Here is a 57,671-nt window from a genome sequence, read left to right on the forward strand (position 1 = left end):
GTGTACGATTTATTTTCTTTAGCCAGTTTACTATTTTTTATAAAATAATATTTGTAATGATGTTAGTGATTTGTGAAGCACTAAATGGCTCAACTTATTACTCATCATAGTAATAAAGTTAAAATTTAAAGAAAAGGATTTAATCAATGAACGCGAAAAATAAATTGCTGGTAATGGCACTTTCTTCCTTAATAACCGCAGGTGCTCATGCGGCAACCGATCAGGGACACGGCAAAATTACATTCCTTGGATCTGTTATTGATGCACCGTGCTCAATCGATGCAAAAAGCCTCGATCAGACAATTCAGTTGGGTGCAATTTCAAAAAACCAGCTCGCTGATGGTGGTAAATCTACGCCAGTAAGCTTTGATATTCAACTCCATGACTGTGATTCCGCAACGGCGAATAAAGCGTCCATTACTTTTAACGGCATAGCGGGTGCTAAGACTGATGGTCTGGATAGTGCCTTTGCTGTAACCGGTCAGGCAAGTGGCGTGGGCGTAGGTATTACCGATATGGGTGGCAAAGTGATTAAGCCGGGTACCAAGTCGTCTCTCTCAGCCATGAGTGATGGCGATAACGAACTGCAGTTTCTGGCTTATGTGCAGGGGTCAACTGCTTCAGGCGCAGTCATCCCGGGTAATTTTACCTCTATCGCTAACTTCATGATGACTTACGAGTAAGTAAAAATTGTCTACCCGAAAGGGTAGACATCCGTTCATGAAATTGTGAGGGCTTATGTTGACAGCTGTAGTGCTTCGCCAGTGCTTTGCTGTTGGTGTGTGTTTATTGTTTTCTTCCGTATGTCACGCTTCAGATCGCGGGCGCGTTAGCATGACAGGCAGCATTTATGAGAGCTCTTGCTCAATTGAGATGGCTTCAAAGAATCAGGTGATAGTGATGAAAACCGTTTCTGTAAGCCAATTAACGCAGAATGGTGAAGCCGGGAGCACATTGCTCAGAATTCATCTGGTGGGATGTTCTACTCAATTAGATGCTCGTCGTTTTTACATAACATTTTACGGTTCCAAAGAGGATCATGAAACATTCCATGTACTGGGAAATACGCAGGGCGTAGGTATACGTATTACAGATGCGAATGGAGTACCTATAAAACCGGGTGAGCCATCTTATATTAATCAATCGATGGCTAAAATGAATACCCTGGACTACAACCTCACATTGACTGGTAATGGGGGAATACTACACCCTGGTTTCTATGCAGCTGTTGTGCGTATGAGGCTGGATTATTTTTGACTGATTAAAGGTGATGTTAGTGTATAAAATACAAATATCTCGTCGGTCAATTATTGCCAGTGTATTAATTGCAGTATTAACCAGATATGCATATGCTGAAGAAAAGATCATTCAGTTCAATACTGACGTTCTGGACGTGCAGGATCGTGGTCATATTGATTTAAGCCAGTTTTCACGGGCGGGTTACGTTATGCCCGGCACATACGCATTATCAATTCAAATTAATAAAAGCTCATTACCCGAACAACAAATCACGTTTATGGTGCCCGATAATGATAAAAATGGAAGTGAAGCGTGCCTGACTAATGACATTGTTACTCAGTTTGGGCTAACCACGGCAGCAAGTAAAAACTTATCCTGGTGGCATAACGGTGAATGTCTTGACCCGACTTCACTTCAGGGGATGGTTATGCGGACTGACATGTCCAGCAATACGCTTTTTATTAACCTTCCTCAGGCCTACCTGGAATACGTGGCTGAGAACTGGGACCCACCTTCACGCTGGGATGAAGGGGTCGCAGGAATTCTGTTTGACTATAATTTGAACGGTCAGGCTATACGTCAGCACGATAGTGGTATGACTGAAGAAAGTAAAACTCTCAGCGGTAATGGAACTACCGGGATCAACGTTGGCGCATGGCGTTTTCGCGCAGACTGGCAAGGTCAAATGGAAAAACGTTCAGGGAGCATGGCACGCAATACACAAAATTTTGATTGGAACCGCTATTACTTATACCGGGCAGTGCCCTCTATGCGGGCCAAAATGACATTGGGTGAAGATTACCTCACCTCGGATATGTTTGACAGCTTTCGCTTTACCGGCGTGAGCCTGGTGTCCAGTGACAATATGTTGCCGCCGAACCTGCGTGGCTACGCGCCGGAGGTCACGGGCCTGGCGAAAACAAACGCCAAAGTGACGATCAGCCAACAAGGGCGTGTGCTCAATGAAACAACGGTGGCAGCCGGTCCTTTTCGTATCCAGGATTTAAATAATGCGGTGTCTGGCACGCTTGACGTGAAAATTACTGAACAGGATGGCTCTGTACAGACCTATCAGATGAATACGTCGACCATTCCTTATCTGACTCGTCCAGGGCTGGTTCGATATAAATTAGCAGCAGGGAAACCTTCAGATTTTGATCATCACAGCGATGGCCCTGTCTTCGGTACAGGCGAATTCTCCTGGGGGGTGAACAACGGATGGTCACTGTATGGCGGCGCGCTGGTTGCCGGTGACTACAACGCAATGTCTATAGGGATCGGGCGAGATTTATTGGTTCTCGGGGCAATATCTCTGGATGCAACTGAATCACGAGCTCGCCTGCCGCAGCAGGATTCACGGCAGGGTGGTTCGTACAAATTAAGCTACTCGAAACGGTTTGACAGCACTGATAGCCAGGTGACTTTTGCCGGGTATCGCTTCTCTGAGCGTGGTTTTATGAGTATGACTGACTACCTGGATGCGCGTTACCACGATAACGACAACGGTGGCAGTGGCAAAGAAATGTATACGGTGACGTTTAACCAACAAATAAAGCCGTTGAACATGAGTATTTATTTAGACTACAGCCGTCAAACCTATTGGGATCGTCCTGCTAACACAACTTATAACGTGTCGCTTTCGCACTATTTTGATTTCAGAAGTTTTAAAAATCTTAGCCTGAGTATATCTGCGTTCCGCACTACAAATAACGAGACTGACGATCGTGGTGCCTACATGAGTTTATCCGTTCCCTGGGGAGAATCAGGTTATTTCAATTATGGCAATCAAATCAGCGAGGATGGAGCCAGTCATTCCATCTCATACAGCGATCGAATCAATAAGGATAACTCATACCAGATTAGCCTCAACTCCGATCAAAACGGCGTTATAGGGGGGAGCGGGTATCTTACGCATGATGGTGATAATACTGAAGTAACGGCCACCGCAACCCAGCAGGGTAATAAATACAGTTCGATGGGATTGTCAGTACGCGGTGGCATGACGGCAACAACGCAGGGTGCGGCGCTCCATCGTATGTCGGTGGCAGGTGGCACTCGCATGATGGTGGACACTGATGGTGTAAGTGGCGTACCCGTTAAAACAGGCGGAAACAATACTCATACTAATGTTTTTGGTAAAGCCGTGGTCGGAGATGTGAGTAGCTATTACCGAAACAGCATGAATATCGATATGGATGAACTTGGTGATGATGTGGACGCCAGTCGTTCAGTGGTGCAAGGCACCTTGACGGAAGGTGCGATCGGCTATCGTAAGTTCGGCATTCTTGCCGGTAAAAAAGCGATGGCGATATTGCGCCTGACGAATAATAGCGTGCCGCCATTTGGCGCTACGGTGACTAACAAGGATAAGGAACAGACCGGGCTGGTCAGCGAAGACGGCTTCGTTTGGCTAACGGGAATTAAGCCTGGTGAGGTGATGAGTGTGAGTTGGGACGGTTCAGAAAAATGTCACATTAATCTCCCCGCAGTGTTGCCCCCCGACCTGGAGAGTCAGAAATTGCTGTTGCCATGCACCACGGTAGACAGCATCAATTAATTCCTATTTGTTTTGAGAGAAAAGAGTCATGATTCGCAATACATTAATACGTAATCGTTGTTTGCTCGCATTGGCATTCACCACACTGATCGCGCAACAGGCGAATGCTGCACTTGCGCTGGATCGTACCCGCGCGATCGTTAATGCTGGCGATAAATCGATGAGCCTGGTGGTGAATAATCAAAACCGCGAGCTGCCTTATCTGGCACAAGCGTGGGTGGAGGATGCTCAGGGTAACAAGATAAGCGATCCGCTGGTCGCCCTCCCGCCGGTACAGCGTATTGAACCTGGCAGCAAAAGCCAGATCAAAATTCAGATTACGCCTGCAATGAAGCTGTTAGCGCAGGATAAAGAAACGCTTTTCTTCTTTAACCTGCGTGAAATCCCGCCAAAGACGGACAAACCGAATACCTTGCAGATAGCGCTGCAAACCCGCATCAAGCTGTTCTATCGTCCGGCATCGCTGGTGGTGGAGCAGAACAGCAAACCATGGCAGGAGCAAATGACGCTGACGCGCCAGGGAGAAGGTTACACGGTGAATAATCCAACTCCTTATTACATCTCTGTTGTTGAAGTTGCTCCATCGCTGAAAGGTGAGCCGCTGAAAAGCGTGAAGCCGTTACTGGTCGCCCCAAAAAGTAGCGCCCGGTTAGAAGGTGATACTCACAATCTGGGAAACAACCCGGTTATTACCTATATCAATGATTTCGGGGGACGCCCGAAGCTGGTCTTCAGCTGCAGTGGTAGTAGTTGCAATCTTACATCTGCGCATGCGGGCTAAACAGATGAAAAAAGTATGCATGTTGCTATCTCTGCTGTCGGTCATTAGCTCCACAACGCTGGCTGATGAAAAGAGCGTGAGCGGCGATGTTCCTTTTATTGTTGTAGGAATGATGGTTGAAGGGGCATGCATACTTGAAATGCAATCAGCATCACAGGAAATTTCACTCAGTACTCTGTCTGCATCGCTGCTGAAAAAAATCGGTAATCGTGGCGCACCTGTACCTCTTGTCCTGCACCTCAAAAATTGCATAAGAATGCAGGGCTCAAGTACGGACAGACGCACCGGGAGTCGTTCGTGGAATGCCATCCAACCCATCGCCACCTTAACGTTTTTGGCTCCTGCTAATAGATATAGCCCGGAACTGGTGCAGGTAACCGGAGCACAAGGTATTGGTCTACGTATCACAGATGTCAGACAGAATGACATACGTTTAGGGGAACGCAGTAAGCCACAGTTTCTCACGCCTGGTAGTGACGAGCTCATTTTTTACATCGCACCTGAGAGAACACCTGAACAGTTGATTTTGGGCCCGTATAAGGCAGTGGTGAACTTTTCGCTGGAGTATGATTGATGACGCGACTTTTATGGCTGTTGGGTTTTATTTTTTTTATACCCTATGCTTGTGCAGGGAATAATAATGTAAAAATCAGTGGTGCTCTGGTTTCAGAGCCTTGCACGCTATCTGAAGAATCATCAGATATTCAACTTGATTTCGGTAACCTTGTAAGCACCTTCTTCTATCACAGCAACCGCACGCCGGGACAACCGTTCATTATTACGCTGGTTAACTGTGATACGACATTGGGCAGCAGTGCCACTATCACCTTTAAGGGGAGCGAGAGCCAGGCCTTGCCGGGTTTATTAACGCCTGATGCGGGTAATACGCAGGGTATCGCCATTGGTATCGAAACCAATAGCGCAGATCCACAACAGCTAGCGCTGAATAAGCCAAGTCCCGTATTCAGTTTGACGAACGGTAATAATATCATCGCTCTGAAGGGATATGTCCAGGCTGAGCCAGCCGCTATTGCCGCTCACAGCATTACGGCCGGGACATTTACGGCTACAGCCACATTTGAGATTGCGTATCCATGAGGTTAATACGATGAAATTATGGTGCCCGATTGTTATTGCTGCAGGGTTATTAGCGAGTGTGTTACACGTCAGTGCGGGTGAACCGGCCAAATTAAACCTCAATATTACTGGAACTGTAATAGCCAACGGTTCCTGTACCTTTAATAAAGGCAAAACCTTAACCGTGGATTTTGGTGATATCAATTTTTCAACTGTTAACGGAACTTCCACACTTGACGGAACCTATCGGAAACCTTTGTCATCAACGATGACCTGTACGGGTGACAGCGGTGGTAAAACTCAGCTCACTTTTAAATCTGTAGCAGGGGGGACGATTGATTTCAAAGGACAGAAATTGTTACCCGTAAGCATAAATGCTTCGAATCCTGGGAAGCAGTTGGGAATTAAATTACTGGTTAATGGTGTTGCGCAGGATGTTGATTCAGCATTTGCTGTCGATATGCTCGCTCAGCCTGGATTGCAGGTAGAACTTGTGCTGGTAGGTGATGGTACCGGTTTAATTAATGGGGCACCTATTAGCGCCAGCGCAACGCTGGTAATGGAGTTTGTGTGATGCGTATAAAAACAATTTTTTTAACATGTTTTACGGTCTTACTTTGCGCGCAGACGAATACAGTTTTTGCTGCCCAGACGGGTGACACGATGTCAATAACGTTCACCGGTCGGCTAAATAATCATAAACCTTGTGTGGTAAATAATAACCAGGATATCAACGTCGCTTTCGGTAACGTAAATATCAACAAGGTTTCTACCGATCATATCACTCAGTCTATGGATTATAGCTTAGACTGTTCAGGGAGTCAGGCGGGTAATACAGTAGAGATGACTATTAAGGCAACACCTGTTCCCGGTGACACAGCTGCAATTGCGTCCAATATACCGGGGTTATGGCTCAAGTTTATCAAAGATGGGCAACCGCAGGATTTGAATGAGGCGTTTACTGTTGCGGACTGGCAATCCCCGCCCACGCTTGAAATTGAACTGGAAAAAGATCCTGCGGTAGAATTAGAGGCTGCTGCCTTTTCAGCAACAGCGACATTAATGAGTGAGTATTTTTGAGATGTGCAATATCCGATTTGGTATTGATAAAATAAGTGTAATAGCAATATTTTTGCTAGGTTTTATTTTTCTTCCTGTCTTGTGTCAAGCTTCCTGGACAAATACCCCTGGGATGTATTCGCACATAGCGAAAAAACTGGTTTGTCCCGAAACACCTGATACGAATCTGAATCTGGATGAATCAGATTATATCATGCAGGGATGCGAATTTACAGTTGGGGATGGTAATACTGTTCCAAGCTCAGATAGGTATACAATCGTTCTTGCCGTTGTTGACTCTACCGGTGAATACAAACTAAATTTGATAAGTGCAAATAAGTATATTGATGCTGGCGTGGAATTGAATACTTTGAACCTGGACTGGACTGTTTTAAACCGATTAATGATCACATATCCTGCTAATCATATTTGCTATATGTTAAGTAATTATTACAGTGGCCTTAACTACACTTTCAACAATACTCCTCAAAGTTGCCCTGAAGGTTCTGGAGGATCAACGCCGTTACCTCCACCATTCCATTGTGCATTTGGCGATGGAAGCACGCTGAATATTTCATTAGGCAATGTGGACAGAGCTGAAATCGGAACGGTTCCCGGTACGCTGTCCGGGACTGAGAAAAATATCAGCATTACCTGTACGGGCGATGGCTCGGCGACCTACACAATTGGTTTTGAATACACGCCCATAAATATCGCGGGGACGGAAATGATTTCCTCAACGACAAATGGACTCGCGGTAGCTATGTCGTTGAATGGTAAGCTTGTCAACCCAGCCGATACGTATAGCCGAACCTATAGTACGGGGACTCAGACAGAGAAATTAACATTCGAACCTATCCGTGACCCTTCGGTGAAAATCGGTGATATCCAAACGGGGGCCTTTTCGGCGAATGCAGTCATGATATTAACTGTTCAATAGCACAAAGTTAAGACAGAAGGTGCAGATTATTGCTTCAGGAAACGGTGCCAAAGTGATGTAATTATAATTTATCCAGAGGCTAGTGAGTGGCAGAAAATATGCATGAGTCGAACAATCAGTACGCGGCATGGTGCAAAGTGAAGTCATGAATTTAAACCTTGCACTATTTTCAGGAACAGCACATTAATGTGAGCGGCTTTTGAAATGCACAATATTAAATCTATTATTGAAATGCTGGTTTTTATTTTTTTAACGATGCTACCTTTTCTGCCTACCTCATGTTTTGCATCATGGAGTGTAATGGGGGTGTATCAGAAAAGTTCAGGCCACACCATCTGTCCTGTTACACCTGATACACTTGTGGATTTGAACGCTGAAGATTATGCCATTTCGGGATGCAAGTTAACTATTGGGGCGGGAAATAAGGTCCCTCGCAGTGATTTTTATAGAGTTGTCCTTGCTGTTGTTGACGCTGGCGGGAATTACAATAAAGCAATCAGAACTGACGATTCATATATTGATGCGGGATCTGATTTAAGTACATCTGTTATCGGTTGGGCATTTAATACGCAAATAAAACTCGGCGGTCATTATATTCATACTTGCTATATGCTTGGAGATCGTTTTGGCGATTACTTTACTTTTAATAATACCACACAAAGTTGCCCTGAAGGTTCTGGGGGATCAACTCCGTTACCTTTAACATTCTATTGCGCATTTGGTGATGGCGGCACGCTGAATATTTCGTTAGGCGATGTGGACAGAACTAAAATCGGAGCGGTTCCCGGTACGCTGCCCGGAACCGAGAAAAATATCAGCATCACCTGTCACGGTGATGGCGCGGCGACCTTCACAATTAGCTTTAAATACACAGCCGTAAATATAGCAGGGACGGAAATGATTTCCTCAACGGCAAACGGACTCGCAGTGGCTATGTCGTTGAATGATGAGCTGGTCAGCCCAACGGATACCTATAGCCGAACCTATAGTACGGGGACTCAGACAGAGAAATTAACATTCGAACCTGTACGCAATCCTTCAGTGAAAATCGGTGATATCCCAACGGGTCCCTTCTCTGCGAGTGCAGTCATGATATTAACTGTTCAATAGTTTGCAGAGAAGAAGCGCGATCCCTCAAAGGTATTCACGTTTTCCTTATGTTGTCGACAAAACGCGCGATGACTATAAAGAATACCGGCACGAAGAAGATCGCGAGAAGCGTACCGCTAATCATGCCACCAAAGACTCCGGTACCGATGGCATGCTGCGTACTGTCGCTCGCACCACTGGCCAGCATCAACGGAACAACCCCTAATGTGAAGGCTAACGATGTCATCACAATGGGGCGCAGGCGCTGGCTAGCGGCATGAACGGTAGCCGCCAGCAGGGGTTGCCCCTGACGGTGGAGCTGCCTGGCAAATTCAACAATCAGAATGGCGTTCTTGGCCGACAGGCCGATGAGCGTAATCAGGCCCACCTTGAAGAAAACGTCATTCGTCAAGCCGGCAACTGATACAGCTATCACCGCGCCGATAAGTCCCAGTGGAACGACCAGCATGACCGCGAAAGGAATAGACCAGCTCTCATACAGCGCGGCGAGCACCATAAAGACGACCTGTATCGACAGGGCGATAAGGCCCGGAAGCTGAGATTCCGATTTTCTTTCCTGCAACGAACTCCCGGCCCACTCGCCAGCCATACCCTGAGGCAGGCTCCTGGATAAACCCTCCATGACCTTCATTGCGGTGCCGCTGGACTCTCCCGACGCCGCATTTCCGGTAATGCGAATAGCAGAATATCCCTGGTAACGCGTCAACTGCTGCGGCGCAACGTTCCAGGAAAGCGAGGCAAATGTAGATACCGGCACCATCTGACCCATCCGGTTTTTCACTGATAATTTCAGTATCTGCTCAGGCTGCATTCGGTAGGGCGCGTCGGCCTGAATAATCACCTGTTGAACGCGGCCGTTGTTCGTATAGTCATTGACGTAATTTGAGCCCAGGGTGACGGAGAGCGTCTGGTTGATTTCATCAAATGAAACGCCCATCGCTTCTGCCTTTTCTCTGTCCACCTGTAGCGCAAGGCTTGTTCCTTCCGGAAGACCGTCTATATACACGTCACTCAGTTCAGGACGCTGATTGGCCTGCAGGACCAGCGCATCGGCAGCTCGCTTTAAAGCCTCGTAGCCGAGTCCAGCTCTGTCCTGCACGTACCAGGTAAAGCCCGACGAGGTGCCCATATCCGAAATGGCCGGCGGGAGCAGGCTGATCGTGACGGCGTCAGAGACGTTCGCCATGCTGGCCTGTATATGGTCGGCTTCATCCTGGGCCGTCGAACCCTGCCGATATTTCCAGTCCTTCAGCGTGGTGAAGGCCATAGCCGAATTCGGTCCTGAACCTGAAAATCCAAACCCCAGGATCATAATGTTGCTTTCAATATCCGGCCGGGCCGCAATTTCCCCTTCAAATTTTTTAACCACGTTCAGGGTACGCTGCATGGTGGCATCAGAAGGCAGCTGGATTGAAGACATAAAATAGCCCTGATCTTCGTCCGGCAGAAAGGACGACGGTAAGGAAGACATCCCCAAAAACAGCGCAGCACATAGCGCAACGTACAGGAGCAGCATACGTCCGGTTCGCTTCAGAACGGCACCCAGCCCGGCTTCGTAACAGGCGGTAAGCGAGCGGAAGCGCGCGTTAAACCTGACCGCGAACCATCCGCCTCCGCTCTTTCCTGCCTTATGCGGCTTGAGTAACGTTGCGCACAGGGCAGGCGTCAGCGTCAGGGCAAGAAACGCGGACAGCAGTATAGAGACAGCCATGGAAATACAAAATTGTCGGTAGATAATCCCGACGGATCCTTCAGCAAACCCCATGGGGATAAACACGGCAGTGAGCACCAGCGTGATCCCGATAATCGCCGGTGTGATTTCCTGCATGGCTTGCCGCGTAGCGTCACGCGGGGAAAGGCTTTTTTCCTCCATCAGTCGTTCAACGTTTTCTACAACCACAATGGCATCATCGACAATAATCCCTATCGCCAGCACCATGCCGAACATCGTCAGAATATTGATGGAGTACCCGCTCAATAGCATCACCGTGAAGGTGCCAAGAAGTGCAACGGGGGCAACAATCGCCGGGATAAGCGTGCAGCGTATCTTATGCAGAAACAGCAGCATAACCAGGAAGACGAGAACCATCGCTTCCACAAATGTCTGAACAACCTTCATGATAGAAAGTTTCACAAACGGGGCGGTATCGAAGGGAACCGTAAATGCCATTCCTTCGGGTAACACCTGGGAAAGTTCGTCGATGCGCGCGCGTACGCCTGAAGCCGTGCTCATTGCGTTGGCGCCAGGCGAGAGCTGGATAGCCGCTGCCGTTGCAGGAACCCCATTTTCGCGGATACCGAAAGCGTAGCTTTGCAGGCCAGATTCAATGCGTGCAATGTCGGACAATTTCAGACGGGCGCCGGATGCGTCAGACTTCAGAGTAATATTCCTGAACGCCTCTACCGAGGAGAGTTGTCCCTTCACCGTGATGGGATACGTTACCCCTTGTCCTTCAGATGCTGGCTCATCTCCCGTTTTACCGGGCGAAACGAGGGCATTCTGCTGGCCAACAGCGGTAAGCACATCGCTCACCGAAAGGCCGTAGGTGTGGAGCTTCATCGGATCCAACCAGATTCGTAGCGCTTTTTCGCCGCCAAACAGCTGAACTTTTCCTACGCCGGGCACGCGACGAAGCTCGTCACTGACGTTTCGGGCAAAATAGTCGCTTAAGTCGGCTTCCTCAAATTGACCTGTCGTGGACTTAAGCCCCACCATCATCAGAAACCCGGAATTAGCGGCCTCGACGTTAATACCGTTTTGTCTTACCGCCTGAGGGAGACGAGGCTCGACAATCTTAATCTGATTCTGCAGGTCCATCTGCGCCAGCTTGATGTCCGTACCCGGTTTAAACGTGACGGTAATTGATGCCGAACCGGTTGTGTCGCTGGATGATTCGAAATAGAGCAAATTATCGACCCCAGAGATTTCGCGCTCGATTAACGATACCACCGACGTATTCATGATATCGGGGCTCGCCCCCGGGTAACTGACGGAAATAATGATCCCCGGCGGTGCCACCGCCGGATACTGCGCAACCGGCAAACGGGGAATAGACAGGAGTCCTGCCAGCACGATAAAAAGCGCCACTACCCAGGCGAAAACGGGGCGTTCAATAAAAAAATGAGGCATTAAATTAACGTCCAGTTACGTGAATTTCTTCATCAGTGGATACGCGTTTACCGATATCCATGAGCTGCGAAAACTTCTCAAGAAGCTGCGGTGCGTCATCAAGGCTCGTCGCGAACATCCACATGTAGGTCATCACGGAATAAATATGTCCGGCGGTGATGCCGGTTGAGCGCGTCATCCAGATGATGGTCAGCGTAAAAAGCGCGGCAACAAGTACGCCAACCCACAAATAGCCCCACGCCTCGCGGTCAGATAATGCGATACGTAAACGGGCAAGCGTGGAGTAATGTCGGTGAAGAGTGGCCGTTCCCGCCTTATGAACATAATCCACTTCTTTTTCCAGACGATTATTCAGGCGCATGAATAGCCATTCATTTTTACGGGCATATCCGGAGACAAATCCGAGCAGGACAAATACAATCGCAAAGCACATGACGCCGGCCCAAAATTCAATAAACAGCAACATGATTGCGGCGCCAAACAGTGAACTCAGCGATGTAATCAGCAGGGGAAGGTGCATTTCAAAGAAATCCACGTACTCACGCGAGAGCGTTACCCTGGCGGCGATTGCCGAATGGTTTAGCTGATACTTGCGCTGTGCCAGAACGACGGATACCGCGAGGCCGGCATAAATGCGTGCAAACGTGCGGGTATCGACGCTTCGTCTGGCCGCGCCGATGAACCACATACAAAGCACCATCAGGCCATATAGCGCGGCGTTAAGCGTCTTCCCTGCGAGGATGGCATTGATCGCGATGCCTGCCAGAACGGGGTAAAGTAGAAACGTTACGTTTTCGGCCACCACCAGGAAGAAAGTGACAACCAGTTTTTTTCGGTGCCGGATCGCCAGTTTTTTAAGCGAGTGCATCACTCCGGCAGTTTCAGAAGGACTAAGATTATTATTACGGTTCATCATTATGGGCAAATCGCGTCAGACTTTTTTTAGTGAATTATTGTTGTGCAAAATAGTGTGATGGAGAGCCTACCGCGTGCCTGTTTAGCGGAAATGTGCGGTTTGTGGAGGATTTGTGGAGCGGTGGCTCAAATCATTCTCATAATGAGGTACAGCGGGGCTCCACCAAAAAAAATGATTAAATAACACTCGTAGTAAAAGACCAGATCCTCGATGTCGGGCATTGTGTTTAACAACACGGTGAACGTAATAATGAGATAAACAAAAATCACTATTAGCCAGAAGGAGATGACAAGCAGCTCAGTCAACGCACCGGCTTTATTTTGGATTATCAGAGAGACAACCGACAATGCGATGCAGCCATAGATGATGGGTGACGAGGGTAGCGTCGAGGCGACTTTCTCATCCATTCTGTGTACCAGCACCAGCCAGGTATAAAGTAATCCCCACGACAGCAGCATAAACAGGGAATATATGCCCAGTTTTTTAGGGGAGAAATATTTTGAAAGTTCCATGTTCATTATTTCAGCCAACTTCATAAAGTCTTTAAGAAACAGTGGTAATTTGCAACGCTCAAAGCACAAAGGCTTATGCCTCAATAGCGATTTTGAACGGACATTGTCGAGTCTTTATTGACTGAATGTGTAGGTTGTGTGGAGAAATAACCGGGCATTTAAATCAACCGGTAAATTCTCGTGACCATGGCACTTTTTCGCGGAGGCTGTGTCTTATTGTGCTAAAGATATCTGATAGCGTGCTTAAAGGGATTTCACCCGCGGAGATAACATGCACAAAAATACGCTGATCCTTGTTGTTGAAGATGAAGACGAAATTGCCGAGATACTGATGAGTTACTTAGAGCGTTCGGGAATGAAAACGCTCAGAGCCAGGCAGGGTGAGCAGGCGATAACCCTCAATCGCCTGCATAAACCGGATCTCATCTTGCTGGACATTCATCTGCCCGTATGTGACGGCTGGAGCGTACTTACCACGCTTCGTCAGGAAAGTTCTGTGCCCGTCATTATGGTTTCCGCTCTCGATCAGGATGTCGATAAGCTCATGGGACTGAGACTGGGCGCGGATGATTACGTGATCAAACCCTTCAACCCCTCTGAAGTTGTCGCACGGGTTGAGGCGGTGCTGCGCAGGACAAAACCCGCGCTTCAGCAGGCGGGTTCCCTGCCGCTCAGAACGCCCTTTATTACGGTCTATCCGGATGACTTCTACGTGGAAGTCACCGTGGGCGAAGAGGTTATCTCCCCGGTATTAACGACGACCGAATTTAAATTGCTCACCTGGCTGGTACGATATCCGCGAAAGGTCTGTTCCCGCGAAGAGTTACTCAATGCGTGCCTGCCAGAAGGTGATACGCTCGACAGAACGGTCGACAGCCATATGAGCAAGTTGCGTAAAAAACTGGAACTTGCTGGCCTTTATGGCGTTCCCGAGAGCATAAGAGGCTTGGGTTACCGGCTTGGGGAAAAGAAATGAACAAAGAGTCTGTCCTGAGTCGTCAGATCTTAACGTATATGCTGTTGCTGACGTTTACGATAATTGCCATCGCCATACTGGGTTCATGGTTTTTTTACTCTTTTATACTGGATCACCTCCCGGGCGGTCCTGCTGCGGGCGATGACGAGCAGATGACGATGTGGGACTGGGTGTGGATTGGGACCGCGACGACGATCAGCCTGATTATCGCACTCTTTTTCACGGTCAAACTTTCATCGCGAATACTCACCCCGCTAAACGCGGTAGCATCCAGCCTGAAAAAGATTTCACAGGGCGATCTTGACGCACGGGCATTCTGCGCCAGCTCCCGGCTGGGTGAGATCAATCACCTGGTGACGGATTTCAATGAAATGGCGGAAAAATTACAGACGCTGGATATACAGAGGAAATCCTGGAATGCTGCGATTGCGCACGAGCTGAGAACCCCGGTCACGATCTTACGTGGACGGCTTCAGGGGCTGGTTGACGGTGTTTTTACCCCGGACCCGGTTCTGTTTAATAATCTTCTCAAACAGACGGAAGGGTTAACCCGTCTGATTGAAGATCTCCGGGTTATCAGTTCGGATGGCGGGGCGGGATACTCGTTATGCCTGTCCAGAACGGATCTTAAAGGGGCAATACAGAATGCGCTCGATACCTTCATGCCCGAGTTCAACCGTAAGGCATTTACCATCAAAACAGAACTGAGGGATCAGCAATGCGTATTCGACCCATTACGCATCAATCAGTGTCTGACCGTTTTATTTGATAATGCCTTACACTATTCAACCTCGCGCACACTCATCGTGAAAAATGGCGTTTCTGATAAAGGCAATTATATCCTTATTCAGGACGGGGGACCTGGCATCCCAAGGGAGTTTCATGATTTCTTATTTCAGCCCTTTCAGCGCGATAATGGTGCCAGAGATTTGAACCCGGAAGGCTGTGGTTTGGGCTTGTCGGTGGTAAAAGCCATCATGCTGGCGCATGGTGGCGATGTTACCTATACCTTATCGAAGCAAAACCACTCTTTATTTAAACTCACCTGGCCCGACTCGTGAGTGTGAGCGGCAGGTCAAATGTGCCTGCCGGCGATAAATGCCATATTTTTCCTAGCTTAGCATCCCATTCCTGCGGGGTAATCGACAGTTTACCGCGTCTCGGGCTTAAGGTTATTTCACTGAAATAGATTTCATCTTTTTTTAGCATAAGGTCAACGCGGCAGTAGTCAATGCCATCCGCCAGTTCCTGAGATGCCAGCAACGCCTCTCGGAACAAGACCGGTTCGCCCGGCGCTAACGGTGTATTCGGATATTCCATCTGGAAGGGTTGTAAGTTCCAGTGCCTGTCGTAAACGTTGATAAAACCCTGGCCGTTATCATCCGTAAAATCCGCTTCAACATAGTGCGCAACGCCATGAAAGCAATGGATCCTCAGCATTTCCGGCGTTGTGTTTCTGTCAGCATTATCGAAGAGATCGACAAACGGCTCGCAGAGTATACTGGGCGTAATATTTTTGTACTGCCATTCGCGCGTGGTGTAGTAAAGATTTTTCTTTAACGCGAGACTCAGTTTTTTACACGCTTCCCTGACGTTAAATTGCGCTTTGTTTGTACATATTATAGTGCTGCCGCTGTCATGGTTGCACTTAAGGACGAATTTGTCAGGGAGTACTGAAAAATCAATCTGCGACGCCCGGGTATAAACGCCAATTAATGGCACCGTTTTCACGCGCGTTGTTCTGGAGGAAACGTATGCCCGAACGGCGAGTTTATCGGCAAGCATGGTGTAGAAGTTATTATGGTCATAGACCAGACGATGGCATATTTTTTCACTCAGCGTAGTGGGGGATTTAATGTCGGGGCTTTGCCCGGATATTTTCTTTAACCTGATAGTATGAAAGTGCAGGTCCGTCATTAAAAAAGAACGGCATCTTCTGATGAGATACTCGGTATATTTTAGAACATAGGTAGTGGTGTTCATTTCTTCTCCTCCGTAATGTCCCGGTATTCTGGAGAAGAACTGTTGATTGATATTGCATAAAATATGGAGCAGGGATGGAGACGAAAGGGTTAAGGATTAAATAGCGAATGAAGTCTATTTAATCCCTAATTTAGTGGGGCGATTTTTGTTTGCCGTCGCGCTTAGCGGTCCTTTCTCCATGCATCGGCAGTCAATGCTTCACCAAAGTGACCCGCAATCAGTCGTTTTGTCAGCTCATGAAGCGGGGAGGCCATCACATCCGCGGTGCTGCCGCGCTCGACCACTTCACCCTGGTGCATGACCATCACCTGATCGCTGATATGTTTCATCATTCCCAGATGCTGGGTGACGTAGATATACGAGATCCCCTGTTTTTCCTGCAATTCCAGCATCAGGTTAATCAGCTGCGAGCGCATCGACATATCCAGCGAGGCAAGCGCTTCATCCGCAATGATCACTTTTGGCCGCAAAATCAACGCACGCGCCAGACCCAGGCGCTGTTTCTGACCGGGTGCCAGCATGTGCGGGTAGTAGCTTTCGTGGTCCGGTAACAGCCCAACCATACGCAGGGTTTCGAATACGCGCTTACGGCGTGCCTCCGGCTCCAGGTCAGTGTTCAGACGCAGCGGAAAATCGAGGATCTGCGAAATGCGCTGGCGTGGGTTAAGCGAGGTAGACGGATCCTGAAAGATCATGCGGATGCGCTGGCTGCGGAAAGAGTAATCGCCGAAGGTCAGAGGATGATCGTCAATCAACACTTCGCCTGCAGTCGGTTCAACCATGCCGGCGAGCATTTTCGCCAGGGTGGATTTCCCGGAACCGTTCTCGCCGATGATCGCCAGGGTCTGTTTTTCACGCAGCGTAAAGCTCAGCGGCTTCACCGCGTCGACGGTTTGACGATGAAACAGCCCCGTGCGGTAGCGAAAGGTCTTACTCAGGTTGCGCACTTCCAGCAAGGTTTCGACCATTTCACTCTCTCTCCATGTTCAGCGGGAAATGACAGGCGTAAAGATGATTTTTTGCCCCGGTCAGGCGTGGCGTCTCGATACATTTACGCTGAGCGTAGGGGCAACGCGGCCCCAGACGACAGCCTATCGGCAAAGATTCCAGCAGTGGAATCGCCCCGGGCAGGGTATTCAGGCGGCTTTTATGCGGCATGGCGCTGCCAAAATCCGGAATGGCGCGGATAAGCGCCTGCGTATACGGGTGGTGCGGCGCGGTGATCAGATCTTCACTCGGCGCGGTTTCGACCGTTTGCCCGCAGTACATCACGTCAATTTTATCCGCCCATTTGCTGAGCATTTGCAGGTCATGGCTGATCAGCAAAATGGTGGTGTTGTTGTTCTGGTTGAGACGCGACAGCAGGCGGAAAATTTGCGCCTGCGTGGTGGGTTCCATCGCGTTCGTTGGTTCATCCGCAATCAGCAGGCGCGGCTGATTGGCCAGCGCGATGGCAATCATCACTTTCTGACATTCGCCGTCGGTCAGCTCGTAAGGGAAGCTGCGCATCGCATCTTTGTGGTCTTTGATCCCGACGCGGTGTAAAAGCTCGATGGCGCGACGCTTGCGCCAGCCAACGCGTTGCCACCAGCGGCCTTTGTAGGTCCAGCCGGGAATGTTCTGCATCAACTGTTTACCCACGCGTTCGGACGGGTCGAGACAGGACTGCGGCTCCTGGAAAATCATCGAGACGTTGTGGCCGACCAGCTTACGCCGCTCACGAGGGGAGAGGCGCAGCAGATCGATATCATCAAACCGCATACGGTCTGCGGTCACGCGCCAGTTGTCTTTCGCCACGCCGCAGATAGCTTTGGCAATCAGGCTTTTTCCTGAGCCGGATTCTCCCACCAGCCCGCGAATTTCCCCCTCCGCGAGGGTGATACTGATGCGATCGACGGCTTTAACCCAGCCTTCACCGGTTTTGAATTCGATGGTGAGGTTGCGGATATCAAGAAGCGGCATTATTGCACCCCCGCGTTAATTGCACGGCGAATACCGTCGCCCAGCAGGTTGATCAGCAGCACGCTTACCATAATGGCCGCACCCGGCAGCATGACCGTCCACGGTGCTACGTAAATTAACTCCAGCGCGTCGCCAAGCATCGCCCCCCATTCGGGCGACGGCAGTTGCGCGCCGAGGTCAAGGAAGCCGAGCGCCGCGATGTCCAGGATCGCCATCGACAGGGCGCGGGTGATCTCGGTGACCAGCCCTGAGGCGATGTTAGGCAGCACGGCAAACCACAGAATGTTGAAGGTCGTCGCGCCGTCCAGACGCGCGGCGACGACATACTCTTTTTCCAGCTCATCATGCACCATGCTGTAAACCGAGCGCACGATGCGCGGCAGGATAGCCAGCCAGACGGCGAACATGGCATGCGACAGATGCGGACCGGCAAAGGCAACAACAATGATCGCCAGCAGCAGGGACGGAATTGACAGCAGCGTATCCAGAATGTGATTAAGCACCGCCGAACGGAGACCATGCGTGGAGCCCGCAAAAATACCGAGCGCCAGCCCGCAGATCGTTGCCGCGAGCGTCACCACAAATGCGCCGCCGACCGTCGGGGCCGCACCGCTCAGCAGGCGGCTCAACACGTCACGTCCGAGATCGTCCGTTCCCAGGAAGAAGGAGACTTCGCCGTAGCGCGACCAGGACGGCGGCAGCAGCTGATAGCCGAGGAACTGCTGATCGATGCCATACGGCGCAAACCACGAGCCAAAGACGCACAGCAATACCAGACCGGCGCAGCCATAAAGGCCGATCATTGCCGTGGTGTCACCATAGAATTTACGCCACACGGTACGCAGCACGCCGGGCGTGCGCTTTTCACTGTATACGTTATCGTAAGGCATACCATTCCTTATGCTTCAATGGGTTAGCCATGGCACCCAGAATATCGGACAATACGTTAACAATAATGACCAGCGAACCAATCACCATCACGCCCGCAGAAATAGCGGCATAATCCTGCTGGCGAATGGCGTTAATCAGCCATCGCCCCAGGCCTGGCCAGCTAAAGACCATCTCGGTGATCATGGCCAGCGTCAGCATGGTGGAAAACTGTAATCCCAGGCGCGGAATAACCGGCGGCAGCGCGTTGTGCAGGACGTTGCGGCGCAGTATGGTCAGGCGCGACAGTCCGCGCGTGGCGGCGGCTTTGACATAGTTCTGGTCAAACACCTCGATGGTGCTCAGGCGCATCAGGCGGATCACTTCGGTTGTTGGCGCAACCGCCAGCGTCAGCACCGGCAATACCATATGGCGCAGGGCGCTGACGATCATCTCGTGGCGCCATACGGAATCGGACAGCCACGCGTCAATGATGGCAAATCCCGTCACCGTTTTAACCGTATAGAGCAGATCAAAACGGCCAGAAACCGGAAGCCAGCCCATCGTCAGCGAGAAGAAAAGCGTCAGCAGCAGCGCCAGCCAAAAGACCGGGATGGAGAAGCCGAGCAGGGCGAGGGCGCTGATAAACTTATCCTGCCATTTGTTGCGATAAATCCCGGCCAGCATGCCCACGGGGATCCCGACCATCAGGGCAAAACCGAAGGCCAGAATGCACAGTTCCATCGTGGCCGGGAAAACCTCTTTCAGCTGATCGGAAATAAGCTGCCCGTTAATGCTGGATACGCCGAAATCCCAGTGCAGCAGCCCGTTAAACCAGAACAGCCAGGCATCCCACAGCGACGACCCCTGGAGCGGGGCGTGGGGCGTGAAATAGCTCAGGCTGAAGCCGACAAAGTTTAGGAAAAAGAGCGTCACCAGCAGTAAAAGGAGCCGACGCAAGGTAAAAATAATCATGGTTTTTTCACCTCTTGTTCTTTTTCACGCGATACGCCGGCGAACGAGGCGTTGCCGAACGGGCTCAGCACCAGGCCCTTAATATCATAACGATAGGCCTGAAGACGCAGGGAAGAGGCCAGCGGCAGCACCGGCAGTTCCTGGGCCAGGATCTTCTGCGCTTCATCATAGGCGTCGATGCGCGAGGCCAGCTGTTGGGAAGACAGCGCTTTTTGCAGCACGGCGTCAAACTCCCGGTTACACCAGTGGGCGTAGTTGGTCTGCGAGTTTATCGCCGCACAGCTCAGCAGCGGCCGGAAGAAGCTGTCCGGGTCGTTACTGTCGGTAGCCCAGCCGGTCAGGGTTAAATCATGATTCATGTCCATCAGGCGCGCCTCCTGGAAACGGCCCTCAACCGGTACGATGATCACTTTGACGCCCACCTGCGCCATATCCGCCTGCAGCAGTTCGGCGGTCTTGAGCGGGCTCGGGTTCCACGCCTGGGAACTGGTTGGCACCCAAAGCTGCAGCGTCAGGTTTTCCGCCCCCAGCGCTTTCAGCTGTTCACGCGCTTTTGCCGGATTGTATTCCGTAATTTTAGCCTCACCGTCGTAGGCCCACGAGGCGCGCGGTAAAATTGAGGCGGCGGTTTCCGCCGTGCCGTAGTAGATCGACTGCATCAGGCGCTGGTTGTTAATCGCCAGCGCCAGAGCGTGTCGAACGGCAGGGTTATTCAACGGCGGCTTATCCGTGTTAAAGGCCAGATACGCGATGTTCATCCCCGGGCGTAACGTCAGGCGCAGGCGCGGATCGTCGCGCAAAATCGTGAGCTGGCTGGCCGCGGGCCAGGCAAGCACGTCGCATTCCCCGGTGAGCAGTTTCGACAGACGCCCCGTCCCGCCAGAACCCAAATCGACCACCACCTGCGGCATCAGCGGCGTACCGCGCCAGAAGTGTTCATGGCGTTGCAGACGAATATACTGTCCGGCGCGATATTCGGCCAGCTGGAACGGACCGGTGCCGACCGGCTGGCGATCGAGCAGTTCCTGACGATCTTTTTTCGTCAGCTGAGCCGCGTATTCAGCGGACATAACCGACGCATAGTGGGTTGCCAGATGCCAGAGGAAGGAGGCATCCGGGCGCGTCAGCGTGAATTCAACCGTGCGGTTGTCCAGCTTACGCACGCTTTTCACGGTGTCGGCAAACTGCAGGCTGTCGAAATAGGGGAAGTTGCTGCCGTTAACGTTATGCCACGGGTGATTACGGTTGAAGATACGCTGGAAGGTAAAGACCACGTCATCCGCATTCAGCTTGCGCGAGGGGGTAAACCACGGCGTGCGCTGGAACGCGACATCATCGCGCAGGTGAAAACGGTAGGTTGCGCCGTTATCCAGCACTTCCCAGCTTTCCGCAAGCTCGGGCACCAGACGGTAGGTGTACGGGTCGACGTCAAGCAGACGATCGTAAAGCTGCGCGGCAAGGGTATCCACGATCAGGCCGCTGCCCGCTTTTTGCGGGTTGAAAGTGTCCACCTGTCCGCTTACGCAATAGACGAAGCCGCTGTCACGAATGTCAGGCTGTGGCGTTTGCCCGGGCGCGGCAAAGGCCAGGCTGCTAAACAGACCAAGTGCAAAAAAGGACGATAAAACCAGACGCATAATTTTTAAGGTTTTTAGGTTCGATCTGCAAAGTGTATCGCACTTACACCTGCTTCGTAAAAATGTCTATGGTAAGTGCTGATATTGTCAGCGCATTTGATGCTTTTTAAGCAATGCCCTTAACTGATGGTAGGTCAGACCCAGCAGTTCAGCCGCCCGTTTCTGGTTATATTTCGCCGTCTTAAGGCTGTGCTCCAGCAGCTGTTTCTCCTGTTCGTGCTGGAACTGGCGTAAATCGAGAGGCAGAGAGGGGAGATGGCCTGAAGACGCTGGTGCCGGCAGCGGCGTCGCGCTGCGCTGAAAAGGATCGATAATGATGTTGTCCAGCTCGGTCTCGCTGCTGCCGTGGCGATAGACGGAACGCTCCACGACGTTTTTTAGCTCGCGGATATTTCCCGGCCAGTGGTAAGCCAGCAGCGTCTCCCGAGCATAATCGCTGAAGCCGGGGAAGAGCGGCAGTCCGAGCTCGCGGCACATCTGAATCGCAAACTGGTCTGCCAGCAGCATGATGTCGCTTTTGCGCTCGCGCAGCGGAGGAAGCTGAACGACGTCAAAGGCCAGGCGGTCAAGCAGGTCGGCGCGGAATTTCTCCTCCGCCACCATCTCCGGCAGGTTGGCGTTAGTGGCGCACACCAGGCGCACGTTCACCTGCAGCGGCTGGCTACCGCCGACGCGCTCCAGCTCGCCGTACTCAATCACGCGCAGCAGTTTTTCCTGCACCAGCATGGGCGCGGTGGCCAGTTCATCCAGAAACAGCGTACCGCCGTCGGCGCGCTCAAAGCGTCCTGGATGGCGTTTCTGGGCACCGGTAAATGCACCCGCTTCATGGCCGAAGAGCTCGGTGTCGAGCAGGTTTTCATTCAGCGCCGCGCAGTTCAGGGAAATGAAGGGGCCGTCCCAGCGCCCGGATAAATAGTGCAGACGGTTGGCGATGAGTTCCTTACCCGTACCGCGCTCGCCGATGATTAGCACCGGTTTGTTAAGCGGCGCAAGGCGAGAGACCTGTTCCAGCACTTCGAGAAAGCTGTTTGCTTCGCCGAGTAAATTGTCTTTGTATCCAGGCATGATGAAATTAACCACTCCTTAGCGATATTCACCAGGAAAGAGTAATCCTTCATTGCATAAAAATCAATCAGGCTCAGTGAAATCAATAAGATAAAAAGTTGGCATGATGTTTGTATTATCAGTACAGCAGGGCATAGCCCGATAACAGAACTATGAGGATTAGATTATGGGTATTTTTTCTCGTTTTGCCGACATCGTGAACGCCAACATCAACTCACTGCTTGAGAAAGCGGAAGATCCGCAGAAGCTGGTGCGTCTGATGATTCAGGAGATGGAAGACACGCTGGTTGAAGTGCGTTCAACCTCCGCCCGCGCGCTGGCGGAGAAAAAACAGCTTACGCGTCGCATTGAACAGGCTACCGCTCAGCTGAACGAATGGCAGGAAAAAGCGGAACTGGCGCTGCGCAAAGACAAAGAAGATCTGGCCCGTGCGGCGCTGATCGAAAAACAGAAGCTGGCTGATATGGTCGCGACGCTTGAGCATGAAGTGACGCTGGTGGACGACACGCTCACCCGTATGAAGAAAGAGATTGGCGAGCTGGAAAACAAGCTGAGCGAGACCCGTGCGCGTCAGCAGGCGCTGACCCTGCGTCACCAGGCTGCGAGCTCCTCCCGCGACGTGCGTCGTCAGCTGGACAGCGGTAAGCTGGATGAAGCGATGGCCCGTTTTGAATCGTTTGAACGTCGTATCGATCAGATGGAAGCTGAAGCCGAAAGCCACGGCATCGGTAAGCAGAAGTCGCTGGATCAACAGTTCGCCGACCTGAAGGCTGATGATGAAATCAGCGAGCAGCTGGCGGCACTGAAAGCCAAAATGAAGCAAGACAACCAATAATAATTCCTGCGGCACCTGAACGTGCCGCATCGTAAGACAAGGAGTACACATGAGCGCGCTTTTTCTGGCCATTCCCCTGACAATTTTCGTGCTGTTCGTTTTGCCGATTTGGCTGTGGCTGCACTATAGCAACCGTTCTTCACGGGGCGAACTTTCCCAGAGTGAACAACAGCGTCTGGTACAGCTCTCCGATGAAGCGAACAAAATGCGCGAACGCATTCAGGCGCTGGAAGCCATCCTGGATGCTGAACATCCAAACTGGAGGGACCGTTAATGTCTGGACTGAATCTGAACAAAAAGCTGTGGCGAATTCCACAGCAGGGCATGGTGCGCGGCGTCTGTGCCGGGCTGGCGCATTATCTTGACGTCCCGGTTAAGCTGGTACGCGTTGTGACGGTGCTGTCGATCTTCTTTGGTCTGGCATTTATCACCCTGGTAGCTTACATCGTGCTGTCGTTTGTTCTTGACCCGATGCCGGAAGGAGAGCTGGCTGCGGAGGGGGCCCCAACCAGCAGCGATCTTCTTAATGCGGTTGATGCGCAACTCGCCGCCGGTGAGAAGCGGTTACGGGAAATGGAACGCTATGTCACGTCGGATACCTTTACGCTGAGAAGTCGTTTTCGTCAGCTTTAAGAGAGAGATGAGATGAAACAACACTGGCAACAGGCCGGTCAGAAGGTAAAACCCGGCCTGAAAATCGCAGGTAAACTGGTCCTGCTGACCGCGTTACGGTTCGGCCCGGCAGGCGTGGCGGGCTGGGCGATCAAATCCGTTGCCCGCAAGCCGATCAGAATGGTGCTGGCCGTGGCGCTCGAACCGCTGTTGCAAAAGGTGGCAAAACGGCTTTCTCGCCGCTACTTATCCCAATAATTCCCGCTGGCGCTAGTCCTTTCCCTGACGGGCGAGGGACTGGCGATAGCTCACCGCATTTCCTCTTTACCCGTTCTTTCTTTGCGGCAGCTCACAATATTGTGCTGAGCTGCTTTGCAATCACCTTTTTCACCTCCCCGGTCCGTTGACAGATATTTTTCATGGGAGTAGATTGCCACTTCGTGGGACCGCTACCATGGAAAATGAAATGAATCCAAAAATTAAAGAACTCATTAATCTTGTTTACGGGGAAACGTTTTCTGAAGCCCATTTGAATGTGCTGCTGGAAAATATCGGAAAGGCCGCCTCTGTTATTACAGAAAAACGTAAAACGGGTTGGGATGAAAAAGACGTTGTCCTGATCACTTATGCCGATCAGTTTTCAGCGGAAGGGAAGAAGGCGCTACCGGTTTTTACACGGTTTTATAACAAATGGCTTTCTCATTCTTTTTCTCATGTCCATCTCTTGCCTTTTTATCCATGGTCTTCTGACGACGGATTTTCTGTTATTGATTATCATGAGGTTGTACCTGAAACCGGAACATGGCGAGACGTTGCCGAATTAAAACAGTCAGCCAGTTTAATGTTTGATTTCGTATGCAACCATATGTCAGCCAAAAGCAAATGGTTCGCTAATTACCTGAAGCAAACGCCAGGGTATGACGATTTCTTTATTTCTGTCGATCCTGAAACAGACTTATCCGCGGTGACGCGTCCGCGTACCTTGCCGCTTCTTACGCCTTTCACACTGCATGATGGCAGCGTGCGATACCTGTGGACTACCTTCAGCGAGGACCAGGTTGATCTCAACTTCGCCTCCCCGCAGGTGCTGATTGCGATGGTCGACGTGCTGCTGCATTACCTGATTGAAGGGGCGCGATACATTCGTCTGGATGCTGTGGGCTTCATGTGGAAAATACCCGGAACAACCTGCATCCATCTTAAGCAAACCCATCAGCTCATCCAGCTTTTCCGCGCCATTACCGAGGCTGTTGCTCCGGGCACGGTGATTATCACCGAGACGAATGTTCCGCATAAAGATAACGTTGCTTACTTTGGTGACGGTGAAAATGAAGCGCAGATGGTTTATCAATTCTCTTTGCCGCCGCTGGTGCTGCACGCGGTGCATTCTCAGGACGTCCGTACGCTGAGCCAGTGGGCGGAGTCGCTTGCGTTACCTTCGACAAAAACGACCTGGTTCAATTTCCTGGCCTCACATGATGGCATTGGTCTCAACCCATTACGCGGAATATTACCTGAGTCGGAGATCCTCTCGCTTGTAGAAAAGCTTCAGACCGAAGGTGCGTTGGTTAACTGGAAAAATAACCCGGATGGCACACGAAGCCCGTATGAAATTAATGTGACCTATCTGGATGCTTTGAGTACGCGAGAAAGTCATGATAGCGAACGCATTGCCCGGTTTATTCTGGCGCATGCCGTCCTCTTAAGCTTCCCCGGCGTGCCTGCTGTTTATATCCAGAGTATTCTCGGCTCCCGTAATGATTATGCAGGTGTTAAACGTCTGGGATATAACCGTGCGATAAATCGCGAGAAATATACCGCAGGACAAATTGATAGTGCGCTTGAAGATAAAAGCAGTCTGCGTTATCAGGTCTATTGTGCGTTAAGCCAGTTAATCGCGCTGCGTCGTGCGGAAAAAGCATTCCACCCTGACAGTCAGGCTTATTTTAGTGCGTCAGGTGAACATGTTTTAAAAATCGTTCGTGTGGCGGATTGTGGCGAGAAAATAACGGCGCTGTTTAATTTCAGTGATGGCATTCAAACGGTAGAATCCGATATTCAATCCGGGACGGATTTGATTTCAGGAGAAGTTATTACAGATAAAACGCTGACCCTACATCCATGGCAGGTGTTGTGGATTAAAGAAAACTAAAAAGGACCTTAAAAATGAAAATGCCCAGAATTGTGCTGATTTCAGCACTGGTTTCGTGCGCTTTGTTATCAGGCTGTAAGGATGACAAAAAGTCCACTGTCACCATTGAGTTTATGCACTCATCAGTCGAGCAGGAGCGTCAGGCGGTTATCACGAAGCTGATCGAAAAGTTCGAGAAAGAGAACCCTGGCATCACGGTAAAACAGGTACCGGTGGAAGAGGATGCCTACAACACTAAGGTGATTACGCTGGCTAGAACCGGCGCGCTGCCTGAAGTGATTGAAGTCAGCCATGACTACGCAAAAGTAATGGACAAGGAACAGCTGCTGGATCGCAAAGCTATCGGCGAAGCCATTAACGCGGTAGGCGAAAACACTTTCTATGACGGCATCTTGCGTGTTGTTCGTACGGAAGACGGTTCAGCCTGGACGGGCGTGCCGGTCAGCGCCTGGCTTTCCGGCGTCTGGTATCACAAAGATGTGCTGGCCGCGGCGGGCATTCAGGAGCCACATAACTGGGAACAGCTACTGCAAGCCAGCCAGCGCCTTAACGACCCGGCTAAAAAGCATTACGGCATCGCGCTGCCGACGGCGGAAAGCGTGATGACCGAGCAGTCGTTTTCTCAGTTTGCGCTTTCCGGCGGCGCAAACGTGTTTGATGCCAAAGGGAACGTCAACATCGATACCCCTGAAATGGCAAAAGCCCTGGCGTTTTATAAAGCGCTGGCCGCGACCACAATGCCGGGTTCAAACGATGTCATGGAGATCAAAGACGCCTTCATGAACGGTTCAGCGCCTATGGCGGTTTACTCCACCTACATCCTGCCTGCCGTCTACAAGGACGGAAACCCCTCTAACCTGGGCTTCGTTGTCCCGACTGAAAAGTCATCGGCGGTGTACGGCATGATCACCTCCCTGACGATCACCACCGGACAAACTGAAGAGGAGACCGAAGCGGCCGAGAAGTTTGTGACCTGGATGGAACAGGCTCAAAACGCGACGGACTGGGTCATGATGTCGCCTGGCGCGGCACTGCCGGTGAACAAGCTAGTGGTGGGCACCGATACCTGGAAAAACAACGATGTGATTAAAGCGTTTGGGCAACTGCCTTATGAACTGATTGCGCAGTTCCCGAACGTGCAGGTGTTTGGCGCGGTTGGGGATAAAAACTTCACCCGCATGGGCGATGTAACGGGCTCCGGCATTATCAGTTCCATGGTGCATAACGTCACGGTGGAGCAGAAGGACCTTAATACAACGTTAAGCAGCAGCCAGAAGCGACTGACTGATCTTATTTCACAACGATAGGAGCGCTCTGCGGAAGGAAATTATGAAGACGTTGTTTTCTGGTCGTTCAGATATGCCTTTCGCCATGCTGCTGTTGGCCCCCAGCCTGATTCTGCTGGGGGCCCTGGTGGCCTGGCCAATGATTTCCAATATTGAAATCAGTTTTTTACGACTGCCGCTTAACCCGCGCATTAGCGCTGTGTTTGTCGGGCTGGATAATTACATTCGCATCCTCAGCGATGCCGCCTTCTGGCACTCGCTGTGGATGACGTTCTGGTACACCGCGCTGGTCGTGCTCGGCAGTACCGGGCTGGGGCTTGCCGTCGCCATCTTCTTTAACCGGGAGTTTCGTCTGCGGAAAACGGCACGTTCACTGGTGATTTTATCCTACGTTACCCCGTCCATTTCGCTGGTGTTTGCATGGAAATACATGTTCAACAACGGCTACGGCATCGTGAACTATCTGGGCGTTGACCTACTGCATCTGTATGACCAGGCGCCCCTGTGGTTCGACAATCCCGGCAGCAGCTTTGTACTGGTGGTGCTGTTCGCCATCTGGCGTTACTTCCCGTACGCGTTTATCTCATTCCTGGCGATTTTACAGACCATTGATAAATCCCTGTATGAAGCGGCGGAAATGGACGGCGCGAATGCCTGGCAGCGTTTTCGAATCGTTACGCTGCCCGCGATTATGCCGGTGCTGGCAACGGTGGTGACGCTCCGCACTATCTGGATGTTCTACATGTTTGCGGATGTCTACCTGTTGACTACCAAGGTCGATATTTTGGGCGTCTACCTCTACAAAACGGCATTCGCTTTCAATGATTTGGGTAAAGCTGCGGCGATCTCCGTCGTGCTGTTCGTGATCATCTTCGCGGTGATTCTGCTGACCAGAAAAAGGGTAAACCTCAATGGCAACAAATAAACGCGTACTGAGCCGTATTGGTTTTTATCTGGGGCTGGCGGTGTTTCTGGTTATCACGCTGTTCCCGTTCTTCGTGATGCTAATGACGTCGTTTAAGAGTGCGAAAGAGGCGATCTCGCTCCATCCGACCATTCTGCCCCAGGAGTGGACGCTGCAGCATTACATCGACATCTTTAACCCGCTGATCTTCCCGTTTGTGGATTACTTCAAAAACAGCATGATGGTATCGCTGACCGCCTCGGTGATTGCCGTATTTCTCGGCACGCTGGGTGCTTATGCCTTGTCCAAACTGCGTTTTAAAGGACGCACGACGATCAATGCAAGCTTCTACACCGTCTATATGTTCTCCGGGATCTTGCTGGTAGTGCCGCTGTTCAAAATCATCACTGCCCTCGGGATCTACGACACCGAGTTGGCGCTGATCGTCACCATGGTGACCCAGACATTGCCGACAGCGGTGTTCATGCTGCGCAGCTATTTCGACACCATCCCGGACGAAATCGAAGAAGCCGCGATGATGGACGGCCTCAACCGCCTGCAAATCATCTTTCGCATCACCGTCCCGCTTGCGATCTCAGGACTCGTATCGGTGTTTGTCTACTGCTTTATGGTGGCGTGGAACGACTATCTGTTTGCGTCAATTTTCCTGTCCAGCTCTGGCAATTTTACCTTGCCGGTCGGGCTGAACACGCTCTTTAGCACGCCAGATTATATCTGGGGCCGCATGATGGCGGCATCGCTGGTGACGGCGCTTCCGGTGGTCATCATGTACGCCCTGTCTGAACGTTTTATTAAAAGTGGTTTGACCGCCGGTGGCGTGAAGGGCTGAGGCGGCCAATATTAACAAGGAGTCAGTCATGAAAAAATTAGTTGCGACAGCGCCACGCATGGCGGCGCTGGTGGAATATGAAGATCGTCCGGTTGCAGTCCATGAAGTAAAAATTCGCGCCCGTTTTGGCGCGCCGAAACACGGTACAGAAGTGGTGGATTTCCGCGCCGCCAGCCCGTTTATTGATGAAGAATTCAACGCAGAGTGGCAGATGTTCACGCCGCGTGAAGAGGGCGCAGCGCGCGGTATTGAGTTCGGTAAGTTCCAGCTGGGTAACATGGTTGTTGGCGACATTATTGAATGCGGTGCGGACGTGACGGATTACCAGATCGGCGATCTTGTCTGCTGCTACGGCCCGTTGCAGGAAACGGTCATCGTCAACGCGGTGAACAACTATAAGCTGCGTAAAATGCCGCAGGGCGCGTCCTGGAAGAACGCCGTCTGCTACGATCCGGCGCAGTTCGCCATGAGCGGCGTGCGTGATGCCAACGTCCGCGTGGGCGACTTTGTCGTCGTGGTCGGTTTGGGAGCAATCGGGCAGATTGCGATTCAGCTGGCTAAAAAAGCCGGTGCGTCAGTGGTTATCGGCGTTGATCCAATCGAACACCGCTGCGAGATCGCCCGTCGTCACGGCGCGGACCACTGCCTGAACCCAATCGGCACCGATGTCGGCCTGGAAATCAAAAAGCTGACCGGCAAGCAGGGCGCGGACGTGATCATCGAAACCAGTGGTTTTGCCGATGCGCTGCAGTCCGCGCTGCGCGGGCTCGCCTACGGCGGCACCATCTCCTACGTAGCCTTCGCGAAACCGTTCGCTGAAGGCTTTAACCTCGGCCGAGAAGCGCATTTCAATAATGCGAAGATTGTCTTCTCCCGCGCCTGCAGCGAACCAAACCCGGACTATCCGCGCTGGAGCCGCAAGCGTATCGAAGAGACCTGCTGGGAACTGCTGATGAACGGTTATCTCAATTGTGAAGATCTGATCGACCCGGTCGTGACCTTCACCACCAGCGCTGAAAGCTACATGAAATATGTGGACCAGCATCCGGAACTGAGCATCAAAATGGGCGTCACTTTTTAAGCTAAGGAGAGCAAATCATGAAAATCGCAACACAGAACCAGGGCTTTTTCCCGGTCAATATCATGGAGAAATTCGAGTACATCAAAGCGATGGGTTTTGATGGCTACGAAATTGACGGCAAGCTGCTGGTGGAAAACCTCGCCGAGGTGAAAGCGGCGATTAAGGCCACCGGCCTGCCGGTCACGACGGCCTGCGGTGGATACGATGGCTGGATCGGCGATTTCATCGAAGAGCGCCGTCTGAACGGATTACAGCAGATTGAACGCATTCTGGAAGCGCTGGCTGAAGTGGGCGGTAAGGGCATTATCGTGCCTGCCGCGTGGGGGATGTTTACCTTTCGACTGCCGCCAATGATCTCTCCACGCAGCCTTGAAGGCGACCGCAAAGCGGTGAGTGCTTCGCTGCGCTGGCTGGATGAGGTGGCAGCGCGCACCGGAACCACCATCTATCTGGAGCCGCTGAACCGCTATCAGGATCACATGATCAACACCCTGGCTGACGCACGACGCTATATCGAAGAGAACGGCCTCAAGCACGTGCAGATCATCGGCGATTTCTATCATATGAACATTGAAGAAGATTCGCTGACGGAGGCGCTGCATCAGCACCGCGATCTGCTTGGCCATGTGCACATCGCCGATAATCACCGTTACCAGCCGGGAAGCGGTAGCCTCGATTTTGCCAGCCTGTTCGATCAGCTGCGTGCGGATAACTACCAGGGTTACGTGGTATATGAGTGCCGTGTTCGCGCCGATGATCCGGCTCAGGCATACCGGGATTCGCTCACTTATCTGCGTAAATGCTAAGGATGACGAGCGTGATGAGTGCTTCTACACCTTCGCCTCTGCGCGTCGCCATCATTGGCGCCGGGCAGGTCGCGGATAAAGTGCACGCCTCGTATTACGCCACGCGCAGTGATGTTCAGATGGTGGCTGTAATGGACAGCCACCCTGAACAGGCTCGGGCGTTTGCGGAACGTCATGGTATTCCCTCGGCATGGCAGGATGCGCGAGAAATGCTCGAGGCGGTTAAGCCGGATGCGGTGAGCGTCTGCTCGCCTAACCGGTTTCATTTCGAGCACGTCATGGCAGCGCTGGAAGCAGGCTGCCATGTGATGTGTGAAAAACCGCCTGCTATGACGCCACAGGAGGCCGATCGGATGCGCCTGGCTGCGCGCAAGGCGGGAAAAGTGCTGGCGTATGATTTTCACCATCGTTTTGCCCTGGATACTCAGCTGCTGCGTGATGCGGTAATGAACGGAACGCTTGGAGAAATTTACTTCACGTCGGCGCAGGCGCTGCGTCGCTGCGGTGTGCCAGGGTGGGGCGTTTTTACCAATAAATCGCTACAGGGCGGTGGTCCGCTGATTGATATCGGCATCCATATGCTTGATGCAGCAATGTATGTTCTGGGGTTCCCGGCGGTAAAACGGGTGACCGCGCATAGCTTTCAGAGGCTGGGCAACCGTAAAAGCAGCGGTCAGTTTGGCGCGTGGGATCCCACGCAGTTTACCGTGGAAGATGCTCTGTTTGGCACGATTGAATTTTGCAACGGCGGCATTCTGCGTCTGGACACGTCGTTTGCGCTCAATATCCGCGAGCAATCGATCATGAACGTCGCATTCTGCGGTGAAAAGGCGGGTGCCACGCTGTTCCCGGCGCACATTTACAACGACGAAGCTGGTGTTTTACAAACTCTTACCCAACGCGAAGAGGCTGACGACCAACGCCACCTGCGCAGTATGGATGCCTTCGTGCGCCATGTGCAGGGAGAGCCCGTCATGATCGCTGATGCGGAGCAGGGGCTGATTATCCAGCAGCTTGTCGCCGCGCTGTATGAATCAGCAGAAACGGGGGGAAGCGTGACGTTATGCTAAACGTGTCTGTATTAACCGACCCGGGCTTTTGTCCGCACAGTCTGAATAAATACGCCTCCATCATGGCCTGCGGTAATGGCTACATGGGGATCCGCGCTGCGCATGAAGAGGATTACACCCAGCAAACCCGAGGCATGTATCTTGCGGGTCTGTATCATCGTGCTGATCGCAATGAGACCACTGAGCTGGTCAATTTGCCCGATATCACCGGTATTGAGGTTGAGCTGGACGGGGTGAATTTTACCCTTCTGTCGGGGGACATTATCGAGTGGCAGCGCGAGCTGGCGTTTGCTAATGGCGAACTTCGTCGCAGCGTCATCTGGCGCTCGCCCGACGGGAAACGCTATCGACTGGAGAGTCGCCGTTTTGTCTCTCTGGATCAGCTGCCGCTGGTGGCCATGCAGCTTGCGATCACCCCGCTTGATGCTGCCTCGCAGGTGGTGATGAAAACCGGCATTGATGCGACACAAACCAATACCGGCCGGCAGCATCTGGATGAAATTTCTGTCAGGGTGTTCAACCAGCACTATATGCAGGGTGTGTATGAAACGCAGGACCGGGCCGCTGATGTTGTTATCTCGGCCTTTTGTCAGCTATCAGCCGACAGCGAAAGCTGTTTTACCGCTAAAAATCGTCGGGTCTCTGCCCACTATTGCCTGACGATAGCGCAAGGTGACACTGTCACACTGGATAAGATTGTCTGGGTTGCCCATCGCAGCGATAAAGCCCTTTCGCAGGAGTCGTTCGCGCGAAGGGCGCTGGCGGATCTCAAGGTTTGTTCGGCAAGGGGGTATGCCTCGCTGCTGGAGAGTTCATCCTGCGCATGGGCAGACGTATGGCGTAACGCCCGGGTGGAAGTGGCTTCTGCAGTTCCCGACGATCAGATGGCGCTGGACTATGCCGTCTGGCATCTGACCACCATGACGCCAGCCCATGATGAGCGGAGCAGCATTGCCGCTAAGGGATTGACCGGCGAGGGGTATAAAGGACACGTCTTCTGGGATACCGAAATATTCCTGCTGCCTTTCCATCTTTTCACCCGTCCGCAGGTGGCCCGCAATCTGCTGCGCTATCGCTGGCTTAACCTGGCCGGGGCCCGGGAAAAAGCCCGCCGCAACGGCTGGCCGGGCGCACTTTTCCCGTGGGAGAGCGCCTCGAGCGGCAAAGAGGAAACGCCGGAGTTCGCGGCTATCAACATCCGAACCGGCATGCGCCAGAAGGTGGCCTCCGCGCTGGCTGAACACCACATCGTGGCGGATATTGCCTGGGCCGTCGTCGCTTACTGGCAGGCGACACACGATGATGCCTTTATGCGAAATGAAGGCCTGACGCTGCTGATGGAAACCGCCGCGTTCTGGATGGGCCGCGCAACGGAGGTAGACGGGCGCCTGGAAATTCATGATGTGATTGGGCCTGACGAATACACCGAGCATGTGAACAACAACGCCTATACCAATTATCTGGCGTGGCATAACGTTGCCTGCGCGTGCCGGTTTATGGCGCAGTTTGGGCGTGAAGATGCGCGTTTTACGGAGAATGCCACGCGGTTCCTGACGCGCTTATGGCTGCCGGAGGCCAATTCAGACGGTGTGATCCCGCAGGATGATACCTTCATGGCGAAACCGGCCATTGATCTCAGCCGCTATAAAGCAAAAGCAGGGAAGCAGACCATTCTGCTCGATTACTCCCGCGCGGAAGTAAACGACATGCAGATCCTGAAGCAGGCTGATGTGGTAATGCTTACCTACCTCTTGCCGGAGCGGTTTACCCCACAGCAATGTGCCGTCAATCTGGCTTTCTACGAGCCCCGCACGATCCATGACTCTTCGCTGAGTAAGGCCATACATGGCATTGTGACCGCCCGCTGTGGTGACACCGAAGGTGCATACGCCTTCTGGCGTGATGGCGTCGCCATTGACCTTGGGGACGATCCACACAGCTGCGATGACGGTATTCATGCTGCGGCGACCGGCGCTATCTGGTCCGGCGTCATCCAGGGGTTTGCCGGTATGCAGATTGTGGAAGGGGAACTACACCTTGCGCCCAGCCTGCCTGCCCACTGGCGAAGGCTTGCTTTCCCCCTGCGCTGGCGGAACGCAACGCTGCACTTCACCTATGAAAATGAGGTGTTAACCATTGAAACGACGACACCTGTCACTCTGACGCTGTGGGGCAAGACGCTACGCGTATCGGGGCGCAAGGTATGCGCTTATAAGGATTTTCTTGCACCTGTAAATGGGACCGCTACCACGGAGGGGCGCCATGACGCTTAAGGCTGTTGTATTCGATCTGGACGGTGTTATCACCGATACCGCACACCTCCATTTTCTGGCCTGGCGTGCAGTGGCTGACGAAATCGGCATCACCTTCGACGAACTGTTTAATGAACAGCTGAAGGGAATTAGCCGCATGGATTCCCTTCAGCGCATCCTGAAGCATGGCGGGAAAGAGGGGATGTTTAGTGAAGAGCAGTGCCTCGCGCTGGCGGCGAAAAAAAACGCGCTTTATGTCCAGTCTCTGGCGTCGCTGACGGAAGATTCACTGCTTCCGGGTATTCGTGACGTGCTGACGGATATACGTAAAGCGAACGTCAAAACTGGACTCGCCTCCGTTTCCCTGAATGCCCCAGGGATCCTGCACGCGCTGGGCATTTATCAGGCCTTCGATTATTGCGCCGATGCTTCCCGTATTCGCCGCTCAAAGCCAGATCCGGAGATCTTCCTTGCAGCCTGTGCTGGCCTGAAGGTGCGTCCTGAAGAGGCCATGGGCATCGAAGATGCACCTGCAGGCGTAGCGGCGATCAACGCGGCGGGCATGCTGTCGGTTGGGGTGGGTTCTGGCCTGAACCATGCGGGACTACAGCTTCATTCAACGCGGGAACTGACCTGGAAATGCCTTACCGAGTTTTGGGCATCCCGGACGTATTGATAAGGAATTAACAATGGCTCAACTGTCTCTGAAAAACATTCAGAAAATCTATGATAACCAGGTCCACGTGATTAAGGATTTCAATCTCGAAATCGAAGACAAGGAGTTCATCGTCTTCGTCGGGCCTTCAGGCTGCGGTAAATCCACGACGCTGCGCATGATCGCCGGTCTGGAGGAGATCTCCGCTGGCGAACTGGTGATTGACGGCGTTTGCATGAACGATGTGCCCGCCAAGTCACGCGATATCGCCATGGTATTCCAGAACTATGCGCTTTATCCGCATATGACGGTCTACGACAACATGGCGTTCGGCCTGAAGATGCAAAAAATTGCGCCTGCGGTTATCGAAGAGCGCGTTAACTGGGCGGCACAGATCCTCGGATTACGTGAATACCTAAAGCGTAAACCCGGCGCGCTGTCCGGCGGCCAGCGCCAGCGCGTGGCGTTAGGCAGGGCGATCGTACGTGAGGCGGGCGTGTTCCTGATGGATGAACCGCTCTCAAATCTCGATGCCAAGCTTCGCGTGCAGATGCGGGCTGAAATCAGCAAGCTTCATCAGAAGCTTAACACCACCATGATTTACGTGACCCACGATCAGACGGAAGCCATGACGATGGCGTCCCGCATCGTGATCTTAAAAGACGGCATTATTCAGCAGGTCGGTGCACCTAAGCAGGTGTATAACGAACCGGCAAACATGTTTGTCGCAGGGTTTATTGGATCGCCAGCCATGAACTTCATTCGCGGTGCTATCGACGACCGCTATTTCGTCACGGAAACGCTGCGTCTGGCGATCCCGGAAGACAAGCTCGCTTCACTGAATGCCGCAGGGTATCAGCGCAAAGCCGTGGTCTTTGGGATCCGCCCGGAAGATATTCTCACTCTGCAGAGCAGCGGTAAAAATATCGAGGCGAAAGTCAGCGTAGCCGAACTGACCGGCGCGGAGTTTATGCTCTACGCCACCGTTGGCGGTCATGAGCTGGTTGTTCGTGCTGGCGCTGCGAATGATTATGCCGCTGGGGATAATATCGGCATCCAGTTCGATATGAATAAGTGCCATTTCTTCGACGCTGAAACCGAAGCGGCTATTAGATAAAAAAGGTGTTCGCCGGAAATACCCATTTCCGGTTTTTTTGTTTGTTATTTATAAAGGGAATATTTGATGAGTACTCTACTAAAAAGTGCTGCGCTCGTGCTGTGCGCAGGGGTTAGCTGCGCACACGCAACAGAAAGCGCTAAAAAGTGGGAATTTAATATTGGCGCGATGTATGAAATAGAAAACGTCGAAGGCCAGGGGGAGGATAAAGACGGGTTATATGAACCTTCCGTGTGGTTTAATGCGACCTGGGATGCATGGACTATTTCGCTGGCGATGTATCAGGAAGGGCCGGTTGATTATAGCAGCATGACCCGTGGCACCTATTTCGATCGTCCTGAATTTGAATTACGCTATCGCTTTATCGGAACAGATGATTTTACGTTCGGTCTGACCGGAGGCTTCCGTAATTACGGCTATCACTTTAAGGATGAACACGGCGCCAGAGACGGCAGCGCTAATATGCAGCGCTACAAAATTCAGCCTGACTGGGATATAAAATTAACCGACGACTGGCGTTTTGGCGGCTGGTTTGCCATGTATCAGTTTGCTAACGATCTGGAAAAAACCGGCTATTCAGACAGCCGCGTCGAAACCGAAACGGGCTTTACATGGACCATTAACGAAACCTTTGCCGCTAAAGTGAATTACTATTTAGAGCGCGGGTTCAACATGGACGGTTCCCGTAATAACGGAGAATTCTCCACCCAGGAAATTCGTGCCTATCTGCCTATTTCGTTAGGCCAGACCACCTTAACGCCTTACACACGACTGGGGCTCGATCGCTGGTCGAACTGGGACTGGCGGGACGATCCCGAGCGTGAAGGACATAATTTCAACCGCGTGGGTATGCAGTACGCCTATGACTTCAATAACGGTTTATCCATGACGCTTGAATACGCCTATGAATGGGAAAACCATGACGAGGGTAAAAACGACCGCTTCCACTATGCGGGCGTTGGGGTAAATTACGCTTTCTGATCGTGTGTATTCCAGGGGCTAACTGCCCCTGGTTTTAGCGCAGCGAGGCCGCCAGTATAAAATGGGTATCAACCAGCGCTTTTTGCGGGGCGGGATGACCTGCAATACGCCTGAAAAGTAGATCGCAGCTCTCTTCCCCCAGCTTTCGGGTGGGGATATCAAACCCGCCAGGTGCGGGTGTTAAAATGAGAGACAGCATCGGGTCACTGTATCCGGCTATCACCACCTGCTCTGGAATCATCAGATTCAACTCATCCGCCGCACGATAGAGGCTTAGCAACTTCATGCTGTCGGTAGCAAATACCGCATCGGGCGGCTTGGATGAAGACAACAGCTCCAGAGCCGCAGTAAGCGCGCTCTCATGGGTATAACCGCCATCCCTGATCCAGTCCGGGTTAAGGGCAATATGGTGCTTTTCCAGACTGGCTTTATAGCCCGCAAGACGATCGATCGAAACATGATAATCAAGCGGGGCATGCAGACAGGCAATTTTACGGCGTCCATTTTTGATAAAGGTTTCGGTCAGCGTGGCGCTGTCATGGAAATTATCTGTGTCGACGGAATAGATATTTTGATACTCACCTTCCACTTTGCCGATAACCACTACCGGTACGCCATACGCATCCAGCGTGGTGAAAAAGGATTCATTTGCCGGTGAGCTCAGCATAATGATCCCTTTGATCATCTTTTGTTTAATTTTACTCACGCATTTCAGCAGATCGTCCTCGCTGCTTTTTGACGTTTGTAAAATAACGTCAAATCCTTCTTCTTCCGCTTTTGCCGTAATGGCATGAAGGATATCGGAGAAAAAGGGATTACCGGCAGTGGTTTTGGTTGAACGGGTCGAAATAACCATGATGGCATCAAAGCCAGAAGAGGTCAGGGCACGGGCCAGTTTGTTGGGCTGATAATTTAATTCGTCAATCGCCTTCAGCACTTTTTCACGCGCTTCGGGAGAAATATTCGTTTGTTTATTCAGAACGCGGGAAACGGTTGATTTCGATACGCCCGCAACCCGTGCGATATCATAGATGGTGGGTGACATACACCTTACTCACTCCGGACTGACAGCAATGCCGTTCATCTTACTGGAGAGAAAACGGCAATAGCAATAAATAAGAATTGATAATCAACGATCTGCCCCCATTTATTGTATTCTGAAGCCATGCATTCAAGGCTTCCGGGCAACGAAGGACGGCGATGAAGCGACTTAAAAACGAAATTAATTCACTGGTTAACCGTGGCGTTGACCGTCATCTTCGACTGGCGGTAACAGGATTGAGCCGCAGCGGTAAGACGGCGTTTATCACTGCGATGGTAAACCAGCTCATGAACCTGCATGCCGGGGCGCGTCTGCCGTTGCTCAGCGCGGTGCGGGAAGAACGTCTGCTGGGCGTGAAGCGCGTCCCTCAGCGCGATTTTGGTATTCCTCGTTTTACCTATGACGAAGGGCTGGCGCAGCTGTATGGCGATCCGCCCGCGTGGCCGACCCCGACGCGAGGGGTCAGTGAAATTCGTCTTGCGCTGCGTTTTCGCTCGAATGAATCCCTGATGCGCCACTTCAAGGATACCTCCACGTTGTACCTTGAAATCGTCGATTATCCCGGCGAATGGCTGCTCGACCTGCCGATGCTGGCGCAGGATTACCTCAGCTGGTCCCGCCAGATGACGGGCTTGTTGCAGGGGCAACGCGCAGGGTGGTCGGCCAAATGGCGACAGCTTTGCGAAGGACTGGACCCGCTTGCGCCAGCAGATGAAAACCGTCTTGCGGCCATTGCCGACGCATGGACGGCGTATTTGCACCAGTGTAAACAGGAAGGATTGCACTTCATTCAGCCGGGTCGCTTTGTTCTGCCGGGTGATTTAGCGGGCGCACCTGCGCTTCAGTTCTTCCCCTGGCCGGATGTGGATGGGGTGGGTGAGTCGAAGCTGGTGCAGGCCGACAGGCACACTAACGCCGGGATGCTGCGCGAGCGTTACAATTACTACTGTGAAAAAGTGGTCAAGGGATTCTATAAAAACCACTTCTTGCGATTTGATCGTCAGATTGTGCTGGCGGATTGCCTGCAGCCTCTCAACAGCGGGCCGCAGGCCTTCAACGATATGCGCCTGGCGCTGACGCAGCTGATGCAAAGTTTTCACTACGGGCAGCGGACGCTGTTCCGTCGTCTTTTCTCACCGGTGATCGACAAACTGCTCTTTGCGGCCACGAAGGCCGATCACGTCACGGTCGACCAGCATGCCAATATGGTATCGCTGCTGCAGCAGCTGGTGCAGGACGCCTGGCAAAACGCCGCCTTCGAAGGGATCGGCATGGATTGCCTTGGGCTCGCGTCCGTGCAGGCGACACAAAGCGGGCTGATTGATCTTAACGGCGAGAAAATACCGGCATTACGCGGGAACCGGCTCAGCGACGGTGAACCGCTTACCGTCTATCCGGGCGAAGTGCCTGCGCGGCTGCCGGGTCAGGCCTTCTGGCAGAACCAGGGCTTCCAGTTTGAAGCCTTCCGCCCGCAGGCAATGAGTGTCGACAGGCCTTTACCACACATCCGTCTGGATGCGGCGCTGGAGTTTTTGATTGGAGATAAATTGCGATGACGGAACCGTTAAAACCGCGCATAGACTTTACCGGAACGCTTGAGCACGACCCTCAGGAGGCGTTCAAAACCGCGCAGACGTTCAGCGGCACGCAGGCCGATAACTTTTCCCCGGCCCTGACAGAGGATCCCGCCGTCGAGGAAGGTCCGGCAGAGGCGGTTGTGGAAGCCGCTCTGCGTCCAAAACGAAGCCTGTGGCGCAGGATGGTCACCGCCGGTCTGGCGCTGTTTGGCGTAAGCGTGGTTGGGCAGGGCGTGCAGTGGACGATGAATGCCTGGCAAACTCAGGACTGGGTCGCGCTGGGCGGATGTGCCGCAGGCGCGCTGATTGTGGGGGCGGGCATCGGGTCGGTTACCACCGAGTGGCGTCGGCTCTGGCGTTTGCGCCAGCGCGCGCACGAGCGTGATGAAGCGCGGGATCTACTCCACAGTCACGGCACCGGCAAAGGTCGTGCCTTCTGTGAAAAGCTGGCCAGCCAGGCCGGAATCGATCAGTCGCACCCGGCGCTTCAGCGCTGGTACGCTGCCATCCATGAGACCCAGAACGATCGGGAAGTGGTGACGCTATATTCCCACATGGTTCAGCCGGTGCTTGATGCCCAGGCGCGACGCGAGATTAGCCGTTCTGCGGCAGAATCCACCCTGATGATTGCCGTCAGCCCGCTGGCGCTGGTCGATATGGCCTTCATCGCCTGGCGTAATCTGCGCCTGATCAACCGTATCGCGAATCTCTACGGCATAGAGCTGGGTTACTACAGTCGGCTCAGGCTGTTTAAGCTGGTCCTGCTCAATATCGCGTTTGCCGGGGCGAGTGAGCTGGTGCGCGAAGTGGGAATGGACTGGATGTCGCAGGATCTGGCGGCGCGTCTTTCTGCTCGTGCCGCCCAGGGGATTGGCGCAGGATTATTGACGGCGCGTTTGGGGATTAAAGCGATGGAAGTCTGCCGTCCGCTGCCCTGGATTGACGGCGATAAGCCGCGACTGGGGGATTTCAGGCGCGAGCTGATCGGCCAGCTCAAAGAGACGCTCAATAAAAAACCGGCTCCGTGAGGTTTTGTTCACTTATCGTGCTGGCTGTCAATATTTGTTGACAGCCATCTTCCCGATCACCGTGTTCTGACATATCATTTTACTGTTACTGGCTTAAAACGGTGAATTTCCCATGCGTCTTGAAGTCTTCTGTGAAGACCGTCTCGGTCTGACCCGCGAATTACTCGATCTTCTTGTTTTACGTAGCATTGATTTACGTGGCATTGAGATCGATCCTGTCGGGCGAATTTACCTCAATTTTGCCGAAATTGGATTTAATACATTCAGCAGCCTGATGGCGGAAATCCGCCGTATCGCTGGCGTTACGGATGTGCGCACCATTCCTTGGATGCCTTCTGAACGTGAACACCTGGCGCTGAGCGCGCTGCTGGAGGCCATGCCTGAACCTTTCCTCTCCCTGGATTTGAAAAGCAAAGTTGAGCGCGTTAACCACGCAAGCTGCCAGCTTTTCGCGCAGAGCCAGGAGAAGCTCAGCAATCATAACGCCGCGCAGCTGATCCCCGGCTTTAACTTCCAGCGCTGGCTGGACAGCAATCCGCAGAACACGCTTAGCGAGCATGTGGTGATTAACGGGCAGAATTTCCTGATGGAGATCACGCCGGTCTATCTGAAAGGGGAAGGGAATACTCGCGTGTTGACCGGGGCGGTGATCATGCTGCGCTCGACGTTACGCATGGGTCGCCAGCTGCAAAACCTCTCCAGTCAGGATGTCGGTGCGTTCAGCCAGATTATTGCCGTCAGCCCGAAAATGCGCCATGTGGTTGATCAGGCGCGCAAGCTCGCAAGCCTGACCGCGCCGCTGCTGATTACCGGGGACACCGGCACAGGGAAAGACCTCCTGGCTCATGCGGTGCATCTGGCGAGTCCGCGTGCGGCTAAGCCTTATCTGGCACTTAACTGCGCCTCTATTCCGGAAGATGCCGTTGAAAGCGAGCTGTTTGGTCACGCGCCGGAAGGTAAGAAAGGGTTCTTCGAGCAGGCTAACGGCGGCTCCGTGCTGCTGGACGAAATTGGCGAAATGTCGCCACGTATGCAGGCTAAGCTGCTGCGTTTCCTGAACGACGGAACATTCCGCCGCGTCGGTGAGGATCACGAAGTGCATGTGGACGTGCGCGTTATATGCGCCACCCAGAAAAACCTGGTTGAACTGGTGCAAAAGGGGATCTTCCGCGAGGATCTCTATTACCGCCTCAACGTACTGACGCTGAACATTCCGCCACTGCGCGATTGTCCGCAGGACATCATGCCGCTAACGGAGCTGTTCGTCGCCCGCTTTGCCGACGAGCAGGGTGTGCCGCGTCCGAAGCTGTCTGCCGATCTCGGCACGGTGCTCATGCGCTACGGCTGGCCGGGCAACATTCGTCAGCTTAAAAACGCCGTCTATCGCGCGCTGACCCAGCTTGAAGGCTACGAACTGCGCCCGCAGGATATCCTGCTGCCGGATTACGACGCCGGAACGGTATCGGTAGGGGAAGAGGCGATGGAAGGTTCGCTGGACGATATTACCAGCCGTTTTGAACGCTCAGTGCTGACGCAGCTGTACCGCAGCTATCCCAGCACCCGCAAGCTGGCAAAACGCCTTGGTGTCTCGCACACCGCGATCGCGAACAAGCTGCGTGAGTACGGTTTGAATCATAAGAAAGGCGACGAATAACAAAAAGCCTCTGTAAAGAGGCTTTTTACTTTACGTTTATTCCTTCGCCATCGGCGTGTTAACGATTTCTGTTTTTGTCTCGCCCTGAATCGACGCAATCCTGCTTTCAACCTCTTTCACCTGCTGCGGGCTGTGGAGCAGGGTGTAGGTCAGATCAAACTGCGCGCTGGCACCGGGCTGCAGCTGCTTAACCCGCTTCTGCTCACGTTCAATCGTAACGGGGTAGGCGTAACTAGTGCCCGGTTCTATGCCCGTGACGTAGCCCTGCTTCAGCGTGTCGGTGTTCTTCCATAAGGTCAGCACGGGCAGCTGGCGGGTATCAAACTGGATTGACGCGCCTTTATCTCCGGCTTTATTGACCACCGCCGCGAGCGTTTCGTGGTTATTGTCTGCCAGCGGTTTAATATTAAAGACCATCTCATCAAAGCCTTTTGTCGGCCCGGCGTAGGTTTGCCAGTCGTTTACGCCCGCTTTGGCGTAGTCATTGAATGGGCTCACGCTCACCGCCGGCGCAAGGAAACGGGCGCCTTCTTCGAGGATCGGTGTCCCGAAGTTGCTGTGATAGATGATTTGATAATCATGAGGGTAATCGGCATGGTTTGTCAGAACATCATGCAGACTGAACCGGTTGGTTCCGGGAACATAGCGCAGTTCGGTCATGGTTTGCAGATCCGCTTTTTTAAACGTGCTCTCTTTGATTAAACCCCGAACGCGGATCTCATGCGGAGCGGTATCCGCGATTTCAACCTCGACCTGCGAAACAGGGGTATTACCGGCCCTGCCGTGCAGGGTGTAAATTTGCCCATCCGCAGCGACCGGGTGTCCTGTCCACTCATAGCCACAGCGCACCATCATCTCGTTGAAACCATCCAGCCAGCCGAGACCGTTGCGGCTTTCCAGATTGATATATGCCGGGTTCACGACCTCTTTAACAGGAGAGTTCCAACCCAGTCGGGTGCCAAACCCTTCCACATGCAGAAGGTTCATGCCACGGGTAGGGCTCAGGGTAATGGTCAGGCCATCTTTGCTGCTAATTATGATGACTTTGCTGCCTTCCTGTTTACCGCCGTGTAAGACTTTTTGTTCAATGCTGAACGTTTTATCCTTAACTTTCAGCTCATCACTGGAAATTTTCCAGTTTCCTTTTTCTACGCTGCTTTCAGCGCTTGTCAGCACCCAGGTTTTGGCCGCTGCATGGCCAGAAATCAGTACCGCGAGGAGCGTAAAAGCGAATTTAATCTTCATATTTAATCCTTTTTGCTGAAACGATTATTTTCTTTCGTAAGCAAATCTAATGTTTAGGCAAAAAGGGAAATGTGATGTGCTTCACTGCGGCCAAAAATAGGGAGTTTTAACGATTATTATGCGTTGTTAATCACGCTCATGTTGCATGTTGCTCATGTTATTGCATGATTAATGTGACTTGCGAGCACATTAGCTTTAACGATTCAGCTTCAGAGTAATAAAAAACCCCGCCGCGGCGAGGTTGAGAATGAGTTGTATAGAATGCTAAGGACTTATTATGCTTTTAGCACGTCCAGCGCGGCAGTGTAATCTGGCTCGGTGGTGATTTCATTAACCAGTTCGCTGAAGACAACAGTGTCGTTTTCATCAAGAACCAGTACAGCTCGTGCTGCCAGACCTTTAAGTGGGCCTTCCGCGATGCTGACGCCATATTTCTCGAGGAAATCAGCGCTGCGCAGGGTGGAGAGGGTGATGACGTTGCTCAGGCCTTCGGCACCGCAGAAACGGGACTGGGCAAACGGCAGGTCAGCGGAAATGCACAGCACAACGGTGTTGTCCATTTCAGTCGCCAGCTGGTTGAATTTACGCACGGATGCGGCACAAACACCGGTATCAATGCTTGGGAAAATGTTCAGTACTTTGCGTTTGCCCGCAAACTGAGCCAGTGTGACGTCAGACAGATCTTTAGCCACCAGAGTAAAAGCCTGCGCTTTGCTGCCAGCCTGCGGAATGGAACCTGCAACAGCAACCGGGTTGCCCTGGAAATGAACGAGTTGTGACATAGATATCTTCCTGTTTACATATAGTTAACGTCGGGGCTAGTGTATGCCATCAGCGGATAACACGGCAAACCAAATTTTTCGCCTTTCCGGGCCGCAAGGAGTCAGTGATGAGAAGCGTTAAAGTCTATGAAGAAGCCTGGCCATTGCATACCCCCTTTGTGATCTCCCGCGGCAGCCGAAGTGAAGCAAGCGTGGTCGTGGTTGAAATCGAAGAAGAGGGGTTTAAAGGCGTCGGGGAATGTACGCCGTACCCGCGCTATGGGGAAAGCCTTGCGTCGGTGATGGCGCAGATCATGACCCTTGTGCCTGACCTGCAAAAAGGTCTCACGCGTGAGTCGTTACAGCAGCGTTTGCCCGCCGGGGCGGCGCGTAACGCTATCGACTGTGCGCTCTGGAACCTTGAAGCCGCTCAGCAGCAAAAATCGCTGACGTCCTTGCTGGGTGTGGCGCTGCCTGAGTCCGTCGTGACGGCGCAAACGGTCGTGATTGGTGAGCCGGAGCAGATGGCCGCCAGTGCGAAAGCGCTCTATGACGCCGGGGCCACGCTCTTAAAAGTGAAGCTCGACGATCGTCTGATCAGCGAGCGGATGGTCGCCATTCGCTCTGCGGTGCCCTCAGCCACGCTGATTGTTGACGCCAACGAGTCGTGGCATCCTGAAGGGCTGGCAGCGCGATGCCAGCTGTTGGCCGATCTGGGCGTGGCGATGCTGGAGCAGCCTCTGCCAGCAAAAGATGATGCGGCGCTGAAGAATTTTATCCATCCGTTGCCCGTCTGCGCGGATGAAAGCTGCCATACCCGCGAAAATTTGAGCGAGCTTAAGGGCCGCTATGACATGGTCAATATCAAGCTCGACAAGGCAGGCGGACTGACAGAAGCCCTGGCTCTGGCGGCGGAAGCCCGGGCGCAGGGGTTTGCCCTGATGCTGGGGTGCATGCTTTGCACCTCCCGGGCGATCGGCGCGGTGCTTCCGCTGGTCAATCAGGTCCGTTTCGCCGATCTCGATGGTCCGACGTGGCTGGCTGTTGACGTTTCACCGGCGCTTCATTTTACCAGCGGCGTGCTTCATCTCTGAGGCTGCCAGCGCAGAAGCTCCACCATCGCTTTTAAGTATTTTTCGCTGGCTTCGTCGGAGGAAATCGGCGGGAATTCAGCGGTGATGCAGGGCAGGCTCAAATCGGCGCACCAGCTACCAAAGGAACCTGGGGTTTCATAGCCCACGCTGGTGACGAGCGGCAGGGCGAAAGCCTGCGCCAGCCACTCGCCCAGTTCGGAGTGGCGCGGATCTTCAATACAGGCCAGCGGATCGTGGAAGGAGACAACCCATGCTGGGTGGATTTTATGGATAAGCTGGCACAGCGCCTGCGTTTCCGGCTCCGAGCCGGGCTTATCTCCCGTTAGCAGCACCACGTCCCGCTCCTCGGCGGAGCTGTTCCAGCGATATACCGTTTCCCCTGCGCGCCAGTTTGCCGCCGGGAAATTACGGTTCAGGTCGATTCCTCTCGCATTCGCCCGCAATCCCAGCTGGCAGCCGTCCGGATTGACGGCAAGAATCACATGGTGACGTCGCAACGAAGGCGTCAGCGTCCTCAGCGCGCAGGAAAGCGTGACGATGGAAGAGTTCTCGTCTCCGTGCGTGCCGGCAATGATCAAACCGCTGTTGCGATCGGCATCGGGCGCCGGGAACCAGATCAGCGATGCGCCTAAAAATGAGCGGCCATATTGCTCGGCGCCCGGCGGAAAGGCGCCGCGCTCCGCTCGCGGTCGGGTGGTTGCCATACGAAATCCTGATAAAGAAGTCTCTACAGGCAGTGTTGTGCAAAACCCGCTGTTAATCAAATAGTTTCCGTGACGGCTGAGAATTGCCTCAAATCACTATTCCGGACGAAGGTATTTGCATTTCTCTGTTTCGAAACAAATAATTACGCATCTGCTTGTTACCTGAATTCACTAAAGGGGATCTTATGAAGCATCCTGTTTCGCGTCTCTGTGCTGCACTGTACCTGTGCGGACTCTCTACACTCTCGTACGCTGCTGATGTGCCACAGGGCACGGTACTGGCGCAAAAACAGGAGCTGGTCAGGCATATTAAAGACGAACCCGCTTCGCTCGATCCGGCAAAAGCGGTGGGATTACCCGAGATTCAGGTAATTCGCGATCTTTTCGAAGGGCTGGTGAATCAGAACGAGAAAGGGGAACTGACCCCAGGGGTAGCGACGCGCTGGCAGAGCAACGATAACCGTATCTGGACGTTTACCCTGCGCGATAACGCGAAATGGTCTGACGGTACGCCCGTCACCGCTCAGGATTTTGTCTACAGCTGGCAGCGCCTGGTTGACCCGAAAACCACGTCTCCGTTTGCCTGGTTTGCGGCGCTGGCAGGCATCAACAACGCGCAGGCCATTATTGATGGCAAAGCGGCGCCAGATACCCTGGGCGTGACGGCGGTGGATGCCAGAACCGTACGCGTCCAGCTGGACAAACCGCTCCCGTGGTTTAGCAACCTGACGGCGAACTTCGCCTTCTATCCGGTGCAAAAAGCGAACGTTGAAAGCGGTAAGGAGTGGACACGTCCCGGCGCACTGGTAGGTAACGGCGCGTACGTCCTGAACGACCGCGTGGTGAATGAAAAACTGGTCGTCGTTCCGAATACCCATTACTGGGACAACGCGAACACCGTCCTGCAAAAAGTGACTTTCATTCCGATTAATCAGGAATCGTCCGCCACAAAACGCTATCTGGCAGGGGATATCGATATCACCGAATCGTTCCCGAAAAACATGTATCAGAAACTCCTGAAGGACATTCCGGGACAGGTGTATACGCCGCCCCAGCTCGGGACCTATTACTACGCGTTTAACACACAAAAGGGGCCGACTGCCGATGCCAGGGTGCGTCTTGCGCTGAGCATGACGATCGATCGCCGCATTATGGCAGAGAAGGTGTTAGGTACCGGCGAGAAGCCGGCCTGGCATTTCACCCCTGACGTGACGGCGGGTTTCAGCCCTGACCCTTCACCGTTTGAACAGATGTCGCAGCAGGAGCTGAACGCTCAGGCGAAAACCTTGCTCCAGGCCGCTGGCTACGGCCCTCAGCGTCCGCTGAAGCTGAACCTGCTGTACAACACCTCGGAAAACCACCAAAAAATCGCCATAGCGGTGGCTTCCATGTGGAAGAAAAATCTTGGTGTGGATGTCAAACTGCAAAACCAGGAGTGGAAAACTTATATCGACAGCCGCAACACCGGCAATTTTGATGTGATCCGCGCGTCATGGGTAGGTGATTATAACGAGCCTTCGACCTTCCTGTCCCTGCTGACCTCAACCCACAGCGGCAATATCTCGCGTTATAACGATCCGGCCTACGATAAAATTATTCACCAGGCGACGCTGGAAACCACGGCGAAAGCGCGTAATACGGACTACAACATGGCGGAGAAAATCCTCATGGAGAAAGCACCTATCGCGCCAATTTATCAGTACACCAACGGTCGCCTGATTAAGCCCTGGGTGAAAGGTTACCCTATTAATAACCCGGAAGACGTGGCGTATAGCCGGACCATGTATATTGAGAAGCACTGACGAGCCCGGATTATGCGGTAACTGTCGTTAATGAGAGTACATTAAGAACTGGCGCATTTAGCGCCAGTTTCTTTATTCCAGAAAAGATGTCTGTTTCACATATAATCGCAGGGATAAATTATGACGGAAGAAAAGAAAGATAAACCCTCTTTTCCGGCAGGCTTAGGCATTATGGATAAAATCTGGGAATGGCAGTGGATTATACGCTTCATCTATATTGTCCTTTTCGCCGATCTGGCGCTGCTGGCTTACAGCGGACAGGGGATTTTGACCTGGCCCATACAGGCCATTAGCTGGACCGAACACCTTGGTTTCTTCTGCGTCGCGCTGGCGGCTCTGGGGCTGATAGCCACAACCCTCATGCCCTTTGTCGCCAGTATCTTCAGGCAAGTGCTGAATGAGATCATATATAGCAGCATCTTTCCGGATATTCTTCGCCCGCAGAGTGATTACGAGAGATACCCTGGTAAGGTACCCTCAAGAGAAGTCCTTGATTTAGCACTGGAAGAGAATAATCAGTTTTTACTTAATTACTATGAAAAACATGATTCAGCCTGGCGCAGTAAATTCACTGAAAGATTCAAAGTTGGCGATTTACTTTTTGGTATCCTGTTTTTCATGATACTTGATTACCATCCGCACTGGTTCAGTCACGCTCAGCATTCCTTAGCCAGCGATCTTCTTAATCTGGGTGGTGATGAGGGTTTTGTTATATTTTATATCGTCCTTATCATTATATTTAGCGCCCTGATGAATATCTGGTTCGGCAAATGGGACTGGGGAAATATTTATTATCCACCGCTTTATCGTAAAAAAGAAGAAGCTCGAAGAAAGGAGCGAGAGAGAGAAGCGCAATGGCGTCGCCAGAATGAGTAAATAATTCCCTGCTAACCAGTGCTCCATACATACTATTTTTTTGGCTTTGTCTGAGATATCGCTCCCGCCCATGCGGAGCTGGCGGGAGCAGAGGTGGGCTATTCTAACAACTCACTAAACTTCGCCAGCCACTGCGGATGCGCAGGCCAGGCGGGAGCCGTCACCAGGTTGCCGTCTACATGGGCCTGATCGATGCCGATAGTGGCGTAGTGTCCACCCGCGAGACGTACCTCAGGTGCGCAGGCCGGGTAGGCGCTACAGGTTCGTCCTTTCAGAATGCCCGCGGCAGCAAGCAGCTGCGGGCCGTGGCACACCGCAGCAATCGGCTTACGCGCGGCGTCAAATGCCTGTACCAGCTTTATCACGTCCTCATTTAGCCGCAGATACTCTGGGGCTCTCCCGCCGGGGATGAGCAGCGCGTCGTAATCCTGCTCCTTTACGGTTGAAAAATCGGCGTTGAGGGTAAAGCGGTGACCGGGTTTTTCGCTGTAGGTCTGGGCACCGTCAAAATCATGGATTGCCGTCATGATGTAGTCGCCTTTCGGTTTGTCGGGGCAGACCGCGTCAACCTGATGGCCAATCATCTGCAAAGCCTGAAAAGGCACCATGGTTTCGTAATCTTCGGCGTAATCGCCAACCAGCATCAGGATCTTCTTGCTCATCATTCCTCACCTTTATCAATAAAGATGATTAAGATATAGCCTGGCATGGCTGAATTGCCGGAAATAAAAAAGCCCGTCAGAGCACGGGCAACATAAGCAAATGAATAAATGATTCGTTATCAACGTTATTGGAGGATAACGCCGTATATTTTACGCGGCAGTAAGACAAGCAGATACCTGACATATTCGGTAGGTGAAACAAGTCATTAAACGTGCGTTACAGTGCGTCGAAGGTCGGGTAAAGGCTATTTTCAAGGAATTCTACGAGATACCAGATCTCACCGCTAAAAATAAACCAGAAGCCAAATATAATAAGGAGCAAAATAATAAAGGTGAGTATTATTTCAGTTTTTCCCATTGCTGCTTTTACCCACCTGAAGCTAATTGATTCGAAGTGGGCATTGTAGCGGGGCTTTTCCGGATACTCCAGTTTCATGCAGCAAGGACTTTATTGCGTCCGTCATTTTTAGCGCGATACAGGGCATCGTCCACACGCTTAAACAGCTCGTCAATACTCTCCCCCTGATTGTGCCGCGCCACCCCAATGCTGACGGTAAACCGCGGCAAACCCGGAATCGTAATGCGTGCTACGGCTGCACGGATTAACTCGGCAATCTGCAGGGCGGTATCGAGAGAGGTACGCGGCAGCAGGATAACGAACTCTTCGCCACCCCAGCGGAACACCATGTCGCCCTCCCGACTACAGGCTTCCAGCGTTCGGGAAAGGGCGATAAGCACCTCATCGCCTTTCAGATGACCGAACAGGTCATTAATGTTTTTGAAATGGTCGGTATCCACCAGCAGCAGGCTAAATTGCTGCTGCGCAGGAAGTTTATTCCGGTTGCTTTGATCGGTAATTGCGTAGAACTGGCGCCGGTTGAGTAGTCCCGTCATGGAGTCACGTAACGCGGCATGTTCCAGCTCCTGCTCCAGCCTTTTTTGCTCGGTGATATCGTGGATGATGCACAGCATCAGCTTGTCGCCGTAAATCTCAATGGGCCCGGCATACGTCTGAACGTGGCGGGTGGTTCCATCGGCAAGGCGGTGAATAAAATTGAGCGGCTTATGACCACCGGGCAGCGCGGCAATCGCAGTCATAATGGGCATCACATCTCGCCCCAGCGTATTGATTTCCCAGGTATGCTTACTGCACATGTCATCATGTGAGTAACCATAAAAATTGAGTGCGGCCAGATTTGCATCGACGATTTGCCCGTCGCGGGCCGGATCGATTAACAGCATCGGGGCGCTGTTGGTCAGAAAAAAGCGCGCATAGAAACCCTGTTTTTTCCGTCGATAGGTGGCGGAACGGCTTGCCTTCAATCCTGAGAGCATTTGTTGGGAGATGCCTTCGAAAACAATCACATCTCCCCAGGGAGCGTAGTGGGCGAGCGAGAGCCGACAGCTTAACGGCGTATCCTTTCCATCCCGGCTAGCCGTCCAGATTTCGACGATCTCCTGCTCTGTTTTCAGTTCAGGTACATACATCGTCAGGAGGGTTTGCGCCCTGGCAGAATAGATCCCTTTGCGCAGGTCCTCGAGTGTTTTATCCCCCATGAGTTGCCTTGCGGCCACATTCGCAAAAATGATCTTTTCCGACACGGGTGAAACGAGCCACACGGGTGTTTTAATTACATTCAACGCATCAAAACAAGGTTGCGACATAGGCGTTTCCTGTTCATCGACAACATGTGCCTGACAAATCATGCCAGAATTGACTCGCGTGTACTCCTTTGAAACATACTCCACTTAACCCCGTCAGGCATGATTTTTTTGTGAAATAAATGCGGGGTCCGTTTGAATTTTATTAATGGGGATAATCTGTTTGTCTGAGTTTATCTGCAGCAGTAGCCACGGTACCTGTTCGGCAGGTAAGGGCCGGGAGAAAAGATACCCCTGCAGGTAATCGCAGCCGAGACGGGTGAGAACCGCCTGCTGTTCTTCCGTTTCGATCCCTTCTGCCACCACATTCATCTCCATGGTCCGGGCGATACTGATGATGGTTTCAACCAGCTTGTAGCTTTTTTCATTTTCAAGCATTGAGGTCACAAAGCTTCTGTCGATCTTGAGTTCTTTAGCCGGAAGCACGCTAAGCATCAGCAGGTTGGAATAGCCCGTACCAAAATCATCAATCGAGACGACGATCCCCGCATGATTAAACGCGTTAAGCAACTCAATGCTGCGGTCGAGATTTTTAAGCGCGGTGCTTTCCGTTACCTCCAGGATCAGACGGGACGGAGGCAGGTTATATTTTTCCAGCATTGACGAGATGATCTGGAAAATGTCCGGCTGTTCGAACTGAACGGGGGATAGGTTGAGCGACAGCGTCCACTGGCTGAACCCTTGTTCAGTCCAGAAATGAAGCTGTCGGCACGCCGCTTCAATGGCCCAGTTACCTACCGGAATAATTAAGCCTGTTTGTTCCAGCGAGGGGATAAACAGATTGGGCAATACAACGCCTTGCTCTGGATGTCGCCAGCGCAGAAGGGCTTCAAAACCATGAATCGTTTTCTCTCCCGCATGCCAGGTTGGCTGATACCAGAGTTCAAACTGATCCCGTTCAAGCGCCTGCGAGAGTTCCTGCAGAAAGCCGGGTTTCGCCGGGATCGCTGTTGACATCTCGGCCCGGTAAATCGCCCAGCCGTTACGGCCATCTTCCTTGACGCGGTGTAAAGCTGCATCCGCCTTGAGTTTCAGCTCATGCAGCGTTTCGCCATCCTGAGGATAGAGGCTGACGCCCGCGCTGATGGTCGTGCTTAACGTATGCCCGCATATCGACAGAGGGCGTCGTACATCTTCGAGCAACGCGGTGAGCAGGGCGCTGAGCTTGTCGTCATCACATTCAGGCACCAGCAGGATAAAGGCGTCTCCTCCCAGTCTTGCCAGGGTCATCTCACGCGTGAGCCTTGCCGTGATGCGCTGCGCGACAGCGATCAATAGCTCATCACCGACGCTGTGACCCCACGTATTGTTAACGCGTTTGAAGTGATCGACGTTCAGGAAAATAACCGCAAATGGCTTCTTGCTCAGCAGCGCGCTGCGCAGACAGTCCTGCATGCGGAGATCCATCTGGTGGCGGTTTGCGAGCCCGGTGAGCGCATCAAAACGCGCCTGCAGCTCTAGCTGACGGTTGAGCAGCTGCAAATTATCCGTCAACCGGCCGGTGCGCCGGTGAGAATCGATAAGTGAAATGATTAACATCACGCCGAGCAGGCAGAGCGTGGTGACTGAAACCCAGATGGATAAACCCAGCTCGCCGATCCCTCCGGGGACGGCATGCGACATTTCCTGAAACTGCGCGGCACTCATGCCGGTATAATGCATCGCACAAATTGCGGCAGCCATAACGAAGGCCGCGATAATGCGATCGATAAAGACGCCTTTATGTTTATCGCGCAGTCGGAAAGCCAGCCACAGCGCCGTACCTGAGGCAACAACGGCAATGACCACTGATAACCCCACAATGCGGCGATCCCAGATGATGCTGCCATCCAGCATCAGGGCCGCCATACCGATATAGTGCATAGACACCACGCCAGCGCTCAGGAGCGTCGTGGCAAAGATCAGTCGAAAAGGGGAAAGTTTTTTACCCGTGACGGAAATATCAAGCGCCGTTGTCGACGCAACCACCGCGACGCCCAGTGAGGCAAGGGTTAACCAGAGGTCGTAGCTCATCATCATGGGCATTTGCATCGACAGCATGCCGATAAAGTGCATCGACCAGATGCCAATACCCAGCGTGACCCCTCCGGCAATGCGCCAGAAGAGTGCAGCCTTTCGGCTGGAGAGGGGGATTTTTCCGGCGCTGTCAAGCGCCACAAATGAGGCAATAAACGCCACCAGATAAGAGATAGCGATTAACACAGGGTCCCACGATATATTGAGCATTATGCAATCCCACGCCTGAGAGGGTTACCGATTTCGCCTGCCGGGTACATCTTTATCGGGCAACGAACATGCGCATTCAAACCATATTAGTTATTTATCGTGAATAATGACCAGTCATATTAATACTCTAAAACTCATCAAGAATATAAAATATATTCTTTTTGTTAATGTATTAAGCATTGCTAAACAAGAACGAATAGCAGTAGCAAAGCTCCTTAAATATGAGTGCGATCGTATCGTCTCACCGCGGGCGATACTATCGCTTAACATGGCTGGAAACCAGTATAACAGCATGCTGAGTAGAACATTTTTACTAATACGCTCTTTTTATCTGACTTAAGGTAAATCTCAGGATGCTAACGGCGAAACAAAAAACAAGCGTTGTTTGCGATGAAAAACTTCTGGGCCAATGCTATAAGTCTAAGTGCCGACTTAAATATAAAACGTGGGTATTATCATGCTAAAAAATATTAGTGTCAGGACCTTTATTATCGGGTTCCTTTTATCTCTTTTTTTGGTAAGTGCAGGTGTCGTTGTTCTATTTTCCAGCAATCCCTCTCTCTTTATTTTGCTTAATGCCATCAATTTCGTTGCACTATTTTTGCTCTGGGTCTACATGACGAAGTATCTTGTGACGCCGATCAATACGGTGAAGAAAAGTATTGAAGAGGTGACAGCAGGCAACCTTGGTGTATCTATCCCTGAATTTGGCAATAACTGTGCGGGCCGACTCATCCCCGGGATCAATAGTCTTTCCGGTAATATTGCGACGCTTGTACGTGAGATCAGGGCGTCATCGCAAACCGCCATGACCTTATCGGATCAGCTCTCGCAACGTAGCGCTCAGCTTTCGGTGAAAACCGAGCAGCAGTCTGCATCATTAGTGCAAACCGCAGCCAGCATGGAGCAAATGGCCGCGAGCACCAAAAACAATGCCGATAACACGCGTCTGGCGAGCGAGCAGGCAAATGTGGCGACGCTGCAGGCGCGCAAAGGCGGTGAGCTGATGGGACAGGTCGCCAGCAATATGCAGTCCATTACCGAATGTGCGCAGCAGATGACGGAGATTATTTCGCTCATTGACGGCATTGCGTTCCAGACGAATATTCTCGCGCTCAACGCGGCCGTTGAGGCGGCAAGGGCGGGCGATCATGGCAAGGGTTTTTCTGTGGTCGCGGAAGAGGTAAGAAACCTGGCACACCGCAGCGCAGAGGCCGCGAAGAATATCAAAACGCTGATTGAAGTCACCAGCAGTAACGTCACGCAGGGAGCCAGCGTTGTGTCACAGGCAGAGAAAAATATGCATGAAATCGTAACGGGTTCGGGGAATGTCAGCCGCTTAATGGACGAAATTTCCGCGTCGACGTCAGAGCAGGAGAAAGGTATTTCTCAGATCACGCTGGCGCTATCTGAGCTGGAGCGGGTCACGCAAAGTAACGTGTCAATGGCAGAGGAACTCAATGGCTCTTCTGATGTACTGCGTAATCAGGTGATTGAGCTGCAGGCCAGAACGCGCAATTTCAGACTTGACCAGAGCACTTCTTCCTCATTACCTGGCGGCTCGCCATCCTTCCTCCACCGGCCAGAACACTCTCTCTGATTAAACCTCAAAGCCTGGCGTGCCAGGCTTTTTTTTGCCTCTTGCCAGCATGTTCATTTCCTGAGCGATTTCAGCGCGATGGAAAACATAGTTGTTGATTAAGCCCTGATGGAGGCTAGACTGACACCGAAAGAGCTAAAAAGGCGGAGGCGCTGTGGAAAGCATTAAAGGATCTGAACTTAACGTTCCTGACGCAGTTTTTGCGTGGGTGCTGGATGGTCGTGGCGGTGCGCGACCGCTGGAAGATAATGATGCGATCGATAGCGCGCATCCCTGCTGGTTACATTTGAACTACACCCACACGGACAGCGCTGACTGGCTGGCCTCGACTCCGCTCTTGCCTAATAACGTGCGCGATGCGCTGGCGGGTGAAAGCCTGCGGCCCCGCGTGAGCCGAATGGGTGACGGGACGCTGATCACCCTACGCTGCATTAACGGCAGCACGGATGAACGCCCGGATCAGCTGGTTGCGATGCGTGTCTACATGGACGATGGGCTCATTGTGTCTACCCGGCAGCGAAAAGTTCTGGCGCTGGATGACATCGTCAACGATCTGAAAGAGGGCACCGGGCCAACCGACTGCGGCAGCTGGCTGGTGGACGTGTGCGACGCGCTTACCGATCACGCGAGTGAGTTCATCGAAGAGCTGCACGACAAAATCATCGACCTGGAAGATAACCTTCTCGATCAGCAGATCCCGCCGCGCGGTTTTCTGGCCTTGCTTCGTAAGCAGCTGATTGTGATGCGCCGCTATATGACGCCGCAGCGCGACGTTTATGCGCGTCTTGCCAGCGAAAGGCTCGCCTGGATGAATGACGATCAGCGACGCAGAATGCAGGATATTGCCGACAGGCTGGGCCGCGGGCTGGATGAAATAGATTCCTGTATTGCCAGAACGGCGGTGATGGCGGACGAAATCGCGCAGGTGATGCAGGAATCGCTGGCGAGAAGAACCTATACGATGTCCCTGATGGCGATGGTGTTTTTACCGAGCACGTTTCTGACCGGGTTGTTTGGCGTCAACCTGGGCGGTATTCCGGGGGGCGCTTATCGCTACGGCTTTACGGCCTTTTGCGTGATGTTAGTTGTTTTGATTGGGGGTGTTGCATGGTGGTTGCATCGTAGTAAATGGCTGTAAATTTACGCTTTTTTCCTCTTTTTCCGGGATTAAAACGCTCTTTTAATTGAGCGAAGTCAATAAACATCTAACCCGTAAGGTGCAATATTACTCCCGCAGGTGAATGCAACGTCAAGCGATGGGCGTTGCGCTCCATATTGTCTTACTTCCTTTTTTGAATTACTGCATAGCACAATTGATTCGTACGACGCCGACTTCATAGTCGGCTTTTTTTTGCCTCCTGATTCTCAGCGTCTACCCTAAAAGGGATGACAGCCAATTCTGGAGGGAATGATGAGCATCCTTAACGCGCTGCTACTGCAATATTCACGTCAATCCGATCCCATCCCCACCGATCCGGTGCCCATGCCCGATCCCATACCGCGTCCGCAGCCGATGCCCGACCCGCCGCCCGATGAAGAACCGATTAAATTGTCGCATCGGACCGCGAGATCTGCGAGGATACGCGCCATCTGACCGCTAAGATCACCACGAGAGACAATTGTGACCGCTTTTTCTACCCTGAATGTTCTGCCCGACGCCCAACTCGCTAACCTCAACGAGTTGGGATACCTCACGATGACGCCTGTTCAGGCGGCCGCGTTGCCCGCCATCCTCGAGGGCCGTGACGTGCGCGTACAGGCGAAAACGGGCAGCGGGAAAACGGCGGCATTTGGCCTTGGCCTGTTGCAGCATATCGATGCGGCGCTTTTTCAGACCCAGTCTCTGGTGCTGTGCCCGACCCGCGAACTGGCAGACCAGGTCGCGGGTGAACTGCGTCGCCTGGCGCGTTTCCTGCCCAACACCAAGATTTTAACCCTCTGTGGCGGACAGCCGTTCGGCGCCCAGCGTGATTCACTCCAGCATGCGCCGCACATTATTGTCGCCACGCCCGGCCGCCTGCTGGATCACCTGCAAAAAGGCACCGTCTCGCTGGATGCGTTACAAACGCTGGTCATGGATGAGGCCGATCGGATGCTGGATATGGGCTTCAGCGATGCGATTGACGAGGTGATCCGTTTCGCACCGTCCGATCGTCAGACGCTGCTGTTCTCTGCGACCTGGCCCGAGGCTATCGCCGCCATCAGTGGTCGCGTGCAGAAAAATCCACTCACCATTGAAATCGACAGCGTCGATGCGCTGCCCGCCATCGAGCAGCAGTTCTTTGAAACTTCTCAGCAGGGTAAAATCCCGCTCCTGCAGAAATTGCTGAGCCAGCATCAGCCTGCATCCT

Annotated in this window: 55 protein-coding genes (1 of these 55 running past the window's edge); 37 read left to right on the forward strand and 18 right to left on the reverse strand. The window is 52.4% G+C overall.

What is annotated here, in order from left to right:
- Positions 1-146: 146 nt before the first annotated feature.
- The 10 genes from USH94_RS19980 to USH94_RS20025 all read left to right on the forward strand — a co-directional run bounded on the left by USH94_RS19980 (position 147) and on the right by USH94_RS20025 (position 8,763).
- Positions 147-683, forward strand: coding sequence for a fimbrial protein (locus USH94_RS19980; protein ID WP_111965113.1), 537 nt, complete (start codon positions 147-149; stop codon positions 681-683).
- A 151-nt stretch (positions 684-834) separates the two neighbouring features.
- Positions 835-1,257: a fimbrial protein gene (locus tag USH94_RS19985; RefSeq protein WP_181574038.1), complete on the forward strand. Its 423-nt coding sequence runs from the start codon at positions 835-837 to the stop codon at positions 1,255-1,257.
- 19 nt (positions 1,258-1,276) lie between these two features.
- On the forward strand, positions 1,277-3,796 hold the full coding sequence (locus USH94_RS19990) for an outer membrane usher protein (protein ID WP_414146658.1): 2,520 nt from the start codon (positions 1,277-1,279) through the stop codon (positions 3,794-3,796).
- A 28-nt stretch (positions 3,797-3,824) separates the two neighbouring features.
- A complete protein-coding gene (locus USH94_RS19995) occupies positions 3,825-4,577 on the forward strand; it encodes a fimbria/pilus periplasmic chaperone (protein WP_111965110.1) in 753 nt (250 codons plus the stop codon).
- 4 nt (positions 4,578-4,581) lie between these two features.
- The gene (locus tag USH94_RS20000) at positions 4,582-5,151 is read left to right on the forward strand and encodes a fimbrial protein (protein ID WP_146749042.1); all 570 of its coding nucleotides are present in this window, start codon (positions 4,582-4,584) and stop codon (positions 5,149-5,151) included.
- A complete protein-coding gene (locus USH94_RS20005) occupies positions 5,151-5,675 on the forward strand; it encodes a fimbrial protein (protein WP_111965108.1) in 525 nt (174 codons plus the stop codon). Before USH94_RS20000 ends, USH94_RS20005 begins: the two co-directional genes overlap by 1 nt.
- A 10-nt stretch (positions 5,676-5,685) precedes the next feature.
- Positions 5,686-6,228 (forward strand): fimbrial protein, encoded by a 543-nt coding sequence (locus USH94_RS20010; RefSeq protein ID WP_181574037.1) that lies wholly within the window; start codon positions 5,686-5,688, stop codon positions 6,226-6,228.
- Positions 6,228-6,734 carry a fimbrial protein gene (locus USH94_RS20015; RefSeq protein WP_111965106.1) on the forward strand — a complete coding sequence of 169 codons (507 nt, stop codon included), beginning with the start codon at positions 6,228-6,230 and terminating at the stop codon, positions 6,732-6,734. Before USH94_RS20010 ends, USH94_RS20015 begins: the two co-directional genes overlap by 1 nt.
- Positions 6,721-7,653: a fimbrial protein gene (locus USH94_RS20020; protein WP_146749040.1), complete on the forward strand. Its 933-nt coding sequence runs from the start codon at positions 6,721-6,723 to the stop codon at positions 7,651-7,653. The genes USH94_RS20015 and USH94_RS20020 overlap by 14 nt, the downstream gene beginning before the upstream one ends.
- Before the next feature lie 204 nt (positions 7,654-7,857).
- Positions 7,858-8,763 carry a fimbrial protein gene (locus USH94_RS20025; protein ID WP_111965104.1) on the forward strand — a complete coding sequence of 302 codons (906 nt, stop codon included), beginning with the start codon at positions 7,858-7,860 and terminating at the stop codon, positions 8,761-8,763.
- A 34-nt stretch (positions 8,764-8,797) separates the two neighbouring features.
- Here the strand turns inward: USH94_RS20025 and USH94_RS20030 are convergent, their stop codons facing one another.
- The 3 genes from USH94_RS20030 to USH94_RS20040 form a co-directional block, all read right to left on the reverse strand.
- Positions 8,798-11,893, reverse strand: coding sequence for a multidrug efflux RND transporter permease subunit (locus tag USH94_RS20030; protein WP_111965103.1), 3,096 nt, complete (start codon positions 11,891-11,893; stop codon positions 8,798-8,800).
- A 4-nt stretch (positions 11,894-11,897) separates the two neighbouring features.
- Positions 11,898-12,761 (reverse strand): ABC transporter six-transmembrane domain-containing protein, encoded by an 864-nt coding sequence (locus USH94_RS20035; protein ID WP_414146659.1) that lies wholly within the window; start codon positions 12,759-12,761, stop codon positions 11,898-11,900.
- Positions 12,762-12,934: 173 nt separating this feature from the next.
- Complete coding sequence (locus tag USH94_RS20040) at positions 12,935-13,321, reverse strand: transporter (RefSeq protein ID WP_181574036.1); 387 nt, start codon at positions 13,319-13,321, stop codon at positions 12,935-12,937.
- Positions 13,322-13,592: 271 nt separating this feature from the next.
- Here USH94_RS20040 and USH94_RS20045 point away from each other — a divergent pair, with 271 nt between their 5' ends.
- Together USH94_RS20045 and USH94_RS20050 are read left to right on the forward strand one after the other, a co-directional pair.
- Complete coding sequence (locus tag USH94_RS20045; protein WP_111965101.1) at positions 13,593-14,297, forward strand: response regulator; 705 nt, start codon at positions 13,593-13,595, stop codon at positions 14,295-14,297.
- The gene (locus USH94_RS20050; protein ID WP_111965100.1) at positions 14,294-15,358 is read left to right on the forward strand and encodes an ATP-binding protein; all 1,065 of its coding nucleotides are present in this window, start codon (positions 14,294-14,296) and stop codon (positions 15,356-15,358) included. Before USH94_RS20045 ends, USH94_RS20050 begins: the two co-directional genes overlap by 4 nt.
- Here the strand turns inward: USH94_RS20050 and USH94_RS20055 are convergent.
- From USH94_RS20055 to pspF, 7 genes are all read right to left on the reverse strand, one after another.
- Positions 15,339-16,280, reverse strand: a complete 942-nt coding sequence (locus USH94_RS20055) for an ATP-grasp fold amidoligase family protein (RefSeq protein WP_111965099.1) — start codon at positions 16,278-16,280, stop codon at positions 15,339-15,341. The genes USH94_RS20050 and USH94_RS20055 overlap by 20 nt on opposite strands.
- A 161-nt stretch (positions 16,281-16,441) precedes the next feature.
- Entirely contained in the window at positions 16,442-17,248 is an 807-nt protein-coding gene (gene sapF, locus USH94_RS20060; RefSeq protein ID WP_023312051.1) for a putrescine export ABC transporter ATP-binding protein SapF, read from the reverse strand.
- 1 nt (position 17,249) lies between these two features.
- Positions 17,250-18,242: a putrescine export ABC transporter ATP-binding protein SapD gene (gene sapD, locus USH94_RS20065; protein WP_008501228.1), complete on the reverse strand. Its 993-nt coding sequence runs from the start codon at positions 18,240-18,242 to the stop codon at positions 17,250-17,252.
- Positions 18,242-19,132, reverse strand: coding sequence for a putrescine export ABC transporter permease SapC (gene sapC / locus USH94_RS20070; RefSeq protein WP_111965098.1), 891 nt, complete (start codon positions 19,130-19,132; stop codon positions 18,242-18,244). Before sapC ends, sapD begins: the two co-directional genes overlap by 1 nt.
- On the reverse strand, positions 19,119-20,084 hold the full coding sequence (gene sapB / locus USH94_RS20075; protein ID WP_069719064.1) for a putrescine export ABC transporter permease SapB: 966 nt from the start codon (positions 20,082-20,084) through the stop codon (positions 19,119-19,121). The genes sapC and sapB overlap by 14 nt, the downstream gene beginning before the upstream one ends.
- Positions 20,081-21,721, reverse strand: coding sequence for an ABC transporter substrate-binding protein SapA (gene sapA, locus USH94_RS20080; RefSeq protein WP_111965097.1), 1,641 nt, complete (start codon positions 21,719-21,721; stop codon positions 20,081-20,083). Before sapA ends, sapB begins: the two co-directional genes overlap by 4 nt.
- Before the next feature lie 87 nt (positions 21,722-21,808).
- Positions 21,809-22,786, reverse strand: a complete 978-nt coding sequence (pspF, locus tag USH94_RS20085; RefSeq protein ID WP_111965096.1) for a phage shock protein operon transcriptional activator — start codon at positions 22,784-22,786, stop codon at positions 21,809-21,811.
- Positions 22,787-22,952: 166 nt separating this feature from the next.
- Between pspF and pspA the strand changes: the two genes are divergently transcribed.
- The 15 genes from pspA (at position 22,953) to USH94_RS20160 (ending at position 37,387) form a co-directional block, all read left to right on the forward strand.
- Positions 22,953-23,621 carry a phage shock protein PspA gene (pspA, locus tag USH94_RS20090; protein WP_023617933.1) on the forward strand — a complete coding sequence of 223 codons (669 nt, stop codon included), beginning with the start codon at positions 22,953-22,955 and terminating at the stop codon, positions 23,619-23,621.
- Positions 23,622-23,670: 49 nt separating this feature from the next.
- A complete protein-coding gene (pspB, locus tag USH94_RS20095) occupies positions 23,671-23,895 on the forward strand; it encodes an envelope stress response membrane protein PspB (protein ID WP_023312045.1) in 225 nt (74 codons plus the stop codon).
- Positions 23,895-24,254: an envelope stress response membrane protein PspC gene (gene pspC / locus USH94_RS20100; protein ID WP_008501237.1), complete on the forward strand. Its 360-nt coding sequence runs from the start codon at positions 23,895-23,897 to the stop codon at positions 24,252-24,254. The genes pspB and pspC overlap by 1 nt, the downstream gene beginning before the upstream one ends.
- A 12-nt stretch (positions 24,255-24,266) precedes the next feature.
- Entirely contained in the window at positions 24,267-24,491 is a 225-nt protein-coding gene (pspD, locus tag USH94_RS20105) for a phage shock protein PspD (RefSeq protein ID WP_111965095.1), read from the forward strand.
- 196 nt (positions 24,492-24,687) lie between these two features.
- Positions 24,688-26,385 (forward strand): sugar phosphorylase, encoded by a 1,698-nt coding sequence (locus USH94_RS20110; RefSeq protein ID WP_111965094.1) that lies wholly within the window; start codon positions 24,688-24,690, stop codon positions 26,383-26,385.
- Between the two features lie 14 nt (positions 26,386-26,399).
- A complete protein-coding gene (locus USH94_RS20115; RefSeq protein WP_111965093.1) occupies positions 26,400-27,692 on the forward strand; it encodes an ABC transporter substrate-binding protein in 1,293 nt (430 codons plus the stop codon).
- Between the two features lie 22 nt (positions 27,693-27,714).
- The gene (locus USH94_RS20120) at positions 27,715-28,596 is read left to right on the forward strand and encodes a carbohydrate ABC transporter permease (protein ID WP_111965092.1); all 882 of its coding nucleotides are present in this window, start codon (positions 27,715-27,717) and stop codon (positions 28,594-28,596) included.
- Positions 28,583-29,425 carry a carbohydrate ABC transporter permease gene (locus tag USH94_RS20125; RefSeq protein ID WP_111965091.1) on the forward strand — a complete coding sequence of 281 codons (843 nt, stop codon included), beginning with the start codon at positions 28,583-28,585 and terminating at the stop codon, positions 29,423-29,425. The genes USH94_RS20120 and USH94_RS20125 overlap by 14 nt, the downstream gene beginning before the upstream one ends.
- A gap of 28 nt (positions 29,426-29,453) precedes the next feature.
- Positions 29,454-30,506: a zinc-dependent alcohol dehydrogenase gene (locus tag USH94_RS20130; RefSeq protein WP_111965090.1), complete on the forward strand. Its 1,053-nt coding sequence runs from the start codon at positions 29,454-29,456 to the stop codon at positions 30,504-30,506.
- 17 nt (positions 30,507-30,523) lie between these two features.
- Positions 30,524-31,312 carry a sugar phosphate isomerase/epimerase family protein gene (locus tag USH94_RS20135; RefSeq protein WP_111965089.1) on the forward strand — a complete coding sequence of 263 codons (789 nt, stop codon included), beginning with the start codon at positions 30,524-30,526 and terminating at the stop codon, positions 31,310-31,312.
- Between the two features lie 11 nt (positions 31,313-31,323).
- A complete protein-coding gene (locus USH94_RS20140) occupies positions 31,324-32,382 on the forward strand; it encodes a Gfo/Idh/MocA family protein (RefSeq protein ID WP_111965114.1) in 1,059 nt (352 codons plus the stop codon).
- A complete protein-coding gene (locus USH94_RS20145) occupies positions 32,376-34,655 on the forward strand; it encodes a glycoside hydrolase family 65 protein (protein WP_111965088.1) in 2,280 nt (759 codons plus the stop codon). Before USH94_RS20140 ends, USH94_RS20145 begins: the two co-directional genes overlap by 7 nt.
- Positions 34,645-35,310: a beta-phosphoglucomutase gene (gene pgmB, locus USH94_RS20150; protein WP_111965087.1), complete on the forward strand. Its 666-nt coding sequence runs from the start codon at positions 34,645-34,647 to the stop codon at positions 35,308-35,310. Before USH94_RS20145 ends, pgmB begins: the two co-directional genes overlap by 11 nt.
- A gap of 13 nt (positions 35,311-35,323) precedes the next feature.
- Positions 35,324-36,406: an ABC transporter ATP-binding protein gene (locus USH94_RS20155; protein WP_111965086.1), complete on the forward strand. Its 1,083-nt coding sequence runs from the start codon at positions 35,324-35,326 to the stop codon at positions 36,404-36,406.
- A gap of 66 nt (positions 36,407-36,472) precedes the next feature.
- Positions 36,473-37,387 carry an OmpG family monomeric porin gene (locus USH94_RS20160; protein ID WP_111965085.1) on the forward strand — a complete coding sequence of 305 codons (915 nt, stop codon included), beginning with the start codon at positions 36,473-36,475 and terminating at the stop codon, positions 37,385-37,387.
- A gap of 34 nt (positions 37,388-37,421) precedes the next feature.
- On the opposite strand, the gene USH94_RS20165 is transcribed toward USH94_RS20160, so the two are convergent.
- Positions 37,422-38,432, reverse strand: coding sequence for a LacI family DNA-binding transcriptional regulator (locus USH94_RS20165; protein ID WP_111965084.1), 1,011 nt, complete (start codon positions 38,430-38,432; stop codon positions 37,422-37,424).
- Between the two features lie 155 nt (positions 38,433-38,587).
- On the opposite strand from USH94_RS20165, the gene USH94_RS20170 reads away from it, so the two are divergent.
- From USH94_RS20170 to tyrR, 3 genes are all read left to right on the forward strand, one after another.
- Positions 38,588-39,985, forward strand: a complete 1,398-nt coding sequence (locus tag USH94_RS20170; protein ID WP_111965083.1) for a YcjX family protein — start codon at positions 38,588-38,590, stop codon at positions 39,983-39,985.
- The gene (locus tag USH94_RS20175; protein ID WP_111965082.1) at positions 39,982-41,034 is read left to right on the forward strand and encodes a YcjF family protein; all 1,053 of its coding nucleotides are present in this window, start codon (positions 39,982-39,984) and stop codon (positions 41,032-41,034) included. Before USH94_RS20170 ends, USH94_RS20175 begins: the two co-directional genes overlap by 4 nt.
- 112 nt (positions 41,035-41,146) lie before the next feature.
- On the forward strand, positions 41,147-42,688 hold the full coding sequence (tyrR, locus tag USH94_RS20180; RefSeq protein WP_111965081.1) for a transcriptional regulator TyrR: 1,542 nt from the start codon (positions 41,147-41,149) through the stop codon (positions 42,686-42,688).
- A gap of 36 nt (positions 42,689-42,724) precedes the next feature.
- Here tyrR and USH94_RS20185 read toward each other — a convergent pair whose 3' ends face one another.
- Positions 42,725-43,933 carry an aldose 1-epimerase family protein gene (locus USH94_RS20185; protein WP_111965080.1) on the reverse strand — a complete coding sequence of 403 codons (1,209 nt, stop codon included), beginning with the start codon at positions 43,931-43,933 and terminating at the stop codon, positions 42,725-42,727.
- A 275-nt stretch (positions 43,934-44,208) separates the two neighbouring features.
- On the reverse strand, positions 44,209-44,715 hold the full coding sequence (tpx, locus tag USH94_RS20190; RefSeq protein WP_023335907.1) for a thiol peroxidase: 507 nt from the start codon (positions 44,713-44,715) through the stop codon (positions 44,209-44,211).
- A 107-nt stretch (positions 44,716-44,822) separates the two neighbouring features.
- On the opposite strand from tpx, the gene ycjG reads away from it, so the two are divergent.
- Positions 44,823-45,788, forward strand: a complete 966-nt coding sequence (gene ycjG / locus USH94_RS20195; RefSeq protein ID WP_111965079.1) for an L-Ala-D/L-Glu epimerase — start codon at positions 44,823-44,825, stop codon at positions 45,786-45,788.
- Here the strand turns inward: ycjG and mpaA are convergent.
- Positions 45,779-46,492 (reverse strand): murein tripeptide amidase MpaA, encoded by a 714-nt coding sequence (mpaA, locus tag USH94_RS20200; protein WP_111965078.1) that lies wholly within the window; start codon positions 46,490-46,492, stop codon positions 45,779-45,781. The two genes, ycjG and mpaA, sit on opposite strands and share 10 nt — an antisense overlap.
- A gap of 185 nt (positions 46,493-46,677) precedes the next feature.
- On the opposite strand from mpaA, the gene USH94_RS20205 reads away from it, so the two are divergent.
- Positions 46,678-48,294: a peptide ABC transporter substrate-binding protein gene (locus tag USH94_RS20205; protein WP_111965077.1), complete on the forward strand. Its 1,617-nt coding sequence runs from the start codon at positions 46,678-46,680 to the stop codon at positions 48,292-48,294.
- 120 nt (positions 48,295-48,414) lie between these two features.
- Positions 48,415-49,170: a hypothetical protein gene (locus tag USH94_RS20210; RefSeq protein WP_111965076.1), complete on the forward strand. Its 756-nt coding sequence runs from the start codon at positions 48,415-48,417 to the stop codon at positions 49,168-49,170.
- 98 nt (positions 49,171-49,268) lie between these two features.
- Here the strand turns inward: USH94_RS20210 and USH94_RS20215 are convergent, their stop codons facing one another.
- The 4 genes from USH94_RS20215 to USH94_RS20230 all read right to left on the reverse strand — a co-directional run bounded on the left by USH94_RS20215 (position 49,269) and on the right by USH94_RS20230 (position 53,720).
- Complete coding sequence (locus USH94_RS20215; protein WP_111965075.1) at positions 49,269-49,832, reverse strand: DJ-1/PfpI family protein; 564 nt, start codon at positions 49,830-49,832, stop codon at positions 49,269-49,271.
- Positions 49,833-50,049: 217 nt separating this feature from the next.
- The gene (locus tag USH94_RS22565) at positions 50,050-50,268 is read right to left on the reverse strand and encodes an Ecr family regulatory small membrane protein (protein ID WP_111965074.1); all 219 of its coding nucleotides are present in this window, start codon (positions 50,266-50,268) and stop codon (positions 50,050-50,052) included.
- Positions 50,265-51,497 carry a sensor domain-containing diguanylate cyclase gene (locus USH94_RS20225; RefSeq protein ID WP_111965073.1) on the reverse strand — a complete coding sequence of 411 codons (1,233 nt, stop codon included), beginning with the start codon at positions 51,495-51,497 and terminating at the stop codon, positions 50,265-50,267. The genes USH94_RS22565 and USH94_RS20225 overlap by 4 nt, the downstream gene beginning before the upstream one ends.
- A gap of 93 nt (positions 51,498-51,590) precedes the next feature.
- A complete protein-coding gene (locus USH94_RS20230; protein ID WP_111965072.1) occupies positions 51,591-53,720 on the reverse strand; it encodes a putative bifunctional diguanylate cyclase/phosphodiesterase in 2,130 nt (709 codons plus the stop codon).
- 457 nt (positions 53,721-54,177) lie between these two features.
- Between USH94_RS20230 and USH94_RS20235 the strand changes: the two genes are divergently transcribed.
- From USH94_RS20235 to dbpA, 4 genes are all read left to right on the forward strand, one after another.
- Positions 54,178-55,320: a methyl-accepting chemotaxis protein gene (locus tag USH94_RS20235; RefSeq protein ID WP_111965071.1), complete on the forward strand. Its 1,143-nt coding sequence runs from the start codon at positions 54,178-54,180 to the stop codon at positions 55,318-55,320.
- A 154-nt stretch (positions 55,321-55,474) separates the two neighbouring features.
- The gene (gene zntB, locus USH94_RS20240; RefSeq protein WP_111965070.1) at positions 55,475-56,458 is read left to right on the forward strand and encodes a zinc transporter ZntB; all 984 of its coding nucleotides are present in this window, start codon (positions 55,475-55,477) and stop codon (positions 56,456-56,458) included.
- A gap of 291 nt (positions 56,459-56,749) precedes the next feature.
- On the forward strand, positions 56,750-56,914 hold the full coding sequence (locus USH94_RS20245) for a hypothetical protein (RefSeq protein WP_312019124.1): 165 nt from the start codon (positions 56,750-56,752) through the stop codon (positions 56,912-56,914).
- A 27-nt stretch (positions 56,915-56,941) separates the two neighbouring features.
- Positions 56,942-57,671, forward strand: partial view of an ATP-dependent RNA helicase DbpA gene (gene dbpA / locus USH94_RS20250; RefSeq protein WP_111965068.1) — the 5' portion only. It continues 644 nt past the right edge of the window; the window shows 730 of its 1,374 coding nt (coding positions 1-730); it begins with the start codon at positions 56,942-56,944; the stop codon falls past the right edge of the window.

This window comes from Enterobacter sp. 148H3 (genome assembly GCF_034107425.1).
GTDB classification, from domain to species: domain Bacteria; phylum Pseudomonadota; class Gammaproteobacteria; order Enterobacterales; family Enterobacteriaceae; genus Enterobacter; species Enterobacter vonholyi.

Bases quoted from the DNA above. Each gene is read 5' to 3' on its own strand.
- sapC (WP_111965098.1), bottom strand. From the start codon at position 19,132: ATGCCTTACGATAACGTATACAGTGAAAAGCGCACGCCCGGCGTGCTG.
- mpaA (WP_111965078.1), bottom strand. From the start codon at position 46,492: ATGGCAACCACCCGACCGCGAGCGGAGCGCGGCGCCTTTCCGCCGGGC.
- pspA (WP_023617933.1), top strand. From the start codon at position 22,953: ATGGGTATTTTTTCTCGTTTTGCCGACATCGTGAACGCCAACATCAAC.
- pspD (WP_111965095.1), top strand. From the start codon at position 24,267: ATGAAACAACACTGGCAACAGGCCGGTCAGAAGGTAAAACCCGGCCTG.
- pgmB (WP_111965087.1), top strand. From the start codon at position 34,645: ATGACGCTTAAGGCTGTTGTATTCGATCTGGACGGTGTTATCACCGAT.
- USH94_RS20130 (WP_111965090.1), top strand. From the start codon at position 29,454: ATGAAAAAATTAGTTGCGACAGCGCCACGCATGGCGGCGCTGGTGGAA.
- USH94_RS20235 (WP_111965071.1), top strand. From the start codon at position 54,178: ATGCTAAAAAATATTAGTGTCAGGACCTTTATTATCGGGTTCCTTTTA.
- USH94_RS20225 (WP_111965073.1), bottom strand. From the start codon at position 51,497: ATGTCGCAACCTTGTTTTGATGCGTTGAATGTAATTAAAACACCCGTG.
- tpx (WP_023335907.1), bottom strand. From the start codon at position 44,715: ATGTCACAACTCGTTCATTTCCAGGGCAACCCGGTTGCTGTTGCAGGT.
- USH94_RS20230 (WP_111965072.1), bottom strand. From the start codon at position 53,720: ATGCTCAATATATCGTGGGACCCTGTGTTAATCGCTATCTCTTATCTG.
- USH94_RS20110 (WP_111965094.1), top strand. From the start codon at position 24,688: ATGGAAAATGAAATGAATCCAAAAATTAAAGAACTCATTAATCTTGTT.
- ycjG (WP_111965079.1), top strand. From the start codon at position 44,823: ATGAGAAGCGTTAAAGTCTATGAAGAAGCCTGGCCATTGCATACCCCC.
- sapD (WP_008501228.1), bottom strand. From the start codon at position 18,242: ATGCCGCTTCTTGATATCCGCAACCTCACCATCGAATTCAAAACCGGT.
- USH94_RS20145 (WP_111965088.1), top strand. From the start codon at position 32,376: ATGCTAAACGTGTCTGTATTAACCGACCCGGGCTTTTGTCCGCACAGT.
- USH94_RS20125 (WP_111965091.1), top strand. From the start codon at position 28,583: ATGGCAACAAATAAACGCGTACTGAGCCGTATTGGTTTTTATCTGGGG.
- USH94_RS20025 (WP_111965104.1), top strand. From the start codon at position 7,858: ATGCACAATATTAAATCTATTATTGAAATGCTGGTTTTTATTTTTTTA.
- USH94_RS20215 (WP_111965075.1), bottom strand. From the start codon at position 49,832: ATGAGCAAGAAGATCCTGATGCTGGTTGGCGATTACGCCGAAGATTAC.
- USH94_RS20205 (WP_111965077.1), top strand. From the start codon at position 46,678: ATGAAGCATCCTGTTTCGCGTCTCTGTGCTGCACTGTACCTGTGCGGA.
- USH94_RS19985 (WP_181574038.1), top strand. From the start codon at position 835: ATGACAGGCAGCATTTATGAGAGCTCTTGCTCAATTGAGATGGCTTCA.
- USH94_RS20115 (WP_111965093.1), top strand. From the start codon at position 26,400: ATGAAAATGCCCAGAATTGTGCTGATTTCAGCACTGGTTTCGTGCGCT.
- USH94_RS20040 (WP_181574036.1), bottom strand. From the start codon at position 13,321: ATGGAACTTTCAAAATATTTCTCCCCTAAAAAACTGGGCATATATTCC.
- USH94_RS20045 (WP_111965101.1), top strand. From the start codon at position 13,593: ATGCACAAAAATACGCTGATCCTTGTTGTTGAAGATGAAGACGAAATT.
- USH94_RS20050 (WP_111965100.1), top strand. From the start codon at position 14,294: ATGAACAAAGAGTCTGTCCTGAGTCGTCAGATCTTAACGTATATGCTG.
- USH94_RS20165 (WP_111965084.1), bottom strand. From the start codon at position 38,432: ATGTCACCCACCATCTATGATATCGCACGGGTTGCGGGCGTATCGAAA.
- USH94_RS20000 (WP_146749042.1), top strand. From the start codon at position 4,582: ATGAAAAAAGTATGCATGTTGCTATCTCTGCTGTCGGTCATTAGCTCC.
- USH94_RS19995 (WP_111965110.1), top strand. From the start codon at position 3,825: ATGATTCGCAATACATTAATACGTAATCGTTGTTTGCTCGCATTGGCA.
- USH94_RS20170 (WP_111965083.1), top strand. From the start codon at position 38,588: ATGAAGCGACTTAAAAACGAAATTAATTCACTGGTTAACCGTGGCGTT.
- USH94_RS20035 (WP_414146659.1), bottom strand. From the start codon at position 12,761: ATGCACTCGCTTAAAAAACTGGCGATCCGGCACCGAAAAAAACTGGTT.
- pspB (WP_023312045.1), top strand. From the start codon at position 23,671: ATGAGCGCGCTTTTTCTGGCCATTCCCCTGACAATTTTCGTGCTGTTC.
- sapF (WP_023312051.1), bottom strand. From the start codon at position 17,248: ATGGTCGAAACCTTGCTGGAAGTGCGCAACCTGAGTAAGACCTTTCGC.
- USH94_RS20135 (WP_111965089.1), top strand. From the start codon at position 30,524: ATGAAAATCGCAACACAGAACCAGGGCTTTTTCCCGGTCAATATCATG.
- pspF (WP_111965096.1), bottom strand. From the start codon at position 22,786: ATGCCTGGATACAAAGACAATTTACTCGGCGAAGCAAACAGCTTTCTC.
- USH94_RS19980 (WP_111965113.1), top strand. From the start codon at position 147: ATGAACGCGAAAAATAAATTGCTGGTAATGGCACTTTCTTCCTTAATA.
- pspC (WP_008501237.1), top strand. From the start codon at position 23,895: ATGTCTGGACTGAATCTGAACAAAAAGCTGTGGCGAATTCCACAGCAG.
- USH94_RS20120 (WP_111965092.1), top strand. From the start codon at position 27,715: ATGAAGACGTTGTTTTCTGGTCGTTCAGATATGCCTTTCGCCATGCTG.
- USH94_RS20210 (WP_111965076.1), top strand. From the start codon at position 48,415: ATGACGGAAGAAAAGAAAGATAAACCCTCTTTTCCGGCAGGCTTAGGC.
- USH94_RS22565 (WP_111965074.1), bottom strand. From the start codon at position 50,268: ATGAAACTGGAGTATCCGGAAAAGCCCCGCTACAATGCCCACTTCGAA.
- USH94_RS20160 (WP_111965085.1), top strand. From the start codon at position 36,473: ATGAGTACTCTACTAAAAAGTGCTGCGCTCGTGCTGTGCGCAGGGGTT.
- sapB (WP_069719064.1), bottom strand. From the start codon at position 20,084: ATGATTATTTTTACCTTGCGTCGGCTCCTTTTACTGCTGGTGACGCTC.
- USH94_RS20055 (WP_111965099.1), bottom strand. From the start codon at position 16,280: ATGAACACCACTACCTATGTTCTAAAATATACCGAGTATCTCATCAGA.
- USH94_RS20030 (WP_111965103.1), bottom strand. From the start codon at position 11,893: ATGCCTCATTTTTTTATTGAACGCCCCGTTTTCGCCTGGGTAGTGGCG.
- USH94_RS20185 (WP_111965080.1), bottom strand. From the start codon at position 43,933: ATGAAGATTAAATTCGCTTTTACGCTCCTCGCGGTACTGATTTCTGGC.
- USH94_RS20155 (WP_111965086.1), top strand. From the start codon at position 35,324: ATGGCTCAACTGTCTCTGAAAAACATTCAGAAAATCTATGATAACCAG.
- sapA (WP_111965097.1), bottom strand. From the start codon at position 21,721: ATGCGTCTGGTTTTATCGTCCTTTTTTGCACTTGGTCTGTTTAGCAGC.
- USH94_RS20015 (WP_111965106.1), top strand. From the start codon at position 6,228: ATGCGTATAAAAACAATTTTTTTAACATGTTTTACGGTCTTACTTTGC.
- USH94_RS20175 (WP_111965082.1), top strand. From the start codon at position 39,982: ATGACGGAACCGTTAAAACCGCGCATAGACTTTACCGGAACGCTTGAG.
- USH94_RS20005 (WP_111965108.1), top strand. From the start codon at position 5,151: ATGACGCGACTTTTATGGCTGTTGGGTTTTATTTTTTTTATACCCTAT.
- USH94_RS20010 (WP_181574037.1), top strand. From the start codon at position 5,686: ATGAAATTATGGTGCCCGATTGTTATTGCTGCAGGGTTATTAGCGAGT.
- tyrR (WP_111965081.1), top strand. From the start codon at position 41,147: ATGCGTCTTGAAGTCTTCTGTGAAGACCGTCTCGGTCTGACCCGCGAA.